General features: G+C 72.2%; 53 protein-coding genes and 1 pseudogene (2 of these 54 running past the window's edge). 22 read left to right on the forward strand and 32 right to left on the reverse strand.

Annotation, left to right across the window (positions count from 1 at the left end; translation table 11 throughout):
* The 9 genes from ABZ490_RS35285 to ABZ490_RS35325 form a co-directional block, all read right to left on the reverse strand.
* On the reverse strand, positions 1 to 627 hold the 5' end (the start) of the coding sequence (locus ABZ490_RS35285) for a histidine kinase (RefSeq protein ID WP_358999617.1). The gene continues 705 nt to the left of window position 1, outside the view; 627 of the gene's 1,332 nt are visible here — the first part of the coding sequence; its start codon is at positions 625 to 627; the stop codon falls past the left edge of the window.
* 11 nt (positions 628 to 638) lie between these two features.
* On the reverse strand, positions 639 to 1,526 hold the full coding sequence (locus ABZ490_RS35290) for a DUF5936 domain-containing protein (protein ID WP_358999620.1): 888 nt from the start codon (positions 1,524 to 1,526) through the stop codon (positions 639 to 641).
* 15 nt (positions 1,527 to 1,541) lie between these two features.
* Complete coding sequence (locus ABZ490_RS35295) at positions 1,542 to 2,486, reverse strand: type II secretion system F family protein (protein ID WP_358999625.1); 945 nt, start codon at positions 2,484 to 2,486, stop codon at positions 1,542 to 1,544.
* Positions 2,487 to 2,491: 5 nt separating this feature from the next.
* Positions 2,492 to 3,829, reverse strand: a complete 1,338-nt coding sequence (locus ABZ490_RS35300) for a CpaF family protein (RefSeq protein ID WP_358999628.1) — start codon at positions 3,827 to 3,829, stop codon at positions 2,492 to 2,494.
* 17 nt (positions 3,830 to 3,846) lie between these two features.
* The gene (locus ABZ490_RS35305) at positions 3,847 to 4,200 is read right to left on the reverse strand and encodes a TadE/TadG family type IV pilus assembly protein (RefSeq protein ID WP_358999631.1); all 354 of its coding nucleotides are present in this window, start codon (positions 4,198 to 4,200) and stop codon (positions 3,847 to 3,849) included.
* 307 nt (positions 4,201 to 4,507) lie between these two features.
* The gene (locus tag ABZ490_RS35310; RefSeq protein WP_358999634.1) at positions 4,508 to 4,894 is read right to left on the reverse strand and encodes a TadE family protein; all 387 of its coding nucleotides are present in this window, start codon (positions 4,892 to 4,894) and stop codon (positions 4,508 to 4,510) included.
* Positions 4,895 to 4,899: 5 nt separating this feature from the next.
* Positions 4,900 to 6,153: an AAA family ATPase gene (locus tag ABZ490_RS35315; protein WP_358999636.1), complete on the reverse strand. Its 1,254-nt coding sequence runs from the start codon at positions 6,151 to 6,153 to the stop codon at positions 4,900 to 4,902.
* A 13-nt stretch (positions 6,154 to 6,166) separates the two neighbouring features.
* Positions 6,167 to 6,874 carry a Flp pilus assembly protein CpaB gene (gene cpaB / locus ABZ490_RS35320; protein WP_358999639.1) on the reverse strand — a complete coding sequence of 236 codons (708 nt, stop codon included), beginning with the start codon at positions 6,872 to 6,874 and terminating at the stop codon, positions 6,167 to 6,169.
* Positions 6,875 to 6,975: 101 nt separating this feature from the next.
* Positions 6,976 to 7,842 (reverse strand): hypothetical protein, encoded by an 867-nt coding sequence (locus ABZ490_RS35325; protein WP_358999642.1) that lies wholly within the window; start codon positions 7,840 to 7,842, stop codon positions 6,976 to 6,978.
* Positions 7,843 to 8,082: 240 nt separating this feature from the next.
* Here ABZ490_RS35325 and ABZ490_RS35330 point away from each other — a divergent pair, with 240 nt between their 5' ends.
* Positions 8,083 to 9,783, forward strand: a complete 1,701-nt coding sequence (locus ABZ490_RS35330) for a glycoside hydrolase family 18 protein (RefSeq protein ID WP_358999645.1) — start codon at positions 8,083 to 8,085, stop codon at positions 9,781 to 9,783.
* A 31-nt stretch (positions 9,784 to 9,814) separates the two neighbouring features.
* Here the strand turns inward: ABZ490_RS35330 and ABZ490_RS35335 are convergent, their stop codons facing one another.
* The 4 genes from ABZ490_RS35335 to ABZ490_RS35350 form a co-directional block, all read right to left on the reverse strand.
* A complete protein-coding gene (locus ABZ490_RS35335) occupies positions 9,815 to 10,090 on the reverse strand; it encodes a hypothetical protein (RefSeq protein ID WP_358999648.1) in 276 nt (91 codons plus the stop codon).
* A 23-nt stretch (positions 10,091 to 10,113) separates the two neighbouring features.
* On the reverse strand, positions 10,114 to 10,797 hold the full coding sequence (locus tag ABZ490_RS35340) for a response regulator transcription factor (protein WP_358999650.1): 684 nt from the start codon (positions 10,795 to 10,797) through the stop codon (positions 10,114 to 10,116).
* Positions 10,794 to 13,115 (reverse strand): histidine kinase, encoded by a 2,322-nt coding sequence (locus ABZ490_RS35345; protein WP_358999653.1) that lies wholly within the window; start codon positions 13,113 to 13,115, stop codon positions 10,794 to 10,796. Before ABZ490_RS35345 ends, ABZ490_RS35340 begins: the two co-directional genes overlap by 4 nt.
* A gap of 86 nt (positions 13,116 to 13,201) precedes the next feature.
* On the reverse strand, positions 13,202 to 13,579 hold the full coding sequence (locus ABZ490_RS35350) for a hypothetical protein (protein WP_358999656.1): 378 nt from the start codon (positions 13,577 to 13,579) through the stop codon (positions 13,202 to 13,204).
* Between the two features lie 113 nt (positions 13,580 to 13,692).
* On the opposite strand from ABZ490_RS35350, the gene ABZ490_RS35355 reads away from it, so the two are divergent.
* Positions 13,693 to 14,202, forward strand: a complete 510-nt coding sequence (locus ABZ490_RS35355) for a SigE family RNA polymerase sigma factor (protein ID WP_358999659.1) — start codon at positions 13,693 to 13,695, stop codon at positions 14,200 to 14,202.
* A gap of 98 nt (positions 14,203 to 14,300) precedes the next feature.
* On the forward strand, positions 14,301 to 15,566 hold the full coding sequence (locus ABZ490_RS35360) for a hypothetical protein (RefSeq protein WP_358999662.1): 1,266 nt from the start codon (positions 14,301 to 14,303) through the stop codon (positions 15,564 to 15,566).
* Here the strand turns inward: ABZ490_RS35360 and ABZ490_RS35365 are convergent.
* From ABZ490_RS35365 to ABZ490_RS35380, 4 genes are all read right to left on the reverse strand, one after another.
* On the reverse strand, positions 15,556 to 16,137 hold the full coding sequence (locus ABZ490_RS35365) for an isochorismatase family protein (protein ID WP_358999665.1): 582 nt from the start codon (positions 16,135 to 16,137) through the stop codon (positions 15,556 to 15,558). The two genes, ABZ490_RS35360 and ABZ490_RS35365, sit on opposite strands and share 11 nt — an antisense overlap.
* 92 nt (positions 16,138 to 16,229) lie before the next feature.
* Positions 16,230 to 16,703 carry an ATP-binding protein gene (locus ABZ490_RS35370; protein ID WP_358999668.1) on the reverse strand — a complete coding sequence of 158 codons (474 nt, stop codon included), beginning with the start codon at positions 16,701 to 16,703 and terminating at the stop codon, positions 16,230 to 16,232.
* A gap of 82 nt (positions 16,704 to 16,785) precedes the next feature.
* Complete coding sequence (locus ABZ490_RS35375) at positions 16,786 to 17,649, reverse strand: MEDS domain-containing protein (protein ID WP_358999670.1); 864 nt, start codon at positions 17,647 to 17,649, stop codon at positions 16,786 to 16,788.
* Between the two features lie 166 nt (positions 17,650 to 17,815).
* Positions 17,816 to 20,224: a LuxR C-terminal-related transcriptional regulator gene (locus ABZ490_RS35380; protein ID WP_358999673.1), complete on the reverse strand. Its 2,409-nt coding sequence runs from the start codon at positions 20,222 to 20,224 to the stop codon at positions 17,816 to 17,818.
* A 298-nt stretch (positions 20,225 to 20,522) separates the two neighbouring features.
* Here ABZ490_RS35380 and ABZ490_RS35385 point away from each other — a divergent pair, with 298 nt between their 5' ends.
* Positions 20,523 to 21,893: a M14 family metallopeptidase gene (locus ABZ490_RS35385; RefSeq protein WP_358999676.1), complete on the forward strand. Its 1,371-nt coding sequence runs from the start codon at positions 20,523 to 20,525 to the stop codon at positions 21,891 to 21,893.
* On the opposite strand, the gene ABZ490_RS35390 is transcribed toward ABZ490_RS35385, so the two are convergent.
* From ABZ490_RS35390 to ABZ490_RS35405, 4 genes are all read right to left on the reverse strand, one after another.
* Positions 21,890 to 22,423: a hypothetical protein gene (locus ABZ490_RS35390; RefSeq protein WP_358999678.1), complete on the reverse strand. Its 534-nt coding sequence runs from the start codon at positions 22,421 to 22,423 to the stop codon at positions 21,890 to 21,892. The genes ABZ490_RS35385 and ABZ490_RS35390 overlap by 4 nt on opposite strands.
* Before the next feature lie 117 nt (positions 22,424 to 22,540).
* Complete coding sequence (locus ABZ490_RS35395; protein ID WP_358999681.1) at positions 22,541 to 22,945, reverse strand: RidA family protein; 405 nt, start codon at positions 22,943 to 22,945, stop codon at positions 22,541 to 22,543.
* Positions 22,946 to 22,958: 13 nt separating this feature from the next.
* Positions 22,959 to 23,723, reverse strand: coding sequence for an IclR family transcriptional regulator (locus ABZ490_RS35400; protein ID WP_358999684.1), 765 nt, complete (start codon positions 23,721 to 23,723; stop codon positions 22,959 to 22,961).
* Complete coding sequence (locus ABZ490_RS35405; protein ID WP_358999687.1) at positions 23,720 to 24,796, reverse strand: sugar kinase; 1,077 nt, start codon at positions 24,794 to 24,796, stop codon at positions 23,720 to 23,722. The genes ABZ490_RS35400 and ABZ490_RS35405 overlap by 4 nt, the downstream gene beginning before the upstream one ends.
* Positions 24,797 to 24,910: 114 nt before the next feature.
* Between ABZ490_RS35405 and ABZ490_RS35410 the strand changes: the two genes are divergently transcribed.
* Together ABZ490_RS35410 and ABZ490_RS35415 are read left to right on the forward strand one after the other, a co-directional pair.
* Entirely contained in the window at positions 24,911 to 26,179 is a 1,269-nt protein-coding gene (locus tag ABZ490_RS35410) for an amino acid deaminase (RefSeq protein WP_358999689.1), read from the forward strand.
* A 34-nt stretch (positions 26,180 to 26,213) separates the two neighbouring features.
* The gene (locus ABZ490_RS35415) at positions 26,214 to 27,833 is read left to right on the forward strand and encodes a D-aminoacylase (protein WP_358999692.1); all 1,620 of its coding nucleotides are present in this window, start codon (positions 26,214 to 26,216) and stop codon (positions 27,831 to 27,833) included.
* A 55-nt stretch (positions 27,834 to 27,888) separates the two neighbouring features.
* Here ABZ490_RS35415 and ABZ490_RS35420 read toward each other — a convergent pair whose 3' ends face one another.
* Positions 27,889 to 28,752: a serine protease gene (locus ABZ490_RS35420; protein WP_358999695.1), complete on the reverse strand. Its 864-nt coding sequence runs from the start codon at positions 28,750 to 28,752 to the stop codon at positions 27,889 to 27,891.
* A 201-nt stretch (positions 28,753 to 28,953) separates the two neighbouring features.
* Here ABZ490_RS35420 and ABZ490_RS35425 point away from each other — a divergent pair, with 201 nt between their 5' ends.
* A complete protein-coding gene (locus tag ABZ490_RS35425) occupies positions 28,954 to 29,901 on the forward strand; it encodes a chlorophyllase (protein WP_358999697.1) in 948 nt (315 codons plus the stop codon).
* A gap of 92 nt (positions 29,902 to 29,993) precedes the next feature.
* Here ABZ490_RS35425 and ABZ490_RS35430 read toward each other — a convergent pair whose 3' ends face one another.
* Positions 29,994 to 30,671 carry a hypothetical protein gene (locus tag ABZ490_RS35430; protein WP_358999700.1) on the reverse strand — a complete coding sequence of 226 codons (678 nt, stop codon included), beginning with the start codon at positions 30,669 to 30,671 and terminating at the stop codon, positions 29,994 to 29,996.
* A gap of 125 nt (positions 30,672 to 30,796) precedes the next feature.
* Here ABZ490_RS35430 and ABZ490_RS35435 point away from each other — a divergent pair, with 125 nt between their 5' ends.
* The 4 genes from ABZ490_RS35435 to ABZ490_RS35450 all read left to right on the forward strand — a co-directional run bounded on the left by ABZ490_RS35435 (position 30,797) and on the right by ABZ490_RS35450 (position 34,580).
* Positions 30,797 to 32,008, forward strand: a complete 1,212-nt coding sequence (locus ABZ490_RS35435) for a pyridoxal phosphate-dependent aminotransferase (RefSeq protein WP_358999703.1) — start codon at positions 30,797 to 30,799, stop codon at positions 32,006 to 32,008.
* 83 nt (positions 32,009 to 32,091) lie between these two features.
* Positions 32,092 to 32,517 carry a hypothetical protein gene (locus tag ABZ490_RS35440; RefSeq protein WP_358999706.1) on the forward strand — a complete coding sequence of 142 codons (426 nt, stop codon included), beginning with the start codon at positions 32,092 to 32,094 and terminating at the stop codon, positions 32,515 to 32,517.
* A 156-nt stretch (positions 32,518 to 32,673) separates the two neighbouring features.
* Positions 32,674 to 33,297, forward strand: a complete 624-nt coding sequence (locus tag ABZ490_RS35445; RefSeq protein WP_358999709.1) for a tetratricopeptide repeat protein — start codon at positions 32,674 to 32,676, stop codon at positions 33,295 to 33,297.
* A complete protein-coding gene (locus ABZ490_RS35450; protein ID WP_358999712.1) occupies positions 33,294 to 34,580 on the forward strand; it encodes a glycosyltransferase 87 family protein in 1,287 nt (428 codons plus the stop codon). Before ABZ490_RS35445 ends, ABZ490_RS35450 begins: the two co-directional genes overlap by 4 nt.
* Here the strand turns inward: ABZ490_RS35450 and ABZ490_RS35455 are convergent.
* Complete coding sequence (locus ABZ490_RS35455) at positions 34,499 to 35,497, reverse strand: glycosyltransferase family 2 protein (RefSeq protein WP_358999715.1); 999 nt, start codon at positions 35,495 to 35,497, stop codon at positions 34,499 to 34,501. The two genes, ABZ490_RS35450 and ABZ490_RS35455, sit on opposite strands and share 82 nt — an antisense overlap.
* Positions 35,498 to 35,558: 61 nt before the next feature.
* On the opposite strand from ABZ490_RS35455, the gene ABZ490_RS35460 reads away from it, so the two are divergent.
* Positions 35,559 to 35,987, forward strand: a complete 429-nt coding sequence (locus ABZ490_RS35460; RefSeq protein ID WP_358999718.1) for a GtrA family protein — start codon at positions 35,559 to 35,561, stop codon at positions 35,985 to 35,987.
* A 234-nt stretch (positions 35,988 to 36,221) separates the two neighbouring features.
* On the opposite strand, the gene ABZ490_RS35465 is transcribed toward ABZ490_RS35460, so the two are convergent.
* Positions 36,222 to 38,045, reverse strand: a complete 1,824-nt coding sequence (locus ABZ490_RS35465) for a phosphoenolpyruvate carboxykinase (GTP) (RefSeq protein WP_358999721.1) — start codon at positions 38,043 to 38,045, stop codon at positions 36,222 to 36,224.
* 337 nt (positions 38,046 to 38,382) lie between these two features.
* Between ABZ490_RS35465 and ABZ490_RS35470 the strand changes: the two genes are divergently transcribed.
* The 4 genes from ABZ490_RS35470 to ABZ490_RS35485 all read left to right on the forward strand — a co-directional run bounded on the left by ABZ490_RS35470 (position 38,383) and on the right by ABZ490_RS35485 (position 42,204).
* Positions 38,383 to 39,096 (forward strand): hemolysin III family protein, encoded by a 714-nt coding sequence (locus tag ABZ490_RS35470; RefSeq protein WP_358999723.1) that lies wholly within the window; start codon positions 38,383 to 38,385, stop codon positions 39,094 to 39,096.
* 142 nt (positions 39,097 to 39,238) lie between these two features.
* Complete coding sequence (locus tag ABZ490_RS35475; RefSeq protein WP_358999726.1) at positions 39,239 to 40,798, forward strand: MFS transporter; 1,560 nt, start codon at positions 39,239 to 39,241, stop codon at positions 40,796 to 40,798.
* Positions 40,799 to 40,800: 2 nt separating this feature from the next.
* The gene (locus ABZ490_RS35480) at positions 40,801 to 41,439 is read left to right on the forward strand and encodes a TetR family transcriptional regulator (protein WP_358999728.1); all 639 of its coding nucleotides are present in this window, start codon (positions 40,801 to 40,803) and stop codon (positions 41,437 to 41,439) included.
* A gap of 33 nt (positions 41,440 to 41,472) precedes the next feature.
* The gene (locus ABZ490_RS35485) at positions 41,473 to 42,204 is read left to right on the forward strand and encodes a Mut7-C RNAse domain-containing protein (protein WP_358999731.1); all 732 of its coding nucleotides are present in this window, start codon (positions 41,473 to 41,475) and stop codon (positions 42,202 to 42,204) included.
* A 60-nt stretch (positions 42,205 to 42,264) separates the two neighbouring features.
* On the opposite strand, the gene ABZ490_RS35490 is transcribed toward ABZ490_RS35485, so the two are convergent.
* Positions 42,265 to 44,298 (reverse strand): thioredoxin domain-containing protein, encoded by a 2,034-nt coding sequence (locus ABZ490_RS35490; protein WP_358999733.1) that lies wholly within the window; start codon positions 44,296 to 44,298, stop codon positions 42,265 to 42,267.
* A gap of 155 nt (positions 44,299 to 44,453) precedes the next feature.
* Here ABZ490_RS35490 and ABZ490_RS35495 point away from each other — a divergent pair, with 155 nt between their 5' ends.
* Entirely contained in the window at positions 44,454 to 47,669 is a 3,216-nt protein-coding gene (locus ABZ490_RS35495) for a tetratricopeptide repeat protein (RefSeq protein WP_358999736.1), read from the forward strand.
* A gap of 175 nt (positions 47,670 to 47,844) precedes the next feature.
* On the opposite strand, the gene ABZ490_RS35500 is transcribed toward ABZ490_RS35495, so the two are convergent.
* Together ABZ490_RS35500 and mca are read right to left on the reverse strand one after the other, a co-directional pair.
* Positions 47,845 to 48,096, reverse strand: a complete 252-nt coding sequence (locus tag ABZ490_RS35500; RefSeq protein ID WP_358999739.1) for a hypothetical protein — start codon at positions 48,094 to 48,096, stop codon at positions 47,845 to 47,847.
* Positions 48,089 to 48,949: a mycothiol conjugate amidase Mca gene (mca, locus tag ABZ490_RS35505; protein ID WP_358999773.1), complete on the reverse strand. Its 861-nt coding sequence runs from the start codon at positions 48,947 to 48,949 to the stop codon at positions 48,089 to 48,091. Before mca ends, ABZ490_RS35500 begins: the two co-directional genes overlap by 8 nt.
* 135 nt (positions 48,950 to 49,084) lie before the next feature.
* Here mca and ABZ490_RS35510 point away from each other — a divergent pair, with 135 nt between their 5' ends.
* Positions 49,085 to 49,486 (forward strand): DUF4307 domain-containing protein, encoded by a 402-nt coding sequence (locus ABZ490_RS35510; protein WP_358999742.1) that lies wholly within the window; start codon positions 49,085 to 49,087, stop codon positions 49,484 to 49,486.
* Positions 49,487 to 49,663: 177 nt separating this feature from the next.
* Positions 49,664 to 50,164 carry a transcription elongation factor GreA gene (gene greA, locus ABZ490_RS35515; protein WP_358999744.1) on the forward strand — a complete coding sequence of 167 codons (501 nt, stop codon included), beginning with the start codon at positions 49,664 to 49,666 and terminating at the stop codon, positions 50,162 to 50,164.
* A 69-nt stretch (positions 50,165 to 50,233) separates the two neighbouring features.
* On the opposite strand, the pseudogene ABZ490_RS35520 reads toward greA, so the two are convergent.
* The 4 genes and pseudogenes from ABZ490_RS35520 to ilvA all read right to left on the reverse strand — a co-directional run.
* Positions 50,234 to 50,329 (reverse strand): annotated as a pseudogene (locus ABZ490_RS35520) (phosphotyrosine protein phosphatase); the annotation flags it as partial.
* A gap of 157 nt (positions 50,330 to 50,486) precedes the next feature.
* Complete coding sequence (locus ABZ490_RS35525; RefSeq protein ID WP_358999747.1) at positions 50,487 to 51,311, reverse strand: ABC transporter permease; 825 nt, start codon at positions 51,309 to 51,311, stop codon at positions 50,487 to 50,489.
* A gap of 115 nt (positions 51,312 to 51,426) precedes the next feature.
* Entirely contained in the window at positions 51,427 to 52,389 is a 963-nt protein-coding gene (locus ABZ490_RS35530) for an ATP-binding cassette domain-containing protein (protein WP_358999749.1), read from the reverse strand.
* Positions 52,390 to 52,575: 186 nt separating this feature from the next.
* Positions 52,576 to 53,805: a threonine ammonia-lyase gene (gene ilvA / locus ABZ490_RS35535; RefSeq protein ID WP_358999753.1), complete on the reverse strand. Its 1,230-nt coding sequence runs from the start codon at positions 53,803 to 53,805 to the stop codon at positions 52,576 to 52,578.
* A 167-nt stretch (positions 53,806 to 53,972) separates the two neighbouring features.
* On the opposite strand from ilvA, the gene ABZ490_RS35540 reads away from it, so the two are divergent.
* The 3 genes from ABZ490_RS35540 to ABZ490_RS35550 all read left to right on the forward strand — a co-directional run.
* Complete coding sequence (locus ABZ490_RS35540) at positions 53,973 to 54,482, forward strand: MarR family transcriptional regulator (protein WP_358999776.1); 510 nt, start codon at positions 53,973 to 53,975, stop codon at positions 54,480 to 54,482.
* A gap of 186 nt (positions 54,483 to 54,668) precedes the next feature.
* Positions 54,669 to 55,178, forward strand: a complete 510-nt coding sequence (locus ABZ490_RS35545) for an RNA polymerase subunit sigma-70 (protein WP_358999756.1) — start codon at positions 54,669 to 54,671, stop codon at positions 55,176 to 55,178.
* Positions 55,175 to 55,304, forward strand: the 5' portion of a protein-coding gene (locus ABZ490_RS35550) for a hypothetical protein (RefSeq protein ID WP_358999759.1). It continues 119 nt past the right edge of the window; only the first 130 of its 249 coding nucleotides appear in the window; the start codon lies at positions 55,175 to 55,177; its stop codon lies off the right edge, out of view. Before ABZ490_RS35545 ends, ABZ490_RS35550 begins: the two co-directional genes overlap by 4 nt.

Here is a 55,304-nt window from a genome sequence, read left to right on the forward strand (position 1 = left end):
GAGGCGGGCGCGGACGGCGGTGAGGGCCTGGGTGGCCTCGCCGAAGCGCAGGAGCAGCCCGCGCAGGGTGGAGCCGACCGCTCCGGTGATGACGCAGAAGCCGGGGAGGAGGAGGTGTTCGGCCGGGCCGGAGCCCGCGTCCGTGCCGTGGCCGACGGTCGCCTGGACCAGCAGCAGGATCAGCGACTGGAGCGAGGCGAAGCAGGCGGCGCCGCGCCAGCCGTAGACGATGCCGGCGAGGAGGGGGGTGCAGACGCTGACGTAGGCGAGGGTGGTGTCCGGGCCGGCGGAGATCAGCAGCAGCGTGCCGACGAGGGTGTCGGCCGCCAGGAGCGCGGGGTGGCGCAGGAGGAGGGGGCCGAAGCGTTCCCAGTCGCGGAAGAGGGCGTAGGAGCCCATGAAGGTGACGACCACGGCCGCGCCGACGAGGCGGACGCCCAGGCCCGGGGAGGCGTGCAGGAGGGCGGACGGGGCGGCCAGGGCGATCATCGCCAGGCGGAAGCCGAAGACCTGGCGGCACATGGCCTGGACGGCGTTCGCCTGGAGGCCCACACCGAGGCGGACGCCGGCACCGACCCGGGCGTCGGCGTCGGTGCCTGTACCTGCGCTGTCCGTGGTGGTCTTCATGGCCGGCCCGCCTACTCCCCCGTGATCGAGCTGAAGTCGGTGCCGGAGCCCAGCAGCATGCCCGCGCCGAGGAGGAGCATCGTCGCCGGGACCATGAACGTGGTGATCATCAGCGTGGCCTTGGGGACCGCGCGGGCGGCCTTGCGGCGGGCGTTCTGGGCGTCCGTGCGGCGCATGTCCTTGGCGATGGCGACGAGCGTGTCGACGATCGGCGCGCCCAGCTCCTCGCCCTGCTGGAGGGCGGTGACGAACATGGCGACCTGCTCGGAGTCGTTGCGGCGGCGGAGCTCCTCGAAGGCCTCACGGCGGCTCATGCCGAGGTCCATCTGGCGGAGCGTGATGTGGATCTCGTCCGCCCAGGGACCCTCGTACTTGGAGGCGACCCGGTCGAGGGCCTGGCGGAAGCCGAGGCCGGCGCTGACGACGACGGCGAGGACGTCGAGGAAGTCGGGCAGGGTGCGCTCGATGGCGTCCTTGCGGACCCGGATCGCCGACCAGATGCCGACCTCGGACCAGAAGGCGGCGAAGGCCAGCATGAGCAGGGCGGTGAAGAAGCTGCCCTGGAGGAGGGCGGCCAGCGCGCCGAGGCCGCCGATCGCGCCGTAGACCGCGCGGCGGGCCGCGTAACGGTCGATCGTCAGGCCCCCGGGGTTGCCCGCGAGGTCGATGCGGCGGCGGTAGCGGGCGACCTGCTTGGGGCCCATCAGCCGCAGGACGGCGGGCGCGTACCGCATGCCCATGCGGTCGACGAGGGAGCCGACGGCGCTGGTGCGGGTGGCGCCGACCTCCAGGGCGAGGACGAGGTCGCTGGGGAGTTTCACCTCGGCCCGGTACATCCGGATCCCGGCGAAGATCCCCCAGACGGCGAGGCCCATGGCGAGGGCGAGCAGGAGTTCCATGACCTACGTCCCTCCTCAGACGTCGATGCGGGACATACGGCGGATGAGGACGAAGCCGACGGCGTACAGGCCGAAGGCGACGATCACGCAGGCCTGACCGACGGCGGAGGACGTCATCCGGTCGAGGGTGCCGTCGTTGACGCCGTCCATGAGGAACAGGGCGCCGACGCCGAGCACCGGGACGGCGTACGAGGTCATGTTGACCTGGGAGAGCTGGGTGCGGACCTCGCGCCGGGTCTCCTTGCGTTCCTCCAGGGTCTCGGTGAGGTTGCGCAGCGCGCCGACGACCTGGCCGCCGGCCCGGTTGGAGAGGACGAGGGTGGTGACGAGGACGACGAGTTCACGGGAGGGGAGGCGGTCGGCGAGTTCACCGAGGGCGTCGTCGATGGAGTGACCGATGGCCAACTGGTCGGCGACCTTGCCGAGTTCCTCGCCGGCCGGGGCCTCCAGCTCCTCCGCGGCCATGCCGATCGCGGTGCGCAGGGCGAGACCGGCGTGGGTGGCGTTGGCCAGGATGCGGGCCAGTTCGGGGAGTTGGTTGATGAACTTCTCGATGCGTTTCTGGCGCTGCCAGTTGAGGAACTGGAGGGCCGCCCAGAGGCCGAGGAGTCCGGCGAGCGGGCCGAAGAAGGGGGCCAGGACGGCCTGGCCGACCAGCCAGAGACCGGCCACCGTGGCGAGCAGGTAGACGAGGAACTCGCCGGGGGTGACGTCCAGGCCGGTCGCCACGAGCTTCAGCTCCAGCCTGCGGCCCGCCTTGGTGCGGCGCACCCGCCGGTCCAGGTCGCGGAAGCGGCGCCGGCGGCCGCCCAGGGGGGCCTGGCCGGTGTAGGACAGGCGCTCCACGAGGGCGGCGCGCTGGGCGCGGCCCGTGGCGTAGACGTGTACGCCCACGACGGCCAGGGCGCAGGTCAGGAGCGTCACACCGGTGGTGAGGGTGATGAGGGTGTCGAGGTTCATCGCTGCTACCGGGCTTCCCTGGTGGTGAGTTCGAGTGCGTCGCGGGCGACCCCGAACGCCTGGGGGATCGGCTGGCTCGCCATGTAGAGGCGGTCGGCGGTGCGGCGCGGGAGGGGGAAGTACCCGAAGGCGCCGTGGACGCGGCCGTCGGCGGTCATCGGGCGGGCGTCGAAGCGGGCGACGGTGGCCAGCCGGAAGGCCTCCGAGCCATGGCTGTCGAGGACCGCGATCTCGGTGATCCGGCGGGCGCCGTCCGCGAACCGGGTGAGCTGCACGATCACGTCCACCGCGCTGTTGATCTGGTCGTGCAGCGCGACGAAGGGGATCTCCACGTCGGACATGGAGGCGAGGGTCTGGAGCCGCATCAGCGCGTCCTCGGCGCTGTTGGCGTGGACGGTGGCGAGCGAGCCGTCATGGCCCGTGGACATCGCCTGGAGCATGTCGAGGGACTCGCCGCCGCGGACCTCGCCGACCACGATCCGGTCGGGGCGCATCCGCAGCGAGTTGCGCACCAGGTCGCGGATGGTGATCCGGCCGTTGCCCTCGACGTTCGGCGGGCGGGACTCCAGGCGGATGACGTGGGACTGCTGGAGCTGGAGTTCGGCCGAGTCCTCGATGGTGATGATCCGCTCGCCCTCCGGGATCAGCCCGGAGAGGGCGTTGAGCAGGGTGGTCTTGCCGGTGCCGGTGGCGCCGGAGACGATCACGTTGAACTTGGCCTGCACCAGCCCGGCGAGCAGATAGAGCATCGGTTCGTCGAGGGAGCCGAAGCCGATCAGCTCGTGGAGGGTGAAGGAGCGCGGGAAGCGGCGGATGGTGAGGATCGGGCCGGTCAGGGAGAGCGGCGGGATGATCACGTTGACGCGTTCGCCGGACGGGAGGCGGGCGTCGACCATGGGGTTCGTCTCGTCGACGCGGCGGTTGACGGTGGAGACGATGCGTTCGATGGTCTGCATGAGCTGGTCGTTCGAGGCGAATCTGAGCGGGAGCTGCTCGACCCGGCCGGCCCGCTCGACGAAGATCGCGTCGGGGCCGTTCACCATGATCTCGGTGATGGAGGCGTCCTCGAGGAGCGGCTCCAGGATGCCGAGGCCGAGGGCCTCGTCGACGACCCGCCGGATCAGCTGGGAGCGCTCGCCCGTGGACAGCACCGGGCCCTCGCGGCTGATGATGTGTCCGAGGACGCGCTCCAGGCGGGCCCGGCGTTCGGCCGCGGCGAGCGAGCTCATCTCGGCGAGGTCGATCTCCTCCAGGAGCTTGGCCCGGTACGAGGTGACCAGGTGGCCGTCCTCGCCGCGCCCCGAGCCCTCCTCGGGGGAGCTGATGCGTGCCCGCAGGCTCATGGCGGTGCCGCCTTCCTTCAGTGGTCGACCGGCATCGTGGCCGTCTTGCGGGCGGTGCCGAAGTTCCCGATGCCCGGGATGACGGACGGGATGGTGACAGTGGAAGTGACCTGGACCTCGTCGCCCAGGTCGGCACGGGAGCAGCTCACCGACAGCCAGCCGCTGACGGCCCGTGCGCAGTCCCCGGCGAAGTCCTGGTCGAGGGAGGCGCTGCGGGCCCCGGTACGGGCCGCCGTGCCGGCCTGCTGGGCGGCGTACGCGAAGAGCCCGAGCTGGACACCGCCCAGCGCGACCAGCAACAGGAGCGGCAGAAAACCGAGATACTCCAGAGCGACCTGCCCCCGGTCACCGCGACACCGACGCCCCCGCACACCGAAACCTCGGCCGCCCCGGACACTCCGGCCCCGACCGCTCCCGCCCCGGACACCCGGACTCCGGTCGCCCCGGCCCCGGCCACTCGGGCCCTCGTCGCCCCGGCCCCAGACACCTGAGCTCCGGTCGCCCCGGCCCCAGACACCAAAACCTCGGCCACCGAAACCTCGGCCGCCCAAGCCCCGATCGCCCCAGCCCCCGGCACTCCGGCCCCAGGCACCGGAACCCCGGTCACCCCGGCCTCGGGCACCAGTGCCCCGGTGGTCCCGCCCCCCGTCTCGCCCTCTCAGAAGTCCGTGCGGCATCTCAGTCGCCGTCCTCTTCCTCGACGGCGCCCGCGTGGCCGTGCACCGTGAACGGGAAGTCGATCGTGCCCGGGAACAGGACGGGGACGCGCAGGGAGACGTCGGCGGTCACATAGCCGCCGCCGGTGCCGCAGTCCACGTCGGCGTTCCCCCTCCACGCGTCCCCCAGCTTGTCCAGGCCCGCCTCCTGGCAGGCCCCCTCGCGCTCCCCCGGGTGCGCCGCCGTGCCCGCCCGTACCGCCTCGTCGGCAGCATTCCCCGCGAGCGTGAACGTGTACCCCACCAGCACGCACTGCCACATCACCACCAGGGTCACGATGATCAGCGGGGTCATGCCGAGGAACTCGACGGTGACCTGCCCGCGGTCGCGCACGCCTCGCCCGGTCATGGCGCTCACTCCTTCCGCCGCCGGAAGCCGCCGCTGCCCCGGTCCGCGCCCCGGGCGCGCCCGCCCCGCCGTACGAGGGCCGTCTCCGGCGCCTTGACCAGGCCCAGTTCGGCGGCGAGCGCCCACAGGGCCTGGCGGACGGTGCCCTTGCCGTCGAGGGCGTGGACGCGTCCGGCGTCGACCGCCGCCTGGAGTTCGCGGAAGTTGGCGGGGACCGCGGTGGCGGCGACGGCCGTGCCGGTGATCTTCTGGATGAGCGGCGGCTGGATCTCCGTTCCGCGGGTGTGCCGGTTGACGACGACGGTCGTCTCCTCGGCCTTGCGGACCTGGAGCCGGTCCCACATGCGGACGGTGCGTTTGGCGCCGCGGACGGCGACGACGTCCGGGGTGGTGACGAGCAGGGCCCGGTCGGCCATCTCGACGGCGGCGGCTCCGGCGCCGCTGAGCTGGGCGCCGCAGTCGACGATCACGACCTCGTAGCGGGAGCGCAGGGCGCCGACGATCTGGCGTACGGCGCGGTCGGTGACCTCCTCGCCGCGTTCGCCCTCGGCGGGGGCGAGCAGGAGGGCCAGCCCGGAGTCGTGGCGGAAGACGGCCTCGGCGAGGATGCGGGGCGAGAGGTCGGTGATGGCGGCGAGGTCGACGACCGAACGGCGGAACTGGACGTCCAGGTAGGAGGCGACGTCGCCGGTCTGGAGGTCGAGGTCGACGAGCGCGGTGGGCCGGCCGGAGGCCTGGGCGGCGAGGGCGAGCTGGACGGCGGTGAGGGTGGCCCCCACTCCGCCCTTGGCGCCGCTGACGGTGACGACGGTCCCGCCGACGCCGGGGACCACCTCGCCCCCGTGGCCGAGATGGCGCCGTACGCCCACGGACCACTGGGCGACGGACTGGACGCGGTGGGACAGCTCCTCGTAGCCGAGGGGGAGGGTGACGACTCCTCGGGCGCCGGAGTCCATGGCGGCCTGGAAGAGGCCGGGGCCGGCGTCGGTGGTGGCGAGGATGACGCCGACCGCCGGGAAGCGCAGGGCGACCTCGCGGACCAGTTCCAGCGCCGGGACGGGGCCGATGCGTTCGTGGACGATCACGACCTCGGGGAGTTCGTCGACGGACTCGGCGGCGAGGCGGGCGAGGGTGTCGACGAGCTGGGTGGAGTCGGCGACGGGGGTGACCGGTTCGGCGTCCGGGAGCTGGCTGAGCAGGGTGGTGAGGGAGCGGACCGCGTCCGCGTCGCCGACGGCCGGGAGGATCCTCGTGGGCATGGGCGGCGGCCTCTCACTTGTCCGTGACGAGTTCGTACGTACGGTCCTGGTCGGGGATCGTGGTGGCGCCGCCGGGGGCCACGAGGGCGAGGCGGACGCGCTTGGCGAAGGACTCGGCGTACGTGATGCGCTGGGCGTCCAGGGTCGACAGCGCGAAGGTGATGGGGACCGCGTCGGTGACGGAGTTGTCGCGGTCGTTGCGGTCGGGGTCGAGGGCGGTGATCCTGCCGACGTCGAGGACGCGCGCGTTGGTGACGATGATCTTCGACTGGTCGGGGTCGGAGTCGCGGGCGCCCTCGAAGGTGGCGTACACGTTGACCGAGGAGCCGGGGCTGATCTTGCCCGCGACGCCGGTCGCCGCGTCGACCATGATGGCGACCTCCTGCTGCCCCGGCTGGAGGGCGGGCTGGTCGACGATCATGTCGCTCTGGAGCAGCGAGCCCTTCTTCAGCGTCGTCACGGCGATCTTCTTGTCGATCGCGGCGAGGTCGGTGACGGCGTTCTCCGACAGCCAGCGCTTCGGCATCTCGATCTTCTTGAACTGGCTCTCCTCGAGAGCCGTGTACGGCGCGATGTCGGACCGCAGCTCGTAGGCGGTGACCTCGGGGCCGACCTTGGAGTTCACGTCGTCGATGACGGAGAGGACACCGGCGAAGGCACCGAGGGCGCACAACACCGACAGGAGCAGGAGAATCACGCCGCGGCGCTGACGGGAGTTCATGGAACCGTGCAACCTCGTTGGGGGTCGGGTCGAGCGGGAACGGTGGTCGGTGCCGGCGCTTCTCGCCCGCTGGTGGGGCGTCCGAACCGGTGGTGGGGCGTCTAGCCGGTGGTGAGGGCGCGGACGGGGCGGGTGGTGAGCTCGGCGGCGGGCGGCGGGGTGGCGGAGCAGAACACGCAGCGGTCGCCGATGACGTCGATCCCGCACCAGTGGCAGACGCCCTGCCGGACCGAGGCGACGAGCTGGTAGAGGACCGACAGGTCGGGCAGATAGGCGCAGAACTCGATCAGCTTGGGGGTGCCCCACCAGTCGGCGGACTCGGCGGGCGCCTCGGTCTCCCGCAGGCCCTGTGCCTTCCAGGCGGGGGCGAGGGTGCCGGTGACCCAGTCGGACTGGAGCTGACCGCGGCCGACGAGCATCCAGGTCCCGAACTCGGGCCCGGGGAGGGTGACGTCGGGGGCGGCCTTGACCAGTTCCGGCTGCGGATGGGCGAGCACGGCGAACTGGCTGCCCGGGACCCAGGACCGGGCGTGCGACTTCAGCCCGACGACCGGCACCCGGTCGAGCCGGGCGACGGAGCCGAGGAGCGCGCCCGCGTGGATGTAGTGGGTGAGCAGCCGGCCCGCCGAGGCGAGCACGCCCGGCCCGAGGTCGCAGGAGGCGAGCTGGCGCAGCTGGCGGGCCAGGACGGCGACGCCGAGGGGCGGCAGGTCGGGCCGGTAGAGCGCGATGCGGTCGCTCTCCAGGAGCGAGCGGATGGTGTGCAGCCGCTGTTCCACGGCGGGCGGGACGGCCCGTGAGTACACGACGACGAGGTGTCCGTGCTGCTCGACGAGGAGCTGTACGGCGTCCAGGGCCTGTTCCAGCGGCTGGCGGTCCAGGTCGGCGAGCACGACGGCGGGCAGGGTCCGCTCGTCCTGCGGCGGCAGCGCCAGGTCGGCGCCGGTCACGGCAACGGCAGTTGGCACGCGCAGCTCCCCGATTCCCGCGGTCCGGTCCACCGGGAGTTACTCCGGCGCACCGAGGTGACTTCATTGCGTGACTACGTCAGCACTGTAACCACGCGCTTGTGGCCGGAGAACAGCTTTCCGTAGCTGGTAAGGAACTGTTCTTCGCGCAAGTCACGTCAAACCGGGGCAGGTTGCGCACACGGACCCTCCACAAGCGGATCTCTTGACAAGTGAATTGGTCTGGACCAACGTGTTGTCATGTCCCCACACAAACGAGTGACGAGGATCTGGACGCGGATCTGGTCGGGTGCGGTCACCGCCGCCCTCGCCCTGTCCCTGGCGGGCGCGGCTCAGGCGTCCGCCGCGGACCTGAACAACGCGAAGAACGCCGGCTTCGAGTCCGGCCTGACCAACTGGTCCTGTTCGGCCGGCAGCGGTACGACGGTGTCCTCGCCGGTGCACGGCGGCGCGGCCGCCCTCAAGGCGACCCCGGCCGGCCAGGACAACGCCCAGTGCACCCAGACGGTGGCCGTGAAGCCCAACTCCACCTACACGCTCAGCGCCTGGGTGCAGGGCGGCTACGCCTACCTGGGCGTGACGGGCACGGGCACGACGGACGTGTCCACCTGGACCCCCGACTCCTCGGCCTGGACCCAGCTCCGGACCACCTTCACCACCGGCTCCTCGACCACCTCGGTCACGGTCTACACCCACGGCTGGTACGGCCAGCAGCCGTACTACGCGGACGACCTCTCGGTCTACGGCCCCGACGGCGGCGGAGGCGGCGACCCGGCCCCGACCGTCCCCTCCGCCCCGACGGCCCTGACAGTCTCGGGAGCCACCTCCTCCTCGGTCTCCCTCTCCTGGACCGGGGTGTCGAACGCGACGGGCTACAACGTCTACCGGGCGGGCACGAAGGTCGCCTCCGTGACCGGCGCCTCGGCGACCGTGACCGGGCTCGCGGCCTCGACGTCGTACAGCTTCCAGGTGACGGCGACGAACACGGCGGGCGAGTCGCCGAAGTCGGCGGCGGTGACGGGCACGACGACGGCGACCGGGACCCCCGGCACCGCGCTCCCCAAGCACGCCGTGACCGGCTACTGGCAGAACTTCAACAACGGCGCGACGGTCCAGCGCATCGCGGACGTGCCGGCCGCGTACGACATCATCGCCGTCGCCTTCGCCGACGCGACGACGACCCCGGGCGCGGTGACCTTCAACCTCGACTCCGCCGGGCTCGGCGGCTACACGGTCGACCGGTTCAAGGCCGACATCAAGGCCAAGCAGGCCGCCGGGAAGAAGGTGATCGTCTCGGTCGGCGGGCAGAACGGCACGGTGTCGGTGAGCGACGCGACGTCCGCGGCGAACTTCGCGAACTCGGTGTACGCGCTGATGCAGACGTACGGCTTCGACGGCGTCGACATCGACCTGGAGAACGGCCTGAACGCGACGTACATGAGCCAGGCGCTGAGGTCGTTGTCCTCGAAGGCGGGCTCGTCCCTCATCCTGACGATGGCCCCCCAGACGATCGACATGCAGTCGACGTCCAACGCCTACTTCCAGACCGCGCTGAACGTGAAGGACATCCTCACGGTCGTCAACATGCAGTACTACAACAGCGGTTCCATGCTGGGCTGCGACGGCAAGGTGTACAGCCAGGGCTCGGTGGACTTCCTGACGGCCCTCGCCTGCATCCAGCTGGAGGGCGGCCTCGCCCCGTCCCAGGTCGGCCTGGGCCTCCCCGCCTCCCCCAGCGGCGCGGGCAGCGGCTATGTCTCGCCGACGGTGGTGAACAACGCCCTGGACTGCCTCGCGAAGGGCACGTCCTGCGGCACCTTCAAGCCCTCGAAGACCTACCCGGCCCTGCGGGGCGCGATGACCTGGTCCACCAACTGGGACGCGTCCGCGGGCAACGCATGGTCGTCGACGGTGGGGGCGCATGTGCACGCGCTGCCGTGAGCCGCACCGGCTGAGGTGAGCGATCCCCTGGTCAACGGCGCAGCATCCGGGCGCACCAGCCGATGACCGTCGCGTTGACCAGGGCTCCTAGGGCGATGGCGAGCACGATCATCGAGACGTGGTCCGGGAGAACCACGAGGACCAGGCTGGCGGGGGCCGTGGCGAGGAGGGGGACGACTCCGGCCATGGACTCGCCCGAGTCGTCGAGGGCGGTCACCACCAGGGCCCAGACCAGCAGGCCCGCGCAGACCGCGAGGTAGGCGAGGGCGAAGACGTCCGTCAGGGCGTGCCGCAGGCGGCTGGTCACGGGGGCTCTCCTCGGTCGGCGGGTCAGAGGTGCAGGCCGGGTGGGTTCGGGCGGGCCAGTCCCAGGTCGTAGGCGAGGATCGTCGCCTGGACGCGGTCCCGCAGCCCGAGTTTGCGCAGCAGCGCGTTGACGTGGGACTTGACCGTGCCCACGGTGATGCCCAACTGGTCAGCGATTTCCGCGTTGTTGAGGCCTGCCGCGACCAGGGTGAGGACGCCTCGCTGGCTGGCGGTCAGGGTGTCCAGGCCGGGGGCCGGGGTGTCGGAGGAGGTCCCGGCCCCGCCGCCCGCGGCGTAGTGGCCGATCAGCCGCCGGGTCGCGGAGGGGGCGAGCACGCTCTCGCCCGCCGCCACCACCCGGATGCCCTGGAGGAGTTCGGCCGGCTGGACGTCCTTGAGGAGGAAGCCCGAGGCCCCGGCGCGCAGGGCGTCGAAGACGTACGCGTCGAGGTCGAAGGTGGTCAGGACGAGGACCCGGGGCGCGTCCTCGCGGCCGGTGATGATGCGGGTGGCGGCGATGCCGTCGAGTTCGGGCATGCGGACGTCCATGACGACCACGTCGGGCCGGAGTTCCTCCGCCAGCCGCACCGCGCCCGCGCCGTCACCGGCCTCGCCGACGACCGTCAGGTCCTCCTCGGCGTCGATCACCGCGGCGAACCCCGCCCGTACGATGCCCTGGTCGTCGACGACCAGCACCTTGAGACTCATCGTTTCCTCTTCTCCTCAGCCTGCTCCGCCACCGGCGCCAGCGGCAGCCGGAGGCCGACCGGGCCGGGCGCCTCGGTGGTCAGGGTGCCGCCGAGCGCCGCGATCCGCGCCGTGAGCCTCTCCCGTACGGCGGGGCGGGCGCCAAGCGGCACACCGGTGGCGGTCAGCGTCAACGTATCGCCGTCCGTGTCGAGTTCGAGCAGGGCGGGATCCTCGCCGCCGGCCGCGAGCAGGGTCTCGGCGGCATGGTAGGCGGTCAGGTCCACCGCCGTGGGCAGCCGGTCCGGTACGCGGTCGGTGAGCCGTATCTCGATGGCGCGGCCGGTGGCCCGGCACTGGGCGGCGAGCAGGTCGAGGGCCTGGAGGGTGGGCTGGGGGCGCAGTTCGGGCGCCGTCTCGTCCTCCCGGACCGCGTCGAGCAGGGCGCGCATCGCGGCCAGGGCCTCCCGGGCGCGGCCGACGGTGGAGTCGAGCCGCCCCGCCTCCGCCTCGGCGACCATGCCGGCGGTGCGGGCCAGCACGGTGGTCTCCAGCCCGGCGGCGATCCGGCGCCGCTCGGCCCACGCGTCCCGGACGGCCTCCCCGGTCCAGGCGGCGAGGCGCTCCTCGCGCGCACCCCGGTCGGCCCGGTCACGCCGCCCCCGCCGGACCCCGGCCGCCACGGCCGCCCCGGCCACCGCCAGGACCCCCGCCGTGACACCCGCGGCCACCGCCCACCCGGGCACCGCCGTACCCCGGTCCAGGACGGCGCCGGTCGCGGCCCCCGCGTGCACCACCACCGCCGCCAGGACGACCGCGAGCAGCGGACGATCCCCGAAGAGGGCCACGGGGTCGCCCCCACGGCGTTCCCCCCGGGCCGCCAGTGCCGCGCAGGTCGCGAGCATGCTCAGGGCGGGCGGCAGGAGCACCGGGCCGGTGTAGTCGCCCAGCGCCATCGCCACCGGCCACAGCGGGGCCAGGACGAGCAGGGCGGCGAGCGTGAGCCGGGGGGTCCGGCGCAGCCAGAGCAGGGCGACCGCCTGGGCCGCGGCGAGCAGGGCGAACAGCGCGCCCGCCGTGATGTGCGAGGTGTACGACGCGGTGTCCTCGCGGATCACCAGCGCGGGGAGCAGGGGTTGGAGGGAGAGCCCGAGCGCGGCGACGACCTGGGCGAGCCGGTAGCGCCGCGGCACGCTGCCCTCCACCGGCGCGGAGCTGCGGCCGGGCAGGGCCGCGCGCACCTCCCAGCCGCCGTCGGCCGTCGGACCGGTGCTCAGGGTGCCGCCCGCCTCCCGGGCGCGGGAGCGCAGGAAGCCCTGGCCGCGGCCGCCGCCGAGGCCCGCCGCGTGCGCCGTCGCCCCGGCCGGCGGGGCCGCGCTGGTGACCACGACGTCGGTGCGGGTGTCGCCGTACCGGCAGAGCACCGTCGTACGGGCGCCGGGCGCGTGGCGTGCCACGTTGGTCAGCGCCTCGCGCACGATGCCGTACGCCGCGTCCGCGACGATCCCGTCCGGCAGGGGGTCGATCTCGCAGTCCACGGGCTGGTCGAGCCTGCGGAACCCCGCGACGAGTGCGAGCAACCGCTCCTCGGGTGTGGGCTGTTCCTCCCGCGAGGGTGTCGGCGCCCGGACCGCGCCGAGGGCCCGGGTGACCTCCCGGCCGGTCTCGGCCGCGAACCGCAGGGCCTCCTGGGCCAGTTCGGGGCGCCGCTCGCGCAGCCCGAGCGCCGCGCCCGCGGTGACCACCACGGCGGTCAGATGGTGCGCGCTGACGTCGTGCAGCTCCCTTTCCATCCGGCGCCGTTCGGCGGCGGGGAGCCGGTGGCGCTCGGCCTCGGCGCGGCGCAGCGCCCGCTCGGCCGCCTGCCGGGCCCGCCGGACCCGCCGGGCCACCAGGCCGCCGCCGCACGCGGCCACGTACAGCAGGGCGGTGAGGGCGACGCCCAGGCCGTCGCCGTCCCTGAGCCCGTGCAGGGTGACGTCCTGCGTGAACTGCCAGAAGGGAAGCGTGACCACGCACAGCACGGCGGTGAAGGTGTCGCGTTCGCTCGCCACGGTGAACAGGGCCAGCGCGGCACCCGCGGTCCCGAACACCGCCACCGCTCCCGTGGGCAGCGGCCCGGCCCCCAGTCCGCAGGCGACGGCCACCAGGACCAGGGTGGTCACCGGGCGGGCCCGGCGCAGGGCGAGCGCGGCGGTCAGCGGTCCGGCGACCAGGGCGGCCACGAGCAGGTCGGACGCGGAGGGGACGCTGCCGCGCACGAGCGTCGCCCCGGGCCACACCAGCGCCTGGACGCAGATCAGCAGGACCGGGATCAGCCGGTCGTCGGTTCGCTTCATGGTGGGCCCAGGCTATGGCCGCAGGTGAGGGGCCCGACTCCCGCTCGGGTCGTATTCCCGCCTCTTACCTGGGTTGCAGATCCCGGCTAGCCCAGCGGCCGGTAGTGGCCGAGCACCCAGGCCAGCTGCGCGAACCAGGTGTGGAGCAGTTCGCGCGGCCGGGCGTTCACGACGCACTCGTACACCCGGCCGTCCAGGTGGACCACGGCGACCATCAGCGCCTTGCCGTTGGGGCTCGCCCTGTAGTGGACGCTCCGCACCTCGGGCCAGGGGAAGTCGACCGTGATGTCGTACATCTCGAAGGCCACGCCGGAGACGTCGACGACGATCGAGTTGTGCTTGTCGACGGCGAGGAACTCCGGTCCGGGAGCGGGCGGTTGCGGCGGCCCCGGGGCGTACGGGGGCGGAGGCGGTCCGAAGCCCGGCGGGACGGCCGGGGGTGGTGGCGGCGGCTGGTCTGTCACCCGGGCAACCTACCTGGAGCCCCCTGTGATCCCGCTTTCGGTCCCCCCTGAAACATTTCTCCCGTCCCACCGCATCGATGAGGTGAGGACGGCACACCACAGGGGGGACGCGTATGAGGAAGGTCCGTGCGGACGAGTACGCCGAGTTCGCGGCGGCGCGCACCGGGCATCTCTACCGGTCCGCGTGTCTGCTCACCGCCGGGGACACCCATCTCGCCGAGGATCTGGTGCAGGAGACCCTCGGCAGGCTGTACGTCCGCTGGGGCCGGGTATCCCGGGCGGACAACCCGGCGGCGTACGCGCAGACCGTCCTGACCCGTACCTTCCTCGCCCACCGGCGCAGACGCAGCAGCCGGGAGCGGGCCGTGGAGGCGTTCCCCGACCTGCCGGACGGCGGCGGCACCGACACGCCGCTGCGGCTCACCCTGCTCCAGGCCCTCGGCCGGCTGCCCGCGAAGGACCGGGCCGTGGTGGTGCTGCGGTACTGGGAGGACCGGTCGATCGAGGAGACCGCCAGTGCCCTCAACGCCAGCTCGGCGGCCGTACGGACCCGGTGCTCGCGGGCGCTGGGACGGCTGCGGGAGCTGCTGGGCGAGGACATCGGCGAGTACGTACGCCCCTGACCGCCCCTGACCGCGCCCGACCGCGCCTGATCACACCCGACCCCACCTTCACCCACCCACCCGACGTCATCTCCAGCCCGTGGAAACGGTGGTTCACCATGCCCGCAGACCAGCACACCGGCCCGTTCGAGGACCGGCTCTCCGCCGCACTGCACGAGGCCGGCGGCACCTTCGACGCCCCGCGCACCGAACTCGCCGCCGCAGGTGCCCGGCGTGGCCGGCGGCTCCAGTTGCAGCGCCGGGCCGCGGTCGCGGGCAGCGCGGCGAGCCTCGCGCTCGTCGGGGTGGGCGGCGCGCTGCTCGTGCCCTGGCACGGCACGCCCGCCCCGCACCCCTCGTCGGTCGCCGGCAGCGGCACACCCGCGCCGGCGCGCACCTACTCCGCCGACGACGTCGTGCGCACCCTCCAGAAGCTGCTCCCCCGGGGCAGGTTCACCAGCACGGCGGCGCGCGGCACCGACGAGGAGCTGCCGCCGCTCGCGGTGGGGGTGTTCGACGACGGACAGGGCGAGGGGTCCCTCTCCGTGGGGCTGGAGCGGATCACACCGAGCGGGCGGAACATCAATCCCTCCGCCGAGGTGATGCCGTGCCCCGAGGGCGCGCAGTCGGGCTTCGACAGCTGCACGACGGAGAGCCTGCCCGACGGCTCCGCGATCACGGTCTACCAGGGGTACGAGTATCCCGACCGGCGGGTCGACACCAAGGCGTGGGGCGCCGATCTCGTCACCCCGGACGGCCTGCGCGTCAGCGTCACCGAGTGGAACTCCCCGGCGGAGAAGGGAAAGCCGATCACCCGGACGGATCCGCCCCTCGGCCCGAAGCAGCTGAAGGCGCTGGCCTCGGCCACCGAGTGGCGCGCGATCATCGAGGCCCTGCCGCAGGAGCGGACGCCGAGCGCCGCGGCCGGTGCCCCCACCCGTCCGGGGGAGCTGTCCGGCCCGACGATCCTGCGCAAGCTCAAGCTGCTGCTGCCCGAGAGGGCCGCCGTCGTCTCCAGCGGCAGCGAGGAGACCGGGTACGGGTATTTCGTCGTCGACGACGGCAAGGGCCGCAGCCTCGTCCAGGTCAATGTGCAGCCCGGGATGTCCGACGTCGCCGACGAGCTCTTCGGCTCCGACGCGGAGACCCTCGCGGACGGCACCCTGGTCACGGTCCGTCAGGCGCCCGGTGAGAAGGGCGGGGCGGGGGTCGTGATGTGGACGGCGGACACCCTGCGCAAGAGCGGGCTGCGGGTCGTGATCAGCGCCTTCAACACCGGCGACCAGAACAAGCCCGCGACCCGCGAGGCGCCCGCCCTCACCCTGGGCGATCTGCGGAGGATCGCGCTCAGCCCGCAGTGGCTGACCGACACGGTCAGCCCTTGAGCAGCGCCAGGATCTCCTCCGTCGTCCCCGGCTCGCCGATCAGCGGGAAGAGGTACGACACGCTGTGCCGGTGGGCGTCCTCGTCGATGTCGGTCATCGCGTCGACGGCGAACGTGACGTGGTAGCCGTGCTCATGGGCGGCGCGGGCGGTCGACTCGACGCCGAGGCTGGTGGCGATGCCGCCGAGGACGATCTGGGTGATGCCGCGGCGGCGCAGCTGGAGGTCCAGGTCGGTGCCGAGGAAGGCGCCCCAGTTCCGCTTGGTGACGTGGAGGTCCCCGTCGTGGCCGGTGAGCGGTTCGGCGATCGGGCCGAGGTCGTAGGGGCGGGAGCGGCCGCCGGCCAGCCGGGCGGCCTCGCTGCGGCCGGGCACGGCGTCGGCGCCGTCGGGCGAGGTGGCCATGCGGACGAGAATCACGGGGGCGCCGGCGGCCCGGAAGCCGTCGGCGAGCGCGGCGGCCCGGGCGACCACGTCGGCCGCCGGGTACGGCGTGGTCGGGGCGGCGAGCGTGCCCGCCTGAAGGTCGATCAGCACGAGGGCGGTCTTGTCGTCCAGCTCGGTCACGGCCACGGCGGGGCACCTCTCCTAGGGGAGCACGAGCCTAGGAGAGGTACTTGCCAAACTCAAGCTTGAGAAACTCAAGCTTGCCCTGCGCAATCACTTCAGTGCCCGAAGGGGCACGTCTCCAGCTCGAACCAAGAGATCCTCCCCGCCTCCTCCGGCCGGCATCCCCACCGCCGGGCCAGCGCGTCCACCAGGAACAGCCCCCGCCCGCCGTCCGCCCCGCAGCACTCGCCCTCCTCGGGCCCGCACGCCCCCCGGTCCGCCACCTCGCACCGCAGCACCCCGTGCGCGGCCGTCAGCGTGAGCCGGAAACGGCTCCCCGACCGGAGCAGCGCATGGGTGGCCAGCTCGCTGACGAGCAGCTCGGCCGTGTCGGCCAGATCGCCGCGCTCCGCGAGCCCCCACCCCTCCAGCTGTCCGCGGACCTGTGCCCGTGCCTCCCGCACGACGGCGGGCCGGGGTTCGTACTCGGCGCTCCAGTGGCCGGCGCCCATCGGCGGCTGGGGATGGGCGCCGTAGCGAGGAGCGGGTTCCGGGCGGGGTCCTCCGCCGGAGAGTCGCAGCATGGCCATGGCCTCAGGATGTCCTCCCCGGGCTTTTCCCGTACGGGGAGGACTACCCGATTCCGTACCCGCACCGCTCACACGGGTGGGCTCACGCGTACTGCAACCGTACGGCCGTGCCCTCGCCCCCGGCGTCGCGGACGTCGACGTACGCGCACACCTGACGGGCGTACCAGAGCCCCTGCCCGGGTGCCGGACCGGCGGCCCGGGGCGGGACGAAACCGATGAGCGGGTCGTCGATCCGTTCGGCCAGCAGGAGTTCGCAGACACAGCCGGGCGCCTCGCCCCACAGGACCGCGCCGGTGACCCGGCCGAGGGTGGCGGCCTCGGTGACGGCCGTGGTGAACGTCTCCGCGTCGGCGCCGCCCAGCCCGCGCCCGGCGGCCCAGGCGTGCACCGCCTCGGGCGCCGGTTCGGAGAGCCGCCGCGCGTCGGACGGGACCGGCGGCAGGGGTACGGCGTCCAGCTCGGCGGCGATGCGGACCGGGTCCTCGTACACGCCCGTGCCGGGGTGGGCGCGGCGGGCCGCCTCGATGAGGACCGCGCCCGCGGTACGGGTGTCGTAGACGCACATCGCGGTGGTCGCGGTGGAGGCGAAGAGGAGGTTGGCGAGGGCCTCGTAGCGGATCCACTCGGCGCTCTCGCGCGGGGAGCGGCCGGCGCGGCCGTTCCACACCGGTTCCATGAGCAGGTGCATCCGGCCGCCGGGGCCGCCGTGTCCGGCGAGGTGGGCGGCGGCGCGGGCGACGGCGTTGGCCGCGGAGCCGGTGTACCAGTCGGTGTGCGGGAGGAAGCCGATGCGGCGGGCGTCGGCGCCGAGGGCGTCGCGCAGCAGCTCCAGCCGGTCGGGGGCGAGGATCGCCATCGGCGGCGGCTCGTCGGGGGCGGCGAGCCCCTCGGCGAGGAAGGGCACGGCATCGGCGAGGAAGCCCTCGGCGGTGCCGAAGACGGACATGCGGTGGTCGAACGCACCGCACGGGGCCGGAGAGGGAGAAGTGGGGGAAGAGGGGGAAGAGGGGGACGGGGAGGGCGAAGACGGAGCGGTCATGGGTCCCTCGTGGATCGGTGGGGTGGGTCGGTGGGGTGGGTCGGGTGGGTGCGGGGGTGGCGCGGTGGGCCGGTCAGCGCTGGGCGGCCACCCAGGCGGCGATCTGGCTGCGGTTGCTGAACCCGAGCTTGCTGAGGATGCGTTCGACATGTCCTTCGGCGGTGCGACGGGCGATCACCAGTCGGTCGGCGATCTGCTGGTTGGCGAGTCCCTCGGCGACGAGTGCGGCGACCTGGGCCTCGCGTCGGGTCAGGCGGACGGTGGCGGCGGGCGGCTCCTCGGCGGGTCCGTCGGGGCGGGCGAACCCGGTGTCGTCCCCCGTGTCGCCCAGGACGTGGGCGGCGAGTTCGGGCAGGGCGAGGGCGGCGCCCCGGTCGTAGGCCCGGCGGTAGGCGGCGGCCCCGATCGCCTCGCGGACCCGGTCCTCGGCGGCGCGGCGGGTGGCGTTGAGGCAGGCCGCGCCCCAGCGGTCCCGGTCCACGTCGGTCCAGGCCCGGTCGGCGCCGCCGAGCACGAGGGCCGCCCGGCGGTGGGCGCCCCGGTCGGCGGCGATCCGGGCCAGCAGATCGAGGGTGAGGCCGATGCCGACGACGTCGTGGACCGCGAGCTTGAGCCGCAGCGCCTCACGGGCGTGCGCCTCCGCCCGCTCGGCGTCCCCCTTCACGGCGTGGGCGAGGGCGAGGATGCGTTCCCCGTACGACAGCACCCACTGCTCGCCGTGTTCCGCGCAGAGCCGGCGGATCTCCTCGCACACCTCGATGGCCTCGTCGGCCCGGCCCAGGAAGGCGAGGGCGCAGGCGAGTTCGACGTGGTCCAGGCCGAGGAGGCCGAGGTGCTGGCCGGGGGCGCGGCCGCGGGCCACGGCGGCGCGGAAGTGGGCGAGGGCGCCGGGGATGTCGTCGCTGAACAGCCGGACGACACCGATGACGTAGTCGGCGTGGGCGGCCTCGGCCGGGTCGCCCAGGCGCCGGGCGAGGGCTCGGGCCTCCTCGGCGCGGCGGCGGCCCCGGGTGAGGTCCTCCGGGCAGCCGGCGAGCAGGCCCGCCGTCCACAGGGCACGGGCCCGTTCGGGGCTGGGGTCGGGGTTGGCGTCGAGGGCGCGGTCGAGCCAGTACCGGCCTTCGCGGGGGGCTCCGCAGGCATGCCAGTGGAACCACAGGGTGCCGGCCAGCCGCAGCCCGGCATGGGCCTCGCCGGGGGTGGTGAGGCAGAAGTCCAGGGCGGCGCGGAGGTTGTCCCGGTCGGCGCGCAGCCGGGCGACGATCCCGGGCTGCCCGGCCCCGAACCACTCCCGCTCGCAGGCGGCGGCCAGCTCCTGCGCCCAGTCCCGGTGCCGGACCCGGGCGGCCCGTTCCTCCCCCGGCGTCTCCCGCAGCCGCTCCAGCCCGTAGTGCCGCAGGGTGTCGAGCAGCCGGTAGCGCAGCGCGCCGTCGGGAGCGACCTCACGGCACAGGACGGACTTGTCGACGAGCCCGGCGACGGCTTCGAGAACGTCGGTGCACCGAGCCCGTCCGGCGATTGAGGACGAGGCCCGTTCAGGGCCGACACGGGGGGCCCGGGGGGCAGATCCCCCCGCGACCACCGCACCGCACACCGCTTCGGCGGCCGCGAGGTCGAAGCTCCCCGCCAGTACCGACAACCGCGCCCACACCGCCTGCTCCCGCGCGTCGCACAGCTCATGGCTCCAGTCGACGGCCGCCCTGAGGGTCTGGTGGCGGGGCAGTACGGCGGGGCTGCCGCCGGTGAGGAGGCGGTAGCGGTCGTCGAGGCGGGCGAGGAGCTGGTGGACGTCGAGGACGCGCATCCGGACGGCGGCGAGTTCGATGGCGAGCGGGAGTCCGTCGAGGCGGCGGCAGAGGCGGGCGACGGCGGAGCGGTTGGCGGCGGTGAGGCGGAAGCCGGGGACCACCGCGGCGGCGCGGTCGGCGAACAGGGCGAGGGCGGGGTAGCCGTCGGCGGCGGTGAGGTCGCCGTCGGGGTCGGGTACCGGCAGCGTCCGTACCTCCATGAGGTGTTCCTCGGTGAGTCCGAGGCGGTGGCGGCTGGTGGCCAGGACGCGGATGCCGGTGGTGCCGCGCAGCAGGGCGCCGGCGAGGGCGGCGCAGGCGGTCGGCAGATGCTCGCAGTTGTCGACGACGAGGAGCAGCCGGCGGTCCCGTACGCGCTCCACGAGGGAGTCCAGCGCCGGGCGTCCGGAGTGGTCGTGCAGGCCGAGCGCGTCGGCCACGGCCAGCGGGACCAGGGCCGGGTCGTGCAGGCCGGAGAGATGGACGAAGCGCACGCCGTCGGGGAAGGCGCGGGCGACACGGGCCGCGATCCGGCCGGCGAGGCGGGTCTTGCCCACTCCGCCGGGGCCCGTCAGGGTGACCAGCCTCGCCCTGGCCAGGAGTTCGCGCCCTTCGGCCAGTTCGCTCCGCCGGTCGACGAAGCTGGTCGTCTCCACCGGCAGGTGGCAGTCCCGGCGCGGCGCTGATCCGCCCATGATCGGCCAGTCCTCTGGGGGTGCGTTCGTGCGGACCCTCAGGCTTCCCCGGGCGGTACATATATGCACCTCGCCCTCACCCCCACGGGTGCACTTCCGCAAGGTCCGTTCGCCGCGACACGCCCACGCGTACACTGCGCCGCCGATCAGCTCGTCCCTTTCCGCATGATTCAGGCCAGCGGCGTCATGCGCTGTCTTGACCTGACCATGCCAACACCGGACCATGTGCGACACCGCACCGCCGCACACAGCAAGCGCACAGCACGCCCCCCACGACCACTCCCCACAAGGAGAGTTCATGCGACTTCGCATCCGCGGCTCAGGCGCCGGCGCCACCCGCGCCCGCAGCGGCAGGCGCACCGCCGCCCTCGCCACCCTGCTCGCCCTCGCCCTCGCGGCCCCGATCTCGGCGACGGCCGGCCACGCCTCCGCCGACAGCGCCCCGAAGGCCACCCCCTCCGCCGACGACATCCGCCAGTACGAGATCCACGTCGACCACAACACCCCCGTCACCCGCACCGCGATCGCCCGGGCCGGGGTGAGCGTCGACGAGGCCGACGAGGAGACCGTGGTCGTCTCCGGCCGCGCCGACCAGATCAGCAAGCTGCGCTCCCAGGGGTACGAGGTCACCCCGGTGGGCTCCGCACCCGACCGCCTCGCCGCGGACGAGGTGCGCCTGTTCGACTTCCCGACGGCGGACGCCAAGTACCACAACTACGCCGAGATGACCGCGGAGATCGACCAGCGCATCGCGGCCTACCCGAGCATCATGAGCAAGCAGGTCATCGGCAAGTCGTACGGCGGCCGGGACATCGTCGCCATCAAGATCAGCGACAACGTCGGCACCGACGAGGCCGAGCCGGAGGTGCTGTTCACGCATCACCAGCACGCCCGTGAGCACCTCACCGTCGAGATGGCCCTGTATCTGCTCCGCGAACTGGGCGCCGGCTACGGCACCGACTCCCGGGTGACGAACATGGTCAACGGGCGCGAGATCTGGATCATCCCCGACCTCAACCCGGACGGCGGCGAGTACGACATCGCCACCGGCTCCTACCGCTCCTGGCGCAAGAACCGGCAGCCCAACTCCGGTTCCTCGTACGTCGGTACGGACCTCAACCGGAACTGGAACTACAAGTTCGGCTGCTGCGGCGGCTCCTCCGGCTCCACGTCCTCCGAGACCTACCGGGGCGCCTCGGCCGAGTCCGCACCCGAGGTGAAGGTCGTCTCCGACTTCGTCCGCAGCCGGGTCGTGGGCGGCAAGCAGCAGATCACCGCCGGGGTCGACTTCCACACCTACAGCGAGCTGGTGCTGTGGCCGTTCGGCTACACGTACTCGGACACGGCGACCGGGATGACGGCCGACGACAACGCCGCGTTCAAGGCGGTGGGGCAGAAGATGGCGGCCAGCAACGGGTACACCGCGGAGCAGTCGAGCGACCTGTACATCACCGACGGGACGATCGACGACTACCTCTGGGGCGTGCACAAGATCTTCTCGTACACGTTCGAGATGTATCCGACGTCCAGCTCCGGGGGTGGGTTCTACCCGCCCGACGAGGTGATCGAGCGGGAGACCTCCCGGAACCGGGACGCGGTGTTGCAGTTGCTGGAGAACGCGGACTGCATGTACCGGTCGATCGGTAAAGCCGCCCAGTACTGCAGTTAGTCGTCGCCCTCTTCGAAGTAGGCGTCCAGGACCTCGTCCAACGACGTCTCCCACTCCTTGAAGCGGGACCTGGCCGTCGCCTCGATCTCGATCGGGTACCAGCGGCGGTCAGGGGTGTGGACCGTGATGGTGAACCGCTTGCCGAAGCGCGGGGCCTCGGTCTCGACGGCGCCGATCTCGTCCCAGCGGAACTCGCACGCCTCCTCGTCGAGGCGGAGCCGGACGCCCCGGGCGTCGGCGGTGATCCGCGCCCGGCGGTCGGCGGCCTCGAAGACGGGGCCGTCGGAGGCCTCCTCCTCGGCGGAGGCCTCCTCGGCGGCCGGGGTCTCCTCGGCCTCGGCCGGCTCCGTGACCTCGGCTGTCTCCTCGGCCGTCTCCTCGGCTGTCTCCTCGGACTCCTCGGCCTCCTCGGCCGGCTTCGCGTCCTCCGGCTCAGCCTTGACGGGCGACGACAGTCCGGGGATGAACGCCGGGTCGAACCCGGCGCCCTCCAGGGGCTTGCTGCTCGAACCTATCCGCTGCTGCTCCACAGCGCGAAGTATGGTCGAAGATCCTGTGCCGGACACAGCCAGCCCCTACTTCGTTACCGGAGGCCTACAAGGGAGAGGCCGGGAGAGGCTCACCCGAACACGCTCAACCCGGCCGTGTCAGCCGAGCACGGCGAGCGCGTCGATCTCGACGAGGAGTCCGGCGGGGAGACCGACGTAGACGGTGGTGCGGGCGGCGGGGGCCTCGGTGAGGTCCGCGAAGTAGGCGTTGTAGATCTCGTTCATCTCCGCGAAGTGGTCCACGTCGGTCAGATAGACCCGGATCATCATCACGTCCTCCCAGCGCGCCCCGCCCTCCTGGAGGATCGCCTCGACGTTGGCGAGGGTCTGGAGGGTCTGCTCGCGCAGGGTGGGCCCGGCGGGCGTCGGGGGCCTGCCCTCCTCGGCGGGCAGGAAACCGACCTGGCCGGCGACCTGGAGGATGTTGCCCTTGCGCACACCGTGGGAGAACTTCGCGGGCGGCGCGGTGTGGGTCTTCGGGGTGAGCGCGGTCTTCTCGGTCATCGGACTGCTTCCTTCATCGGATGGCTTCCTTGATCGGCGTCCTGCCGGAGTACTCCCCGCTGATCGCGTCCGCCGTACGGCGCACCAGCGGGCGGAGGGCGAGGAGTTCGTCGGCGGTGACGACGACGTTCGGCGCGGAGACCGACATCGCGGCGACCACCCGGCCGTCCGCGCCCCGGACCGGGGCGGCGACGCAGTTGATGGACTCCTCGTGACCGCCGAGGTCGGTGGCCCAGCCCTGTTCCCGCACCTTCTCCAGCTCCCGCAGGAACGCGGGGGCGCCGGGCGTGGAACGGGCCGTGTACATCGGATAGTCGAGCGTCTCGGCGACGGCGCGCCGCTCGGCCTCCGGGAGGTCGGCGAGGAGCAGCTTGGCGACGGCGGCGACCGTGATGGCCACGGGCTTGCCGATCCGCGAGTACATCCGCACCGGGTAGCGGCTCTCGACCTTGTCGATGTAGAGGACCTCGCCCTCCTCGTACACGGCGAGATGCACGGTGTGCCCGCACTGTTCGTTGAGGCGGACGAGGTGGGGGTGGGCGATCTCGCGGATGTCGAGGTTCTCCATCGCCTCCTGGGCGAGGGCGAAGAGCCGGGCGCCGAGGCGGTAGCGCTGGTCGGACTGGCGGTAGACCAGGCCGTGTTCATGGAGGGTGCGCAGCAGCCGCAGGGCCGTCGACTTGTGCACGCCGAGGCGGTCGGCGACCTGGCCGAGATCGGCGGGGCCCTCGGCGAGCAGCGGCAGGATGCTCAGCGCTCGGTCGACGGTCTGGCTCATGGGGTGGATACTTCCTCCGGGGCGGCCCCGGCTTGCGTCCAGCCAGGACCGAGTCGAAGTGTCCCCCACGTGTGGTCGTCGAGGGCGGCGAGCCGGTCGGCGTGGCCGCGGGAGGGGGGTACGGCGAGATCACCGGGGACGGTGAGGGCGGCGGCGGCCCAGAGATGGCCGTGGCGCAGCCGGTCCCGGAGGGGGAGCCCCCGCAGGGTCGCGGACAGAAACCCGGCGGCGAAGGCGTCCCCGGCGCCGGTGCTCGCCACGACGTCGACAGCGACGGAGGGGACAAAGATGCCAGGCGAGTCATCCCACCCCAGGGGCGTGGGCGCGACCGGCCCACGGCTCCCCGCCCCCGAAACGAAGGCGGTAGCCCCCGCCTCTCCCCGCTTCACCACCAGGACCGGCGGCTCGGGCAACACCTCCCGGACAGCCGAAGGGCCTCCCGTGACCCCCCACGCCTCCTCCGCCTCGTCCTCCCCCACGAACACGAGATCCGCCCGCCGCGCCAGCTCCAGCAGCACCCTCGGCCCCTCGGCCGTCGGCCACAGACCGCTGCGGTGGTTGACGTCGAAGGAGATCAGGGGGCGATCCGGTCCAGGTGCGGTCAGCTCCCACAGCAGTTCGAGACAGCCGGAGGACAGCGCCGCCGTGATCCCCGAAAGATGCAGCACCCGCCCCGCCCGCACCACCGCCGGATCCACCGTGGCCGTGGACATCGCCGAGGCCGCCGAGCCCGCCCGGTAGTACGCCACCTCGTGATCCGTGCCGGCCCGGTCCCCCGCCGTACGGAAGTACACGCCCGTCGGACGGGACCGATCACGCCCGACGGACGAGACATCGACGCCGTACGCCCCGATCGCTGCGACCAGGTGATCGCCGAACCCGTCCGCCCCGACCCGGCTGACCCACCTCACGGCATGGCCGGCGGCGGCCAGCCCGCACGCCACGTTGGACTCCGCGCCGCCGATCGCCCGGTCGAAGGAGGGGACGTCGGCGAGTCGGCCGGGGCGGGTGGGCAGGAACGTGACCATGGACTCGCCGAGCGCGACGACGTCCACGGCGTCGGGGGCAGTCACGATGGTCGCAGCTCCTCGTCATTGACCCGGCATTGGCGTGGATGTTAGACAGCGGTGAGCGATATACGCAACGCCTGTTGCAGAGAGTGCAACAGGCTCGATCAGGGAGGCCTCGTGCCCGGTACGGAAGCGCTCGCCCGCCTCGCGGAGGAAGCAGTCGACCACCGCTTCAAAGGCCTCCCCCCGGACGCCGACGGCCTCACCGTCGCCGAGCTGACCGCCCAGCGCCGCAACCTCTTCACCGACGGCTTCACCACTCCGGTGCTCGCCCTCTCCGCCGAGCGCCTGGAGCACAATCTGCGTCTGATGGAGACGTACGCGACCCGGCACGGTCTCGCGTTCGCGCCGCACGGCAAGACGACCATGGCACCCCAGCTCTTCCGGCGGCAGCTCGACTACGGCGCCTGGGGCATCACGCTCGCCGTCCCGCACCAGGTCCGGGTGGCGCGGGCGTTCGGCGTCGGGCGGGTGTTCCTCGCGAACGAGCTGGTGGACCCGGCGGCCCTGCGCTGGATCTCCGGACAGCTCGACGCCGACCCGGACTTCCAGCTCGTCTGTTACGTCGACTCCGTGCGCGGGGTGGAGCTGATGCACGCGGCGCTCGCCGGGGCCGCCCGCCCCCTGGACGTCGTCGTCGAGCTCGCCGCCGGGGAGGGCGCCCGCACCGGGGTCCGTACGGAGGCGGAGTGCGCGGCCGTCGCGGACGCGGTGGCCGCCACCACGACCCTCAGGCTGGTGGGGGTCGCGGGGTACGAGGGCGAGGTGCCGCGGGCCGACGAGGAGCGGGTGCGGGCCTGGCTGCGCCGGCTGGTGGCGCTCGCCGCCGACTTCGACAAGGCGGGGCGGTTCGCGGGCGTGGCGGAGATCGTCGTCAGCGCGGGCGGGAGCGCCTGGTTCGACACGGTCGCCGAGGTGTTCGCGGAGATCCCCGAGCTCTCCGCCCCGGTGCTGAGGCTGCTGCGCTCCGGCGCGTACGTCTCGCACGACGACGGTCACTACCGCCGGCTCACCCCGTTCAACCGGGTGCCGGAGGAGGGCGCCCTGGAGCCCGCGTTCCGGCTGTGGACGCAGGTCGTCTCCCGGCCCACCCCGGAGCAGGCGTTCGTCAACGCGGGCAAGCGGGACGCCGCCCACGACCTGGACCTGCCGTTCGCCCAGGTGGTCCGCCGCGACGGTGCGGAACGTCCGGCCACCGGGGTGTCGGTCACCGCCCTGTCCGACCAGCACGCCTGGCTGCGCACCACCGGGGAGGCGGACGTCGAGGTCGGCGACTGGGTCGGGCTCGGACTGTCCCATCCGTGCACCTCGTTCGACAAGTGGCCGCTGATCCCGGTCGCGCGGGCGGACGGCACGGTCGTCGAGTACATCCGTACCTTCTTCTGATCCATCCGTACGTTCCCCTGAGGGAGGGCCGGGCATGGAAGACCTCGTCATCCGGGACGCGGACGTCGTCGACGGCAGCGGCGCGGACTCCTACCGCGCGGACGTGGTGGTCGACGGCGGCAGGATCGTCGCGATCGTCCAGGAGGCCGCGGCGGCGGGCTGTCAACGGCCCAGGGCGGTACGGGAGCTGGACGCGGAGGGGCTGGTCCTCGCCCCCGGCTTCATCGACATGCACGCGCACAGCGACCTGGCCCTGCTGCGCGACCCCGACCACAGCGCCAAGGCCGCGCAGGGGGTGACGCTGGAGGTCCTGGGCCAGGACGGGCTGTCGTACGCCCCGGTCGACGACCGCACGCTGGGCGAGGTCCGCCGGGCCATCGCCGGCTGGAACGGCACCGGCGACGACATCGACTTCGACTGGCGCTCGGTGGGCGAGTACCTGGACCGGCTCGACCGGGGCATCGCGGTGAACGCGGCCTACCTGGTCCCGCAGGGCACGGTCCGCGCCCTCGTCGTCGGCTGGGAGGACCGCCCGGCCACGCCCCGTGAGCTGGACCGGATGCGGCAGCTGGTGGCGGAGGGGCTGGAACAGGGCGCGGTCGGCCTGTCGTCGGGGCTGACCTACACCCCCGGGATGTACGCCGGGAACGCCGAACTGGCCGAGCTGTGCCGGGTGGTGGCCCGCCACGGCGGCTACTACTGCCCCCACCACCGCAGTTACGGGGCGGGTGCGCTGGAGGCGTACGCGGAGATGGTGCAACTGGCCGGGGAGGCGGACTGTGCCCTGCACCTCACCCACGCCACCCTGAACTTCGGGGTGAACCAGGGGCGGGCGCCGGACCTGCTGGCCCTCCTCGACGAGGCGCTCGACGCCGGCGCGGACCTCACGCTCGACACCTATCCCTACACGCCCGGCTGCACCTCGCTCGTGGCCCTGCTGCCGAGCTGGGCGAGCGAGGGCGGCCCCGGCGAGATCCTGCGCCGGCTCGCCGACGACGACACCGCCGAGCGGATCCGCCACGACCTGGAGGTGACCGGCGCGGACGGCTGCCACGGGGTGCCGGTCGACTGGGACACCGTCGAGATCTCCGGCGTGACCGACCCGGCACTGGGCGCCTTCGTCGGCCGTACGGTCCTCCAGTCGTCGTCCCTGCGCGGCGAGGCCCCCTGGGAGACGGCCCGCCGGCTGCTGCTCGACGACGGCCTCGGCCCCACGATCCTCCAGCACGTGGGCCACGAGGAGAACGTCCGGGCCATCATGCGCCACCGCGTCCACACCGGTGGCTCGGACGGCGTCCTGCACGGCGCCAAACCGCACCCGCGCGCCTACGGCACCTTCCCGCACTACCTCGGCCACTACGTGCGGGAGCTGGGCGTCCTGCCCCTGGAGGAGTGCGTGGCCCATCTGACCGGCCGCCCGGCGGCCCGCCTCCGCCTGCCCGACCGGGGCCTGGTCCGCGAGGGCTACCGCGCCGACCTGGTCCTGTTCGACCCGGCGACGGTGGCGGCGGGCGCGACGTACGCCGCCCCGCGCACCCTGCCCACCGGCATCCCGCACGTCCTGATCGACGGCCGCTTCGTGATCGAGAACGGCCGCCGAACGGACGCACTGGCGGGCCGAGCGATCAGACGTACGCCACTACAGCTGGGCTAGGGGCGCGGGGAACTGCGCGACCAGCCCCCACGCACCCGCACCCGAAGTCAGGGCATCACGGCTTGGGGAGCACGCACGCACTCGCACTCAGATTGAGCTGGTTCCCCGTCGTGAAGCAGGCCGGAATCTGATAGATCTCCTGCGCGTAGTTGATGCCCTCGCGCACGGTCACGGTCCCGCTCTCACTCACCTCGCACGGGTTGTTGACCGTGCAGGTCTCGCCGTCCTCGTTACCGGTGTTGTTGACCGCGACGACCTTCCCGGTGGACTGGTCGATGACCGGCGAGCCGGAGGTGCCGCCGATGGTCTGGCAGGCCGAGGTGTAGCGGACGGAGTCCTTCCAGGTCCAGTCGCCCTCCTTGAGGCGGTACGCGAACCCGTCGATGCTGCAGTTGTAGAGGGTCTTCCAGTAGCCGGAGGCCACGGTGATGGCGGTGCCGGCGGTCGGGTGGGTGTCCTGCACGGTCAGCGCGGAGATCCCGTACGAGCTCTTGATCGTCGCGTACGTGCTGGTGAGCTGGTAGATCGACACGTCCGTGTCGGTCATCGTCGCGTAGGCGAGCTTGCTGGCGCGCAGGGTCGCGACCCGGGTGCCGGAGGAGTTGAGCAGCCCGAAGGTCCGGGTGGAGGTCTGGTTGGTGAGGACCTCGCCCGGGTCCAGGAAGCCGGACGTCAGGCAGTGGCCGTTGCTGAGCACCAGCGCCGGGTCGGTGTCCAGGGAGTTCGGGAAGCGGATGACCGATCCGGAACAGTTGCTGAGCGCGACGGTCCCGGCGAGGGTGACGGCCTGGAGCGTGGGTGCGGCCGCCTGGGTGTCCGTCTTCGTGTCCGCCTTGGCCGCGGGTGCCGCGACGGCCGGTGCCGCTCCGATCCCGGCGATGGCCAGGGCGGTGAACGCGGCGACGAGAGGCTTTCTCATGTGGGGGTCCCCTCTTACGACGAGGCGACCGGAGATCTTCCGGCCGCCCGCTGTTTTGTCATGTGCATTCTTAGTACGGATGCACGGAGGGGCAAGCAGTTGTTTCCGGACGGGAGTTGGCGCGATCCCATGCTTTGCGGAAACGGGACACGGTTCCGTATATTAAACGGGACAACGTTCCGCTTTTGGAGGCACCGCATCATGAGCACCTCGACCCCCCGCCCGCTCCACCCCTCGCCCGCCCCCGTCGTCTCGGTCGGCCCCGTCACCCTGTCCACCCCGGACCGGCCCGTGGATCTCCAGGTGCGGGTCTCGACCCCCCTGACCGGGGACGATCTGCCGGTCGTCCTCCTGTCGCACGGCCAGGGCCACTCGAACCACCTCTCCTCGCTGAACGGCTACGCCCCGCTCGCCCACCACTGGGCGGCGCACGGTTTCGCGGTCGTCCAGCCCACGCACCTGAGCTCCCGCAGCCTGAACCTGGACCCCGACACCCCCGGGGCACCGCTGTTCTGGCGGTCCCGCGCCGAGGACATGACCCTGGTCCTCGACCGGCTCGACGAGATAGAGGCCGCCGTTCCGCAGCTCGCGGGGCGCCTGGACCGGGACAGGGTCGCCGTGGCCGGGCACTCGATGGGCGGGCACACGGCGAGCCTGCTGCTGGGCGCCCGGCTCACCGATCCCGACGACGGGACGGAGGTGGACCTGACCGAGCCCCGGATCAAGGCGGGCGTCCTGCTCGCCCCGGTCGGCCGGGGCGGCGACGCCCTCACCCCGTTCGTGACCGAGAACTGGCCCTTCTTCTCCACCACGGACTTCTCGAAGATGACCACGCCGGCGCTGGTGGTCGCCGGCGACCGGGACGACTCCGCGCATCTGACGGTCGCGGGCCCGGACTGGCACACCGACCCCTACACCCTCTCCCCCGGCCGCAAGTCCCTGCTCACCCTGTTCGGCGGGGAGCACGGGCTCGGCGGGGTCTCCGGATACGACGTCGCCGAGACCACGGACGAGAGCCCCGAGCGGGTGGCGGTGGTCCAGCACCTCACCTGGGCCTACCTGCGCAGCGAGCTGTACCCGGGGGACCCGGCCTGGCGCACGGCGCGCGAGACGCTGACGGCCGCCCAAGGCCGCGTGGATTCCAAGTAGGCCCCCGCCCTGAAGGGGCACGGGGAACTGCGCGACCAGCCACACCGCAGCCGCAGACGCCAGACGGCCCCACCTCGCAGCACCTTCGGCGCTCAGCGGGACTTGCCGCCACCCTTCCCGTGCCCTCGGCCCTGGTTGCCCGCGCCGCCGGGCGCGCTCCAGGACCGGGTCGCGGTCGCGGAGGGGGTGCTGCTCGCCGCCGGGGCACTCGGAGCCGAGGCCGAGGAGGTGACGGAGGGCGCGCCGGACGTCGTAGACCCCCCGGAGGACGGCGCGCCGGAGGAGACCGGCTCGCCCGCCGACGAGGGCGTGCCGCTCGACGAGTCCGACGGGCTCACCGTGCCGTCGGGTGCCGAGCGGGTGTCGCCCCGCTCGCCCTGCCCGCCGCCCGGCGTGGAACCGGAGGTGAAGGACATCCCGGCCACCAGCGCGGCCAGCGACACCGCGCCCACGGCCCCCGCCGCGAACACCACCCGGCGCGAGCGCCCGCCGCCCGTGCGGCGCGCGGCACGGCGGCGGTCCGCCCGGCCGCCCGCCATCGGCTCCCCCGACTCCCCCACCCGGCCCGGCTCCCCGGGAAGGGCGGACGCCTCGTCCGCGGGCAGGTCGGGGATGCGGGGAAGTTGCTGGGTCTCGTCGTACGCGTTCTGCCACCCGTGCGCGGTCGCCGGGTCGGCGTACCGCTCGTACGACGCCGGGTCGGCCCCGGCGTCCGGATGGAACACGATCGGCCGCACCTGGGGTGCGCCGCTCTCGCCTGGCCTGGACATGGCCGCGCATTGTAGGGAATGGTGCGGCCCGTCGGACAGTGACCGCCGATAACAGAACAAATCACCCGTCTCGCGTGGTGGAAAACACGCCCCACGGGGCGTAACCGGGCCGTAAGCTCCCTGACATGCAGGTGATCCAGTCGACGAAGCTCGCCAACGTCTGTTACGAGATCCGGGGCCCGGTTCTCGAGGAGGCGATGCGCCTGGAGGCGGCGGGACACCGCATCCTCAAGCTCAACACCGGCAACCCGGCCGCCTTCGGCTTCGAGGCCCCGCCGGAGATCCTGGAGGACGTCCTCCGCAACGTCTCCACGGCGCACGGTTACGGCGACGCCAAGGGGCTGCTCGCCGCGCGCCGCGCGGTCGTCATGCACAACCAGACCCTCGGCATAGAGACGGACGTCGAGCACGTCTTCATCGGCAACGGCGTCTCCGAGCTGATCGTGATGGCGATGCAGGGCCTGCTGGACGACGGCGACGAGGTACTCGTTCCGTCGCCGGACTATCCGCTGTGGACCGCCGCCGTGTCGCTGTCCGGCGGCACCGCCGTGCACTACCGCTGCGACGAGCAGTCGGACTGGATGCCCGACCTCGCGGACGTCGAGCGCAAGGTCACCGACCGCACCAAGGCGATCGTCATCATCAACCCCAACAACCCGACGGGCGCGGTGTACGACGAGGCGATGATCCGGGGACTGACCGACATCGCCCGGCGCCACAATCTGCTCGTCTGCTCGGACGAGATCTACGACAAGATCCTGTACGACGGCGCCACGCACACGCCGACCGCCTCGGTGGCCCCGGATCTGCTGACGCTCACCTTCAACGGGATGTCGAAGGCCTACCGGGTGGCCGGCTACCGGGTCGGCTGGATGTCGATCTCGGGCCCGCGCGCCCACGCAGACTCCTACATCGAGGGCCTGACGATCCTGGCGAACATGCGGCTGTGCGCCAACATGCCCGGCCAGCACGGCGTCGTGGCCGCCCTCAGCGGCCGGCAGTCCATCAACGACCTGGTGCTGCCGGGCGGGCGGCTCAAGGAGCAGATGGACACGGCGTACGAGCTGCTGACGCAGATCCCGGGCGTGACGTGTGTGCGGCCGAAGGGCGCGCTGTATCTCTTCCCGCGCCTGGACCCGACCGTCTTCAAGATCAAGGACGACCGGCAGATGGTCCTGGACCTGCTGCGCCAGGAGAAGATCATGGTCGTCCAGGGCACCGGCTTCAACTGGCCGGAGCCGGACCACTTCCGGGTGGTGACCCTGCCGACGGCGACGGACCTGCGGGACGCGATGGGCCGGATCTCGCGCTTCCTGGACGGCTACGGCCAGCCCTGACATCCGGAACGACATCCGAGATCCACTCAACTTTAGACGAAATCCAAGCTAGGATGGTTTCCTGTCAGCACAGGAGGCCATCCATGTACGAGCCGATCCGCACCAAGTCGGTCCACAGCCAGATGGCCGGCACCACGCCCGACTTCCCCCACCGTTCCCGCGAGGAGGAGCTGGACATCCAGCTCGCCGGACACCTCTCGGCCCTGCTCGCCGTCACCGACGAGCTGCGCGGGCCGGCACCGTCCGCCGACCTCGACAGCGCGGCCGCACGGCTCGCGCAGCAGGTGACCCGGCTGCGGGGCGGACGGACGCCGGCCCGCGCGGCGACCGCCGCCGCCCGCACGTCCCGGCTCGCGGCCCTGCACCAGCGGGCGCACTCCCTCGCGGGCCGCGCCCTGGTCGTCGCCGCGTCCCGCGCGGACACCACGGCGGCGATCCTCGCGGCGGAGCGCATGGAAGCCCATGCCGCCGCGCTGGCGGAGGAGCAGGAGCTGAGCACCGCCGGCTGACCCTGCGGGGTCCCCCCTACGGCCCCGGTCCGCGTGCACCCGCAGCGACGCGCGGACCGGGCGCCATATTTTTTCCCGCCTGCATTCGAGTGGACCGCGCGCCCCGCGTGCCCGCGCACACCTGTGCCACCGGCACCGCCTCGTAACGTCGATGCGGTGAAACGCAGGCAATTGTTGGTAGTGCTCTCCGGTGCGGCTGCAGTTGCCACCGGATTGCTGTCATGGTCGGTCCTGGCGTGCGCGGCGGCCTTCCCGGATTCCGGGTCGCCGTCGCCGGAGCGGACTCCCCCGAGCGCCGATGCCCTGCTGCAAGCGGGCATCGCGGCGCAGCAGAACAACGATCCCCAAGGCGCTTCCCGGTTCTACGGCGTGGTCCTCACCCTGGACCCGCGGAACAAGACCGCCTGGTACAACCTGGGGGTCATCGCGCACCAGGACGGCCGGTCCGCCGATGCCCGCAGGGCCTACGAAAAGGCCCTGACCATCGATCCGGCCTTTCCCTCGGCCCTCTACAACGAGGCGCTCCTGGTGAAGTCGAGCGACCCCGATCTCGCGATGGGACTTCTGCAACGGGCCGTCGGCGCGGATCCCGGCGGGGCGGCCACGGCCCATCTGCATCTCGGGGATCTCTGGATCCGCAAGAACCGGAAGCAGGAGGCCGCCGAGGAGTTCCGCAGCGCGGTGGCGGCCGACCCCGCGCTCCTCCCCCAGGTCCCGGAGTCCTTCCGGGCATCCCTGCGCCCCGCACCCGCACCGAGCCCGGCAGGGAGTCCCCGATGACGACGAACCACCGGACCGTACGGGTGCTGGCCGTGTACACCCTGCTGGCGACCGCCCTCGCGGCCCGGGTCCTCCTGCTGCCCTACAAGTCGGGTGACTACCTCACCTTCCTCGACCCCTGGTACCGGCACCTGGAGAGCCACGGCGGGTTCGCCGCCCTCGCCGACCCCGGCTTCTCCGACTACAACGTGCCGTACCTCTATCTGCTCGCCGGGCTGACCCATCTGCCCGTGTCCGCGCTGGCCGGCATCAAGGGGATCTCGATCCTGTCCGATCTGGCGCTGGCGTACTACGCCTTCCGGATCGTGGCCCGGCTGCGGCCCGCCTCCGCCCGGGCGGCCTACGGCGCGGCGGCGGCCGTGCTCCTGCTGCCGACCGTCGTCACCAACAGCGGCTGGTGGGCACAGTGCGACGGGGTCTACGCGGTCTTCCTGCTCGGCGGGATCCACCATGTGCTGGGCCGGCGGCCGTGGTGGGCGTGCGCCTTCTTCGGGATCGCGCTGGCGGTCAAGTTCCAGGCCGTGTTCCTCTTCCCGTTCCTGCTGGTCATGGTGGTGCTGGGACGGGTGCCCTGGCGGAGCCTGCTCGCGATCCCCGGGGTGTACCTCGCCCTGGACGTCCCGGCGCTGCTGCTCGGTGCCGATCCCTGGCGGCTGCTGACGGTCTACGCCCGGCAGACGGGGACGTACCAGCTGCTGTCCCTGCACGCGCCGTCCGTCTACGAGTTCGTCTCCGTGCCCGGGGACACCGGTCCGGTCCGCACGGCCGGTGTACTGGTCGCCGGGGTGGTGGTGACGGCCCTGGTCGGGCTCACGGCCTGGACCCTGCGGTGCGGCCGGCCCGGGGCGGGGGACCCCGGCCCCGCCCCGCACCCGCTCACGGACACCCGGATCGTGCTGCTCGCCGCCTGCTCCTCGCTCCTGGTGCCGTTCCTGCTGCCCTCGATGCACGAGCGCTACTTCTACCTCGCGGACGTGCTCACGGTGGTGGCCGCGTTCGTCCTGCCCCGGCAGCTCTGGTACGTGCCGGTGCTGGTGCAGCTCGCCTCGTTCGGCAGCTATCTGGTGGTCGTCAACGCGACCCTGGCTCCGTATCTGTCCATGCCCGCGCACGCCGCCCTGATGCTGCTCGCGGTGGTGGCCGTACTGCGCACGGCCGTCCTCGAGCTGCGCCACCGGCGCGGCGCCCCCCGCGCCGCTGCTCAGCCCGACCGCGGCCGAGCCGGCCCGGACGTGACCGCCGGGCCCGGGGCGGCGGCCGTGGCGGTGTCGTCGGCGACGTAGTAGGTCGGCCGCCGCTGCACGGCGGTGTAGATGCGGCCGATGTACTCGCCGACCACTCCCAGACAGATGAGCTGGACCGAGCCGACGAAGAGCACCGCGATGATCAGGGAGGTCCAGCCGCGGGTGGTGTCGCCCGCGGCGTACACGGCCAGGGTGTACGCGAGCATGCCGAGGCAGATGGCGAAGGCGAGCACACCGAGCCAGACGGCGAGCCGCAGCGGGGCGACGGAGAAGCCGATGACGCTGTCGACCGCGAGCAGGACCATCTTGCGCAGGGGGTACTTGGTGCGGCCGGCGACCCGGGGGTCGCGGCGGTAGGTGACCTCCCCGCTGGGAAAGCCGAACCAGGGCATGAGCAGCCGGTACACCTGCGGCTGGTCGGGCAGGGCCTTCAGGGCGTCGAGGGCCTCGCGCGACAGCAACCGGAAGTCGCCCGCCTGCGCCGAGACATGACCGCCGACCACCCGGCGCACGAGCCAGTAGTAGGCACCGGCGCTGCGGCGCTTGAAGCCGGTGTCGCTGGAGCGGTTGCCGCGCACGCCGTAGACGATGTCGAGGTGCCGGGAGCGGGCCAGGGCGAGCATCTCGGGGATCTTCTCCGGGGGATCCTGGAGGTCGGCGTCGAGGCTCGCGGTGTAGCGGCCCCGGGCGTGGTGCAGTCCCGCGGTCAGCGCGGCCTGGTGTCCGCTGTTGCGGCGCAGCCGCACCACCCGCAGCTGGGGCCAGTCGGCGCGCAGCCGGGTGAGTTGACCGACGGTCCCGTCCGTGGAACCGTCGTCGACGGCGACCACCTCGTACGTCTCGCCCGTCCCGTCGAGCACCGGCCGCAGCCGTTGCGCCAGGGCCGGAAGTGCCTCCTCCTCGTTGAACATCGGAATGACGACCGACAGTTCGACCGATGACGCGACTGATGACATGCGGATCCCAGCCTCATGCTCACTTACGGTAGTATTTGCTTACTTACCGTACGATGCTGGCATGGCTCAGCGCGTAGAGACACACGCACCCCGGACCGCAGGGGTCGCCCGGCAGCTTCCCGTGTTCGCGGTCATCGGCGTGCTCTCCACGCTGGCGCACCTCGGACTGTTCACGCTGCTGCGGCCGGTGCTCGACGCGCAGCTCGCCAATCTGGTCGCGCTCTTCACCACGGCCGTGGCGAACACCGCCGCCAACCGCCGGTTCACCTTCCGGGTCCGCGGCAAGGAGGGGGTGGCCCGGCATCAGCTCCAGGGACTGGTGGCCTTCCTCGCGGGGCTCGCGCTCAGCAGCGGTGCCCTCGCCCTGGTGCACCGGACGGTGTCGGACGCGCCGCACGTGGAGATCGCCGCGCTGGTGGTGGCCAACGGGACCGCGACGATACTGCGCTTCACGCTGCTGCGCTGGTGGGTGTTCGCGAAGGCCGTCTGAGGGGGGCCGCACGAGGGGGCCGCCTGAGAGCGGCGCCTGAAACGGGCGCCTGAAACGGGCGAAGGCCTGTCGCCGCCTCCCCGTCGGGGCGGACGGGGTGGTGACGACAGGCCCGGGTTCCCCACGCCGTTGTGCGGAACCTCGCCGGTCTGTGGTGCTGTCACCGCGGCCGGCCGTGACGATATTGCTGGTCAGGGCTCGATCGGCAGCCGGCCGCGGCGTTCGTGGCGGGCGTCAGCCCAGGCGCTGCACCAGGGCGCGGTACTCGTCCCACAGCTCCTTCGGGGTGTGCTCGCCGAAGGTGTTGAGGTGCTCGGGGACCAGGGCGGCCTCCTCGCGCCAGACCTCCTTGTCGACCGTGAGGAGGAACTCCAGGTCGGCGTCGGCCAGTTCGAGGCCCTTGGTGTCCAGGGCCTCCCGGGTCGGCAGGATGCCGATGGGGGTCTCGACGCCCTCGGCCTTGCCGTCCAGCCGCTCCACGATCCACTTCAGGACGCGGCTGTTCTCGCCGAAGCCGGGCCAGACGAACGCGCCCTCGTCGTTCTTGCGGAACCAGTTGACGTAGTAGATCTTCGGGAGCTTCGCCTGGTCCTTGCCCTTGGCGACGTCGACCCAGTGCCCCATGTAGTCGCCCATGTTGTAGCCGCAGAACGGCAGCATGGCGAACGGGTCGCGGCGCAGCTCGCCGACCTTGCCCTCGGCGGCGGCGGTCTTCTCGGAGGCGACGTTCGCGCCGAGGAAGACCCCGTGGTTCCAGTCGAAGGACTCCGTCACCAGCGGGACCGCGCTCGCGCGGCGGCCACCGAAGAGGATCGCCGAGATCGGCACGCCCTTGGGGTCCTCCCACTCGGGCGCGATGATCGGGCACTGCGAGGCCGGGACGGTGAAGCGGGCGTTGGGGTGGGCGGCCGGGACGTCCGAGGACGAGGTCCAGTCGTTGCCCTTCCAGTCGGTGAGGTGGGCCGGGGTCTCCTCCGTCATGCCCTCCCACCAGATGTCGTTGTCGTCGGTGAGGGCGACGTTGGTGAAGACGGAGTTGCCCCACAGCGTCTTCATCGCGTTGGCGTTGGTGTGCTCGCCGGTGCCGGGCGCGACGCCGAAGAAACCGGCCTCGGGGTTGATGGCGTACAGCCGGCCGTCCTCGCCGAAGCGCATCCAGGCGATGTCGTCGCCGATCGTCTCGACGGTCCAGCCGGAGATGGTGGGCTCCAGCATGGCGAGGTTGGTCTTGCCGCAGGCGGACGGGAAGGCGGCGGCGACGTACTTGGACTCACCGGTGGGCGGGGTGAGCTTGAGGATCAGCATGTGCTCGGCCAGCCAGCCCTCGTCACGGGCCATGACGGAGGCGATGCGCAGCGCGTAGCACTTCTTGCCGAGCAGGGCGTTGCCGCCGTAGCCGGAGCCGAAGGACCAGATCTCGCGGCTCTCGGGGAAGTGCGAGATGTACTTGGTGGAGTTGCACGGCCACGGAACGTCCGCCTGGCCCTCCGCCAGGGGCGCGCCGAGGGTGTGCACGGCCTTCACGAAGAAACCGTCGGAGCCGAGCTCGTCCAGGACGGGCTGTCCCATGCGGGTCATGGTGCGCATGGAGACCGCGACGTAGGCGGAGTCGGTGATCTCGACGCCGATCGCGGAGAGGTCCGAGCCGAGGGGGCCCATGCAGAACGGGACGACGTACATCGTCCGGCCGCGCATCGAGCCGCGGAAGATGCCCTGCTCACCGGCGAAGATCTCGCGCATCTCGGCGGGGGCCTTCCAGTGGTTCGTGGGGCCCGCGTCCGCCTCCTTCTCGGAGCAGATGAACGTCCGGTCCTCGACCCGCGCGACATCGGTCGGGTCGGAGGCGGCGTAGTAGGAGTTGGGGCGCTTGATCGGGTCGAGCCGCTTGAAGGTGCCCTTCTCGACGAGCTCCCCGCACAGGCGCTCGTACTCGGACTCGGATCCGTCACACCAGACCACGCTGTCCGGCTGTGTCAGTTCGGCGATCTCGTTGACCCACGAGATCAGTTCCTGGTGGTTGGTCGGGATGACAGTGGGAGCCGCGATGTCGCGCGCCACGATCGCTCCTAGATGAGGGGTTTTTTGTTGGAGGCCCCGTGGGGGCTGCGGCCCGGATGCCCCGCGACTGGATCTTCAGCGCTCATCCGGTGCCGACCGCACTCATCTGATCATCCGACGCTCGCGCCCATCTGTCCAGAAGGCGTCACAGGTGAGCAGCGTGAGGATCGCCACGCATAACCGCGCCCTTTTGCGTCCACTTGACGTTCAGCAGAAGATTCTTTTGAGTGAACCTTCTCCGGCTCACGGTGCGGCACCGTGAGATGATGGCCACTCTTCGCCCCCGAACCTCCGAGACCGACCCGTAACTTACGGTTCCGTAGGTACGATTCGGCCCATGACTGCGCCCGTCCCCGACGCGCCCACCGACACGCCGGCCGACGGCCGCGGTCCCCTCGGGCTCCCCCTGCCGCACGAGATCAAGCCCAAGCTCCGCGGCTGGCTGCATCTCGGCATGTTCCCGGCCGCACTGATCGCGGGCCTGGTCCTCACCGCCCTCGCGGACTCCACCCGGGGCCGGATCGCCTGCGGTATCTACGCCCTCACCGCCTGTCTGCTGTTCGGCGTGAGCGCGCTGTACCACCGGGGCAACTGGAACGCGCGCATGGACGGCATCCTTCGCCGCCTCGACCACGCGAACATCTTCCTGATCATCGCGGGCACCTACACCCCGCTGACCCTGCTGCTCCTGCCCGACGGCAAGGGGCAGTGGCTGCTGTGGGGCATCTGGGCGGCGGCGCTCGCGGGCATCGCCTTCCGGGTCTTCTGGGTCGGCGCCCCGCGCTGGCTCTACACCCCCTGCTACATCGCGATGGGCTGGGCGGCCGTCTTCTTCCTGCCGGACTTCATGCGCACCGGCGGGATCGCGGTGCTGGTCCTGGTCGTCGTCGGCGGGGTCCTCTACAGCGCGGGCGGCGTGATCTACGGCATCAAGCGGCCCAACCCCTCACCTCGATGGTTCGGCTTCCACGAGGTGTTCCACTCGTTCACGCTCGCCGCGTTCGTCGTCCACTACGTCGGCATCTCGCTGGTGGCGTACCAGCACGCGTAGCGTCGGTTTTCAGCCTTCTCAGGGCCACGGCTTCCGAGCCGTGGCCCTTTTTCATGCCCGCACGCCCCCGCAGGCCCCCACACGCCCCCGCACGCTCCACAGGAATTGACACTCCCTCTGTTTTGAGAGTTACTCTCATTTCATGGCTACTGTCACGAACGCTTCCGAGGCGGGGCGCGACCCCCGCCGCTGGTGGGCCCTCGCGGCCCTGGTCGCCAGCATGCTCACGCTCGGCTTCGACATGACGATCCTCAACGTGGCGCTCCCGACGATGGCGCGCGACCTCGGCGCCTCCACCGGCGAGCAGCAGTGGATGGCGGACGCGTACGTCGTCGTCTTCGCGGCGCTGATGCTCCCCGCCGGCCTCCTCGGCGACCGCTTCGGCCGCCGCCGGATGCTGATCACCGGGCTCGGGATCTTCCTGGCCGGCTCCCTGGTGGGCGCGCTGGCCGGCGACGTGAACTGGGTCGTCGCGGCCCGCGCCTTCATGGGCGTCGGCGGCGCGCTCGTCACCCCGCTCGCCCTGTCCGTCCTGCCCTCGCTCTTCGGCCCCGACGAGCGCACCAAGGCCATCGGCGTCATCTCCGCCGCCTCCGCGCTGGGCCTGCCGCTCGGCCCGATCATCGGCGGCTGGCTCCTGGACCACTTCTGGTGGGGCTCGGTCTTCCTGGTCAACGTGCCCATGGCCGCGATCGGCGTCACCGCCTGCGTCCTGCTGCTCCCCGAGACCCGCGACCCCGCCTCGCCCCGGGTCGACACCCTGTCCACCGCGCTCACCGCCGGCGGCCTCGGCGCGCTCATCTACGCGATCATCGAGGCGCCCACCCGCGGCTGGGGCGACCCGCTGGTGCTCGGCATGTTCGGCGCGGCCGTCGCCCTGATCGCCGCCCTGGTGCTGCGCGAGCGGCGCGTCGAGCGGCCGATGCTCGACATGGCGCTGCTCGCCGACCGCGGCTTCCTGTTCAACACGCTCGCCGCGACCCTGGTCATGTTCGTCCTGTCCGGCCTGATGTTCGTCCTGCCCCCGTACCTCCAGGCCGTCCTCGGCAACGACGCCCTCGGCACCGGCGTACGGCTGCTGCCGCTGATGGGCGGACTGCTGGTCGCCTCCCGGGCCGCCCAGCCGGTCGTCGCCCGGTTCGGCCCGCGTGCCGTCGTCAGCGCCGGCCTGATGGTGCTGGCCTTCGCCGCGCTCCTCGGCACCCGGACGACGGTCGACTCCGGCTACGGCTTCACCGCGCTGTGGCTGTCGATCACCGGCTTCGGCTTCGGCTTCGCGGTCGTGCCCGCGATGGACGGCGCCCTCGGCGCCCTGCCCGCCGACCGGGCCGGCAGCGGCTCCGGCCTGCTGATGACCCTGCGCCAGGTCGGCGCCGCGATCGGGATCGCCCTGCTCGGCTCCCTGCTCTCGGACGCCTTCCGCGACCGCCTCGACGTCACCGGACTGCCCGCCGGGGCCGCCGGCACCGCACGGGACTCGGTCGTCGCCGCGCACATCGTCGCCGAGAAGGCGGGCTCCGCCCACCTCGCCGCCTCCGCGAACAGCGCGTATGTGCACGGCATGACCCTCGCCCTGCTGGTGTGCGGGATCGCCGCCCTGGTCTCCGCCCTCCTGGCGGCGGGCTTCCTGCCGGGGACGACGACGGCCCGCCGCACCGGCAGCCCGCAAGCCGACGTGGCAGCGCACACGGCGGATGCCTGAGAATGAACCCCATGACGGCCGCCCGCACCTCCTCCCCCGCCGACCGCCCCCAGCTGGGTCTGCGTGAGCGCAAGAAGATCAAGACCCGCGAGGCGATCCGCACCGCGACGTACGCGCTGATCACGGAGCAGGGGTACGACGCCACGACGATCGACCAGATCGCCGAGCGCGCCGAGGTGTCGCCGTCGACCGTCTTCCGGTACTTCCCGACCAAGGAGGACATCGTCCTCACGGACGAGTACGACCCGATCCTCGTGGAGGAACTGCGGCGCCGCCCGGCGGACGAACCATGGCCGGAGAGCCTCCGGTACGTGATGCGGGAGGCGATCCGCACGGGCGTCGAGGGGGACGCGGAGGTCGCCCGGCTGCGCACCCATCTGATGGTCCAGGTCCCCGCGGTGCGCTCACGGATGATGGAGAGCATGTCGGTCACCGGCCGCATGCTCTGCACCGCCATCGCCGAGCGCACCGGCCGCGACCCCGGCAGCCTGGAGGTCCGCGTCTACGCCATGTCCCTGATCGGCGGCCTCATGGAGACCTCCCTGTACTGGGCGGAGAACGGGCACCAGGACGACTTCGTGACTCTCGTCGACCGCACCCTGGGCGTCCTCGAACACGGTCTGCTCAAGGAAAACCCCTGAGCCGGGCCGGACCCACCGTGCCATCCTGACCGGGTGAACCCACCCGAGATCCACGTCGAAGTGGCCCCCGAGCTGGCCCTGTTCGTCCCGCACGCCCGCCGGACCGGCACCCACCCGCTCGCCGTCGACGGCGTCTCCACCCTCGGCCATGTCGTCGAGTCCCTCGGCGTCCCGCTGACGGAGGTCGGCACCCTCGTGGTCGACGGCCGCGAGGTGCCGGTCGGGCACATCCCGGCGGACGGCGAGCGGGTGACGGTCCGCCCGGTCGACCGGCCCCAGCGGGTCCCCGGCGCCCCACTGCGGTTCCTCCTCGACGTCCACCTCGGCACCCTCGCCCGCCGGCTGCGCCTGCTCGGCGTGGACACGGCCTACGAGTCCACCGACATCGGCGACCCGGCCCTCGCGACCCGCTCCGCCGCCGAGCAGCGGGTCATGCTCAGCCGCGACCGGGGCCTGCTGCGCCGCCGCGAGCTGTGGGCCGGCGCCTACATCTACAGCACCCGCCCGGAGGACCAGCTCCGCGACGTCCTCGACCGCTTCCGGCCCGACCTCGCCCCCTGGACCCGCTGCACCGCCTGCAACGGGCTGCTGCGCCGGGCCACCAAGGACGAGGTCGCCGACCAGCTCGAACACGGCACCCACCGCTCCTACGACGTCTTCGCCCAGTGCGCCTCCTGCGGCCGCGCCTACTGGAAGGGCGCCCACCACCAGCAGCTGGAGGCGATCGTCGAGGAAGCCCTGAGCACGCGCGCACAGGACACCTGAGTACGACGGCGCATCCCCGCCGCACCGGCGCGCGAGGGGATGAGGCCTCTGCGAGCTCTGTCAGTCGCTCAGCGCCGCGCGCAGCCGTTCCGGGTCGGTCGTGGGGGCGTCGCAGGTGAAGTTGCGGCAGACGTACGCCGTCGGTTCGCCGTCCCGCAGCGTCCGGTCGGCGAGCAGCGGGAACTCCTCGCTGCCGACCGTGCCGTACGCCACCACCGCCCCCGGCGCGGCACCGAGCAGCGCGGTGTGCAGCAGGGTCTTCGCCGCCGGGTCGTCGAACCCGGCCGCCACGACGGCGACCTCGCGCGGCCCGTCCAGCAGCGCCTCGGCCGCGGCGAGCCCCCATCCGATGAACCGGGGCACCCGCGGCCCCAGCGCCCTGACGACCCCGAGGGCCTTCTCGGCGGCGGTGCGGTGCGGCTCGGAACCGGTGTGCGCGGCATAGCCCAGCAGCGCGCCCGCGGCGGCGGTCCAGCCGGAGGGGACGGCGTTGTCGGTCGGGTCCTGGGGCCTGCGGATCAGCCGCTCGGCGTCGGCGGCCGTGTCGTACAGCGCCCCCGACCCGGGGTCGGCGAACCGGACGAGCACATGGTCGAGCAGGAACCCGGCGAACTCCAGCCAGACGCCCTCCCCGGTGACCGACGCGAGCGCGAGGAAGCCCTCGGCGACATCGGCGTAGTCCTCCAGCACCCCGGCGTTCGCCCCGGCCTGCCCGTCCTTGCTGGTACGGGAGAGCCGGGCCTGCTCGTCGAGATGCAGCCGTACGAGGAGATCGGCGGCGCCCACGGCCGCGGCCACCAGGTCGGGGCGGTCGAAGTAGGCGCCGGTCTCGGCGAGGGCGGCGATGGCGAGCCCGTTCCACGCGGCGACGACCTTGTCGTCCCGGCCGGGGGCGGGGCGCTCGGCCCGCTTCGCCAGCAGCCGTTCCCTGATGCCGGCGATCCTCTCCGCGTCGAAGACGCTGTCCTGCTGGGGCAGCCGGAGCACGGAGGCGCCCTCCTCGAAGGTGCCGTCCTCCGTGACCCCGAAGTAGTGCATGGCGAGCCGCGCGTCCTCGGCGCCGAGCACCTCGGTCAGCTGTGCGGGCGTCCACACGTAGTACGCGCCCTCGACGTGCTTCCCGGTCCCGTCGTCGCTGTCGGCGTCGAGCGCCGAGGCGAACCCGCCCTCCGCGGTGCGCAGCTCCCGCACCATGAAGTCGGCCGTCTCCAGGGCGACGCGCCGGGCGAGCTCGGAACCGGTGGCCCGCCACAGATGCGCATAAACACGACAAAGCAGAGCATTGTCATACAACATCTTCTCGAAATGCGGCACGGTCCAGTCACGGTCGACCGAGTACCGGGCGAAGCCGCCGCCGAGCTGGTCGTAGATCCCGCCCCGCGCCATCCGCTCACAGGTGTCCTGGGCCATCTGGAGCGCGCCCTCGGCACCGGTGCGGGCGTGGTGCCGCAGCAGGAACTCCACCACCATGGACGGCGGGAACTTCGGCGCCCCGCCGAACCCGCCGCGCTGCGCGTCGTACTCCCGGGTCAGCCCCAGCAGCGCCTGCGACAGCTCCTGCTCCCCCGGCGCCGTCGCGTCCCCGAAGGAGATCTCCCGCTCCGACAGATCCCGCACGATCTTCCCGGCGACCTCGGCGACCTCGTCCCGCCGCTCCGTCCACGCCTGCCGCACCCCCTCCAGCACCTGCCGGAACGACGGCATGCCGTGCCGGGGCGCCGGCGGGAAGTACGTACCGAAGTAGAACGGCTCCGCGTCCGGCGTCAGGAACACCGTCATCGGCCACCCGCCCTGCCCGGTGGCGGCCTGCACGGCCTCCATGTAGACGGCGTCCACGTCCGGCCGCTCCTCCCGGTCGACCTTGACACTCACGAACCCCTCGTTGAGCCGCTCCGCGGTCTCGACGTCCTCGAAGGACTCGTGGGCCATGACGTGGCACCAGTGGCAGCTGCTGTAGCCGACACTGAGCAGCACCGGGACCCCGCGCCGCCGCGCCTCCTCGAAGGCCTCCTCGGACCAGGGCCACCAGTCCACCGGATTGTCGGCGTGCTGGAGCAGATACGGGGACGTCTCATGGGCCAGTCGGTTCGGCATGGGGTCCATCCTGCCCCAGGACCCGGCGGCGGGCAGCGGGGCGAGGGCGGTGTCCGATCGGAAACCCTCCGTAGCCCTTCGCCCTCTCGCGCCACGGGAGGCGTCCGCCGCACACTTGACCGGACGAACGCCGTGCCGCCGGAGGGGGACGGGACATGCGGGACAGTCACAAGGCAGAGGCCGAGCGGTTGTTGGCGCGGGCCGTGGAGGAAGAAGTACGGAGGTCGGGCGGACGGACCGACCGGCAGGCGCTGATGACCAGGGCACGCGGAGCGCTGGACACGATGGCGCAGACCGCCGCCGCGGAGTACGAGGCCTACGCCCGCGCCCTGGACGAACGGGACGCCGGACGGGTCAGCTTCGCGCAGCGGTACGCCAAGGAGGCCGTTGGGCGGACTCCCTTACTGGTGGCCGGAGTTGCCGCCGTGACGACCGCGGTGGCCGACCTCGCGCTCGGAACCGGTCCCGGCACGGCCCTCGGGGCCGGGGTGGCGGTCGGTGTGGTCGGGGCCGCGACGACCGTGGTGAAGGTGGCCGGCGCGCATCTGCCGGCCGCGCACCACCAGGCCGGCCGGGCCGGACAGCCCGGCGGCGCCGAACAGTTGCGGTTGCAGTGGCTGACGGCGCTGGAGGTACGCGGGATCCGCCCGTTCCTGGACCAGCAGCGGGTGCTGGACGCGACGACCGGGCCCCGGCCGGTCCACAAGAAGACGCCCGGCCCCCAGTTGAAGGGCGCGGACAAGAGCGCGGCGGCCCGCGGGCGGACCGTGCTGGAGCAGTCGTTCGGGCAACTGCCCGAACCGGTGGGCCCGTTCGCGGGGCGAAGGGCGGAGCTGGCGCAGATCCGGCAGTGGGTGCAGTCGGCGCGGGCGAGCACCGAGACCAGACCCACGGTCGTCGTGCTGCACGGCCCGCCCGGCAGCGGCCGCAGCGCACTCGCGGTACGCGCCGCACACGATCTGCGCGACCAGTTCCGCGGCGCCTGTGTCGTCGATCTGCGCGGCGACAGCACGCAGGGCACCCCGCTGGCCACCAGGGACGCCCTGCTGCACCTCCTGAACCGCCTCGGCGCACCCCGCGAACAGCTCCTCTTCCGCGAGCGCTCGTCCCCCGACCAGCAGGTCAAACGCCTCGCCGACCTCTACTACCAGCACCTCACCGGCCTGCCGGTCGTCGTCCTCCTCGACGACGCCGGCGACCCCGAGCAGGTGCGCACCCTCGTCCCCGAACGCTCCGACAGCCTGGTCCTGGTCACCGCCCGCGACCCGCTGGACCTCCCCGCCGAGCTGTCCGCCTGGGCCCACCTGCTCCCCGTACGCCCCCTGGAGGCGGCGGGCGCGGAGGAGCTGCTGAGCGCCGCCGCCCAGGACACCTCCGCCCCGTACGACGCCGAATCCGCCGAACGGATACGGGAGTTGTGCGGCGGACTGCCACTGGCGCTGCGCATCGCGGGCTCGTCGCTGGGCCCGCGCTCACCGCGCCGACTGGCCACGGACCTCGGGGCGTACGGCCCGGTCGGCCCCGTCGAGCGCGCCCTGTGGCTGCGCTACACCGACCAGCCCGAGGGCACCCGCCGACTGCTGCGGCGGCTGGCGCTGGCCGGACGGGCCTCACTGGGCGCCGCCGCGGCCGCCGCCCTCCTGGCCACCGACCGCGCGGAGGCCGCCCGGCAGCTGACCGCCCTCGCGGACGCGGGCCTGGTCGACCGGGTCCGCGGCGACCGCTACCGGCTGCACGACCTGGTCCGCGCCTTCGCCCAGGCCCGGCTGCTCGACGAGGAGGAACAGGCCGAGCTCACGGCCGCGCAGGAACGCCTGATCGTCAGCTACGCCGAGCTCGCCGACTCCGTGCTGCGGCTGGTCGACGGCAACATGTCGACCCGCTCGGACCGGTTCACCCCGCACGGCTTCACCTCCCTCGACGAGGCCCTGCGCTGGCTGGACGACGAGTCGAGCTTCATCACCGCGACCCTGCGCCAGGCGGAAGGCGTGCACGAGACCGCCGTACTGAGTCTGCTGGGCTCGCTGTGCGACTACTGCCTGCTGCGCGGCGACCTCTACCGTCTCGGGGAGATCAGCGAGCTGGCCCAGTCGCTCGGCCAGGACCTGCTGGTGCGGTCCGTGCAGTGGCGTACGGGCATCGCGGCCCGGCAGCTCGGCGAGCTGGACAAGGCCCGCACCACCCTGGCCTCGGTCGTCGACCTGTACCTCCAGGCCCATCACGACGCGGGGGCGGCCCGCGCCCTGTGCTCCCTGGGCATCACCCTGCACCACCAGGGCAGCCTCACCGAGGCGGCGGCCAGGCTGCGGGAGGCGATGGACCTCCAGGCCGCGCCCGAGCTGGCCACGGACCGCGCCTGGACCATGCACGCCCTGGCCGCGGTGGAACGCGACCGGGCCCGGCTCGGCGAGGCCCTGGACCTGCTGACCCGCTCCCTCGTGCTGCACCGCGAGGGCGGTTCCGTGCACGGGGAGGCCTGGGCCCACTTCCAGCTCGGCCAGCTCAACCTGCGCCGCGGCGACGTCCCGGCCGCGGAGGCCGACCTCAACCGCGCCCTCGACCTGTACGGCCGTACCCGCGACGAACGCGGTGCGGCGTGGGCCCTGACCCAGCTGGCCCGGGCCCGCATGATCGCCGGTGATCCGGCGCCGGCGGTGGAGGCACTGCGTGCGGCGGCGGCCCGGCACCGCGGCAACGAGGACGCCCGCGGCGAGGCCTGGACCGTGTACTACCTGGGCCTCGCCCTGGAGGAGACCGGCGACCTGGACAGCTCGGTCCGCGAACTCGAACGCTCCCGCTCCCTCTTCTCCCGGATGCGCGACGTCTACGGCCTGGCCTGCGCCCGCCATCACTCGGCCCGCGTCACCCGCGACCAGCGCGCCGCCCAGACCGGCTCGCTGCGCAACTCCGGTTTCGCCCGGCAGCTGCTCGTCGACGCCCGCGCCGACTTCCAGCGCATCGGGGTCTCCCACGGCGAGGCGTGGACCTGTCTGGAACTCGCGATCATCGAGGCGGGCAACGCCCGCGCCCAGCAGGCCCTGGCCCTGTGCGACGAGGCGGCCGGACTGTTCTCCTCCTACGGCGACCGCCGCGGCGAGGACTGGGCCCGCTTCCTGCGCTGCACCCTGCTGCCGTACGGCGCACCGGGCGGCGTGGAGGTCGGCACGGCCGTGGCCCAGGAGGAACTGGCCCAGCTCGTCCGCACCGCCCACCCCTTGCGGGACACCAAACTCTCCGAATCCCTCGCCGCCTACACCGTCCTCCTGGAACGCGGCATCCGCCCGGAAACCGGCTGGCAGGCCTGGCGCCTCGGCCTGGTCCCGGGCCGACACGAGCGGGAGGTGATGGGGGTGGCGGTGAACGAGGCGTAGGCGGGACGGACCCGCGGGCTCAGGGACGGGACGCCTCGGAAACAGGACGGCTCAGGAACAGGAAAGCTCAGGAGCAGGCCGACTCGGGAGCAGGACGGTTCCCGCTCCCGAGCCCGGGCGCCCGGCCGCACATGGCAGGGCCGGCCGCCCGGGTGGCGCCTGGTTCCGGTCGGTCTCAGCCCTTGGCCGGGGAGGCCTTGCCCGTCGGGCCCGGGGCGGGGGCCTCCTCGGCGTCCGGGGTCTCCTTGAAGTCGACCTTGCCCATGTGCTTGTTCATCGACTTCATCAGGGCCCACACCGCCACCGCCATCGCCGCGAACACGATGAAGCCGAGGACACCGGGGGTGACCTTGTTCTCGTCGACCTCCTTGGCGAGGGGGACGAGGTGCGTCATTGCCAGGCTCACGCTTGCGCTCATGTCAGGCATTGTCCCGGACGCCCGCAAAGAGGTCGTCCTCGGGGATGGACGTATCGACGAGAGCCTTCGCGAGCTCGTACTCCTCGGTCGGCCAGACCTCCCTCTGGATGTCCATCGGCACCCGGAACCAGCCGCCGTCGGGGTCGATCTGCGTGGCGTGGGCGATCAGCGCCTTGTCGCGGATCTCGAAGAAGTCGGCGCACGGGATGTGGGTGGTGAGCGTGCGCTCCTTCACCCCGAACTCCTCCCAGCGCTTGAGCCACTCCCCGTAGGGCGACTCCAGGCCCCGGTCGAGCATCGCGTGGTGCAGCGCCTCGGTACGGGGGCGGTTGAAGCCCTGGTTGTAGTACAGCTTCAGTGGCCGGTACGCGGGCCCGAACTCGGCCTCCGGGTACTTCGCGGTGTCGTCCGCGCCCTCGAACGCCACCATCGAGATCTTGTGGGTCATGATGTGGTCGGGGTGCGGGTAGCCGCCGTTCTCGTCGTAGGTGGTGATCACCTGGGGACGGAAGGAGCGGATCTGCTTCACCAGCTCGCCGGCCGCCTTGTCGACGTCCTCCAGGGCGAAGCAGCCCTCGGGCAGCGGGGGCAGCGGGTCGCCCTCGGGCAGGCCGGAGTCGACGAAGCCGAGCCACTCCTGCTTGATGCCGAGGATCTCGCGGGCCTCGTCCATCTCCTTCTTGCGTACCTCGTGGATGTGCTCCTCGATGTACTTGTCGCCCTGAAGCTTGGGGTTGAGGATGGAGCCGCGCTCCCCGCCCGTGCAGGTCACCACCAGCACGTCCACCCCCTCGGACACGTACTTCGCCATGGTGGCCGCGCCCTTGCTCGACTCGTCGTCGGGGTGCGCGTGCACGGCCATCAGTCGCAGCTGGTCAGTCAAGACTCAATCCTCGGTAAGTCGGCGCCCGTGTGAACCGGCGCGATCGCAGGCTTCTATAGTGACCGAATCGGGGGGCGAATAATTCCAGGGCCCTGGCCTGCCGAGAGGACGATCATGAGTACGGCGAGCACGCGCGTGCCGGAAGGCCGCTACGGCCGTGCCTCGGACGAACGGGCCGACCGCACCCTGAAGATCGTGGGCGCAGCGCTGGGCGCGGTCCTGCTGGTGATCGTCGGATACTTCGCCTACCACTACGTCGGCCAGAACAAGATCAGCGCCGAGGTGATCACCTTCAAGGCGACCTCGGACGACGCCGTCGAGGTGCACCTGGAGGTCCGCAAGGACGCGGGGGCGAGCGGCTACTGCACGATCCGCTCCCAGTCGGCCGACGGCGCCGAGGTGGGCCGCGCGGACTTCCGTTTCTCCGGGTCGGACAGCCGGATCGACAAGGTGGTCACGCTCCGCACGACGGCCAAGGGCACCACCGCCGAGCTGCTCGGCTGTCACGCCGACTGAGGACGCCCTGTCCTCCGCATTACGTACGCGCTGACCTGCGTTGACGTAATTCTGATGGCTTATGTCCTCCCCCTTTGCCCGCGGAATTGTTAGGCTCGTGGTTTCGCCCATCCCCTGAGGAACATGCTTGAGGGTAGGGCGATGCTTTGTATTCCCAGTACCGACGAGGAGCACCCTGTGACCCAGACCAGCGAGTCCGTCACCTGGCTTACCCAGGAGGCGTACAACAAGCTCAAGGAAGAGCTTGAGCACCTTACTGGTCCTGCGCGCACGGAGATCGCCGCCAAGATCGCGGCCGCGCGCGAGGAGGGCGACCTGCGCGAGAACGGCGGGTACCACGCGGCCAAGGAGGAGCAGGGCAAGCAGGAGCTCCGCGTGCGCCAGCTGACCCAGCTCCTCGAGAACGCCAAGGTCGGCGAGGCCCCGGCCTCCGCGGACGGCGCCGTGGCACCCGGCATGGTCGTGACGATCGCCTTCGACGGTGACGAGGACGACACCATGACGTTCCTGCTCGCCTCGCGCGAGTACGCGAGCTCCGACGTCGAGACCTACTCGCCGCAGTCCCCGCTGGGCACCGGCGTGATCGGTCACAAGGTCGGCGAGGACGCGGAGTACGAGCTGCCGAACGGCAAGAAGGCCTCCGTACGCATCCTCAAGGCCGAGCCCTACAGCGGCTGAGCCACCACCCCCGACTCCTGACGAGCCCCTGGCGCCCGAGCCGCCGGGGGCTTCGCCATGTTCAGCCGGTCAGGTCAGGTCATTCACCAAGGAGCGGATCCGCTGCTCGATCTCGTCCCGGATCGGGCGGACGGCGTCGACACCCTGACCTGCCGGATCGTCGAGCCCGAGGTCAGCATCAGTGCGGCCAAGGCGGCATCCGGCCGCGGCTGCCAGGAGTGATCCGGACGCGACCCGAGTCCCCTCCCCGATCCAGGAGGGGCTCAAGTGCTCACAGAGTCCGCCCCGCAGCATCCGACAGCAGCGGACGGGGTGACTGTGATCAACCGGCCGCCCGGCGGTACTTGCGGACCGCGAGCGTGCGGAAGATCGCGACGATCACGATCGAGTAGATGATCGAGGCCCAGACGGGATGGGCCATCGGCCAGGCGTCGGACGGGGAGACGCCCGGGTCGCCGAAGAGCTTGCGGCAGGCCTGGACGGTGGCGCTGAACGGGTTCCACTCGGCGATCGGCTGCAGCCAGGACGCCATCTGCGAGGAGTCCACGAACGCGTTGGATATGAAGGTCACCGGGAAGAGCCAGATCAGCCCGCCGGAGGTGGCCGCCTCGGGGGTGCGGACCGTCAGGCCGATCAGGGCGCCGATCCAGGTGAAGGCGTACCCGAGGAGCAGCAGCAGACCGAAGCCGGCGATCACCTTGCCGAAGTTGGTGGGCTCCGCGTAACCGGGACGCCAGCCCACCAGGAGCGCGACGACGGCCAGGACGAGCAGAGTGAGCGCGGTCTGGACGAGGTCGGCCATGGTCCGGCCGGTGAGCACCGCGCCGCGCGCCATGGGCAGCGAACGGAAACGGTCTATCAGGCCCTTGTGCATGTCGTCGGCTATGCCCGCGCCGGCGCCCGCGGTCGCGAAGGTGACGGTCTGCGCGAAGATGCCGGCCATCAGGAAGTTCTTGTAGACGTCCGGGTCGGTGGAACCCCCGATGTTCATCGAGCCGCCGAAGACGTACGTGAAGAGGACCACGAACATGATCGGCTGGATCAGCCCGAAGATGACCATTTCAGGAATCCGGCTCATGCGGATCAGGTTCCTGCGGGCGATGACCAGGGAGTCGTTCATGGCGCTCACTTCACCGGCTCCTTCCATGAGGTGAATCCCGGCCGACACGGGTGAACAGGATGCGGAATCCGTGACATTCGGATCACGTTGCATTTCGCAACGACCAGGGAGGTTCGGGCGGACCGGCCCAGCGGTACGGCGGTCATACCGCGGCCTCGGCCTTCTCCTCGGCGATGTGGCCGGTCAGGGACAGGAAGACGTCGTCGAGGGTCGGGCGGCGCAGACCTATGTCGTCCATCTCTATGCCGCGGGTGTCCAGCTCCCGGATGACCTCGGCGAGGAGCTTGGCGCCGCCGGTGACGGGCACGGTGAGGCAGCGGGTGTGCTCCTCGACGGTGGTCTCGCCCTTGCCGAAGCCGGCGAGCACCTCGCGGGCGACGGGGATCTGCTCGCGCTCGTGGACCACGACCTCGATGCGCTCGCCGCCGGTGCGGGCCTTGAGCTCGTCGGAGGTGCCGCGGGCGATGACCTTTCCGTGGTCGACGACCGCGATGTCGTGCGCGAGGTGGTCTGCCTCCTCCAGGTACTGGGTGGTGAGCAGCAGGGTCGTACCGCCGGAGACGAGGCGCTTGATCACGTCCCACAGGAGCTGGCGGTTGCGGGGGTCGAGGCCGGTCGTCGGCTCGTCCATGAACATGACCGGCGGTGAGACCACGAGCGCCGCGGCCAGGTCGAGCCGGCGGCGCATGCCTCCGGAGTAGGTCTTGGCCGTGCGGTCGGCGGCCTCGGTGAGGTCGAACTGTTCCAGCAGTTCCTCGGCGCGGGCCTTCGCGGCCCTCGCCCTCATCTGGTAGAGCTGGCCGACCATCTGGAGGTTCTCGCGGCCGGTGAGGTATTCGTCGACCGCCGCGAACTGGCCGGACAGGCCGATCGAGCGGCGTACCTCGTTGGGGTGCTTGAGCACATCGAGGCCGGCGACCTCCAGCCGCCCGCTGTCGGGGGTCAGGAGGGTGGTGAGGCAGCGGACCGCGGTGGTCTTGCCCGCGCCGTTCGGCCCGAGGAGGCCGAGGACGGTGCCCTCCGGGACGTCCAGGTCGACGCCGTCCAGAGCCCTTACGTCACCGAAGGTCTTGACCAGGCCTTCGGTATAGATGGCGCCTGGCATAAAAGTTCTCCACGTCTTCGGGGATTCCTTCGAAAAGCCTAGGTTTGCGCTGTTTCGGACGCCCGACGGGCGCCCACACATTCACCATAACGCGATGTATCGCGACTCACAACGGAGTTCGCTCATATGAGTGAGTGAATGGGCTCCCACCTGCACGTTCACCGGATCCCCGGCGCTCGTGACGGGTCAGACGACGACCGTGTACCCCGCGTCGCGCAGGGCCTGACCGACCTCGGCGCAGTGCGCCGGCCCCTTCGTCTCCAGGTGCAGCTCGACCTCCGCCTCGGTCAGCCCGAGCCTCGGATCGGTCCGCACATGGCTCACGTCGAGAACGTTAGCGTCGACCACTGACAACACCCCCAGAAGCGTCGCGAGCGCACCCGGCCGGTCCGTCAGCCGCACGCTGACCGCCAGGTAGCGGCCCTGCGCGGCCATGCCGTGCCGCAGCACCCGCTGCAGCAGCACCGGGTCGACATTGCCGCCGGACAGCACCGCGACCACCGGGCCGTCGAAGGCACCGGGCTCGCTCAGCAGCGCCGCGACCGGACTCGCCCCCGCCGGTTCGACGACCAGCTTGGCCCGCTCCAGGCACAGCAGCAGCGCGGCGGACAGCTCGCCCTCCGACACCGTGCGCACCTCGTCCACCAGCTCGCCGACGATCCTGAACGGCACGTCACCGGGCCGGCCGACCTTGATCCCGTCGGCCATCGTCGCCGGCGCCTCGATCGACACCGGCCGCCCGGCCGCCAGCGAGGGCGGATACGCCGCCGCCCCCTCCGCCTGCACGCCCACGATCCGCACGTCCGGCCGCTGCGACTTCACCGCGACCGCGATGCCCGCCGCGAGACCCCCGCCGCCGATCCCGACGACGACCGTGCCGACCTCAGGACACTGCTCCAGGATCTCCAGGCCGACCGTCCCCTGGCCCGCGATCACATCGGCGTGGTCGAAGGGATGGATGAACACCGCGCCCGTCCGCTCCGCGTACTCCTGCGCGGCGGCCAGCGTCTCGTCGACCACCTGACCGTGCAGGCGCACCTCCGCGCCGTACTCCCGGGTCGCGCTGATCTTCGGCAGCGGGGCCCCCTTGGGCATGAACACCGTCGAGCGCACGCCCAGCAGCGACGACGCCAGGGCCACGCCCTGCGCGTGGTTGCCGGCGCTCGCCGCGACCACCCCGGCGGCCCGCTCCTCCGGCAGCAGGCCCGCGATCCGCACATACGCGCCGCGCAGCTTGAACGATCCCGTCCGCTGGAGGTTCTCGCACTTGAGGAGCACCGGCGCCCCGACGAGCTGGGACAGATGCCTGCTGCCCTCCATCGCCGTCATGCGCGCCACGCCCGAGAGCATCTTCTGTGCGCCGCGCACATCGTCGAGGGTGACGGGCCGCAAGGAGTCAGCCGTGCCATAGCTCATGACATCAGCATCGCAGTTCACAGGCGGGAACGGCCGCTGTGACCAACCACCGAGACTGGTTTCCGCAGCGCCGGTACGGCCCGGCTTCCGGCCGCGTACTCTGTCCCCCATTCCTGACAGCACCCCCTTCATGAAGTGAGCCCCCGGCCATGCCCACAACACCTGGAATGTCGATGGACATGACGACCGTCGGTGACACCGGTCTTCTCGACACGCTGCAGCACGAGGTCGCGGTCTTCGCACGCCGGGCCGAACAGACCCGCCTGGGCGGTGTCGGGCAGGTGCGCAACTCCATGGACCGCGCCGCGTACCTGCTGCTCAACCGTCTCGACAAGGAAGGCCCCATGGGCGTCAAGGCGCTCGCGGCGAGCATGGGGATCGACTCGTCGACCGTCACCCGGCAGGTGGCCCCTCTCGTCGACACCGGCCTGGTCAAGCGGACCTCGCACCCCGAGGACGGGCGGGCCGTGGTGCTCCAGCTGTCCCCGCGCGGGCAGTCGCGGCTGGAGGAAGTACGTTCTTCCCGGCGGCAGTTGATGGCGGAGCTGACCGAGGACTGGGCCCCGGAGGAGCGGGAGGCGTTCTGCTCCCTTCTCACCCGCTTCAACGTCGCCCTGTCCACCCGCATGGCCGCCCAGGGCGTCCCGGGCGCGGAACCGGCACCGGCCGCTTCCTGACCACCGGGGCACGCGCGCGTGCGTGGTTCTCGTACGCGGCATGCATACGGCGCGTGCGCGGCTCTTGACCGAAAGCCCACCCCTGGCCTCAGATGAGACCGGGTCCCTCCGGGCCGTACGCGGTGCCGCACCCGTGCTGCGCGGGGATCCGTTTCCAGGGGGTCGCCGGCAGGCGGGAGGCTCGGGATGCGAGAGAGGCGTACGGTCCAGGAAGCCCGCCGGGTCCGGGAGTTCGAGGCTTTCCTGGCCGGGGCGGGCGGACGGCTGCTGCGGACCGCCACCCTGCTCACCGCGGAGACGGCGGAGGACAACCCGCGCGCGCGGCGCCTGCTGACCCACGCCCTCGCGCACACGTACGCGTGCTGGGACCGGCTGCGCGGCGAGGATCCGTACAACCACGCGCGGGAGTGCCTGGCCGTTCGCTTCGAGCGAGGGTCCTGGCACCGGTACGGCGTGGTGCCGTTCGGCCGTGCGCGCGCCCGGCCCGCCGGCCCGCTGGCCGTGCTCTCCGCCCAGCAGCGGCTCGTCCTGGTCCTGCGGCTGCACGAGGGGGTCGCCGAGGAGCAGGTGGCGGCGCTGCTGGGGCTGCCCCCGGACCGGGTCCACCTGATCGTCGACCGGGCGACCACGCTCCTGCTGCACCCGCCGCGCGGACCGGCCCCCGCGCGCGTGGGCGCGAAGGCGGCCGCCTCGTGAACCGGCCCGAACGGGAGGCCGCCGTACGGCAGATGATGGAGCGGACCACGCCGCGGGTCCCGGCCGATCTCCCCGCGGACGTGCTCCGGCTGGGCGGCCGGATGCTACGGCGCCGGACGATCGCCC

The organism is Streptomyces sp. NPDC005811, from assembly GCF_040630405.1.
Classification (GTDB): domain Bacteria; phylum Actinomycetota; class Actinomycetes; order Streptomycetales; family Streptomycetaceae; genus Streptomyces.

What these genes read in the sequence shown, in the direction of transcription:
- ABZ490_RS35290 (WP_358999620.1), bottom strand. Translation starts at nt 1,526, where the DNA reads ATGGAACTCCTGCTCGCCCTCGCCATGGGCCTCGCCGTCTGGGGGATC.
- ABZ490_RS35295 (WP_358999625.1), bottom strand. Translation starts at nt 2,486, where the DNA reads ATGAACCTCGACACCCTCATCACCCTCACCACCGGTGTGACGCTCCTG.
- ABZ490_RS35300 (WP_358999628.1), bottom strand. Translation starts at nt 3,829, where the DNA reads ATGAGCCTGCGGGCACGCATCAGCTCCCCCGAGGAGGGCTCGGGGCGC.
- ABZ490_RS35310 (WP_358999634.1), bottom strand. Translation starts at nt 4,894, where the DNA reads ATGACCGGGCGAGGCGTGCGCGACCGCGGGCAGGTCACCGTCGAGTTC.
- ABZ490_RS35315 (WP_358999636.1), bottom strand. Translation starts at nt 6,153, where the DNA reads ATGCCCACGAGGATCCTCCCGGCCGTCGGCGACGCGGACGCGGTCCGC.
- cpaB (WP_358999639.1), bottom strand. Translation starts at nt 6,874, where the DNA reads ATGAACTCCCGTCAGCGCCGCGGCGTGATTCTCCTGCTCCTGTCGGTG.
- ABZ490_RS35330 (WP_358999645.1), top strand. Translation starts at nt 8,083, where the DNA reads ATGTCCCCACACAAACGAGTGACGAGGATCTGGACGCGGATCTGGTCG.
- ABZ490_RS35340 (WP_358999650.1), bottom strand. Translation starts at nt 10,797, where the DNA reads ATGAGTCTCAAGGTGCTGGTCGTCGACGACCAGGGCATCGTACGGGCG.
- ABZ490_RS35345 (WP_358999653.1), bottom strand. Translation starts at nt 13,115, where the DNA reads ATGAAGCGAACCGACGACCGGCTGATCCCGGTCCTGCTGATCTGCGTC.
- ABZ490_RS35355 (WP_358999659.1), top strand. Translation starts at nt 13,693, where the DNA reads ATGAGGAAGGTCCGTGCGGACGAGTACGCCGAGTTCGCGGCGGCGCGC.
- ABZ490_RS35360 (WP_358999662.1), top strand. Translation starts at nt 14,301, where the DNA reads ATGCCCGCAGACCAGCACACCGGCCCGTTCGAGGACCGGCTCTCCGCC.
- ABZ490_RS35370 (WP_358999668.1), bottom strand. Translation starts at nt 16,703, where the DNA reads ATGGCCATGCTGCGACTCTCCGGCGGAGGACCCCGCCCGGAACCCGCT.
- ABZ490_RS35375 (WP_358999670.1), bottom strand. Translation starts at nt 17,649, where the DNA reads ATGTCCGTCTTCGGCACCGCCGAGGGCTTCCTCGCCGATGCCGTGCCC.
- ABZ490_RS35380 (WP_358999673.1), bottom strand. Translation starts at nt 20,224, where the DNA reads ATGGGCGGATCAGCGCCGCGCCGGGACTGCCACCTGCCGGTGGAGACG.
- ABZ490_RS35385 (WP_358999676.1), top strand. Translation starts at nt 20,523, where the DNA reads ATGCGACTTCGCATCCGCGGCTCAGGCGCCGGCGCCACCCGCGCCCGC.
- ABZ490_RS35395 (WP_358999681.1), bottom strand. Translation starts at nt 22,945, where the DNA reads ATGACCGAGAAGACCGCGCTCACCCCGAAGACCCACACCGCGCCGCCC.
- ABZ490_RS35400 (WP_358999684.1), bottom strand. Translation starts at nt 23,723, where the DNA reads ATGAGCCAGACCGTCGACCGAGCGCTGAGCATCCTGCCGCTGCTCGCC.
- ABZ490_RS35415 (WP_358999692.1), top strand. Translation starts at nt 26,214, where the DNA reads ATGGAAGACCTCGTCATCCGGGACGCGGACGTCGTCGACGGCAGCGGC.
- ABZ490_RS35420 (WP_358999695.1), bottom strand. Translation starts at nt 28,752, where the DNA reads ATGAGAAAGCCTCTCGTCGCCGCGTTCACCGCCCTGGCCATCGCCGGG.
- ABZ490_RS35425 (WP_358999697.1), top strand. Translation starts at nt 28,954, where the DNA reads ATGAGCACCTCGACCCCCCGCCCGCTCCACCCCTCGCCCGCCCCCGTC.
- ABZ490_RS35430 (WP_358999700.1), bottom strand. Translation starts at nt 30,671, where the DNA reads ATGTCCAGGCCAGGCGAGAGCGGCGCACCCCAGGTGCGGCCGATCGTG.
- ABZ490_RS35435 (WP_358999703.1), top strand. Translation starts at nt 30,797, where the DNA reads ATGCAGGTGATCCAGTCGACGAAGCTCGCCAACGTCTGTTACGAGATC.
- ABZ490_RS35440 (WP_358999706.1), top strand. Translation starts at nt 32,092, where the DNA reads ATGTACGAGCCGATCCGCACCAAGTCGGTCCACAGCCAGATGGCCGGC.
- ABZ490_RS35450 (WP_358999712.1), top strand. Translation starts at nt 33,294, where the DNA reads ATGACGACGAACCACCGGACCGTACGGGTGCTGGCCGTGTACACCCTG.
- ABZ490_RS35455 (WP_358999715.1), bottom strand. Translation starts at nt 35,497, where the DNA reads ATGTCATCAGTCGCGTCATCGGTCGAACTGTCGGTCGTCATTCCGATG.
- ABZ490_RS35460 (WP_358999718.1), top strand. Translation starts at nt 35,559, where the DNA reads ATGGCTCAGCGCGTAGAGACACACGCACCCCGGACCGCAGGGGTCGCC.
- ABZ490_RS35470 (WP_358999723.1), top strand. Translation starts at nt 38,383, where the DNA reads ATGACTGCGCCCGTCCCCGACGCGCCCACCGACACGCCGGCCGACGGC.
- ABZ490_RS35475 (WP_358999726.1), top strand. Translation starts at nt 39,239, where the DNA reads ATGGCTACTGTCACGAACGCTTCCGAGGCGGGGCGCGACCCCCGCCGC.
- ABZ490_RS35480 (WP_358999728.1), top strand. Translation starts at nt 40,801, where the DNA reads ATGAACCCCATGACGGCCGCCCGCACCTCCTCCCCCGCCGACCGCCCC.
- ABZ490_RS35490 (WP_358999733.1), bottom strand. Translation starts at nt 44,298, where the DNA reads ATGCCGAACCGACTGGCCCATGAGACGTCCCCGTATCTGCTCCAGCAC.
- ABZ490_RS35495 (WP_358999736.1), top strand. Translation starts at nt 44,454, where the DNA reads ATGCGGGACAGTCACAAGGCAGAGGCCGAGCGGTTGTTGGCGCGGGCC.
- ABZ490_RS35500 (WP_358999739.1), bottom strand. Translation starts at nt 48,096, where the DNA reads ATGCCTGACATGAGCGCAAGCGTGAGCCTGGCAATGACGCACCTCGTC.
- mca (WP_358999773.1), bottom strand. Translation starts at nt 48,949, where the DNA reads ATGGCCGTGCACGCGCACCCCGACGACGAGTCGAGCAAGGGCGCGGCC.
- ABZ490_RS35510 (WP_358999742.1), top strand. Translation starts at nt 49,085, where the DNA reads ATGAGTACGGCGAGCACGCGCGTGCCGGAAGGCCGCTACGGCCGTGCC.
- ABZ490_RS35525 (WP_358999747.1), bottom strand. Translation starts at nt 51,311, where the DNA reads ATGGAAGGAGCCGGTGAAGTGAGCGCCATGAACGACTCCCTGGTCATC.
- ABZ490_RS35530 (WP_358999749.1), bottom strand. Translation starts at nt 52,389, where the DNA reads ATGCCAGGCGCCATCTATACCGAAGGCCTGGTCAAGACCTTCGGTGAC.
- ilvA (WP_358999753.1), bottom strand. Translation starts at nt 53,805, where the DNA reads ATGAGCTATGGCACGGCTGACTCCTTGCGGCCCGTCACCCTCGACGAT.
- ABZ490_RS35540 (WP_358999776.1), top strand. Translation starts at nt 53,973, where the DNA reads ATGTCGATGGACATGACGACCGTCGGTGACACCGGTCTTCTCGACACG.
- ABZ490_RS35545 (WP_358999756.1), top strand. Translation starts at nt 54,669, where the DNA reads ATGCGAGAGAGGCGTACGGTCCAGGAAGCCCGCCGGGTCCGGGAGTTC.